At 33.2% G+C, this 57,671-nt stretch carries 52 protein-coding genes and 1 other RNA gene (2 of these 53 cut by a window edge); 45 read left to right on the top strand and 8 right to left on the bottom strand.

The window, feature by feature from the left end; genetic code table 11:
* Positions 1 to 29 carry the 3' end of a hypothetical protein gene (locus C7954_RS01120; RefSeq protein WP_134058485.1) on the top strand. Its footprint begins 292 nt before the window's first position, so 29 of the gene's 321 nt are visible here — the last part of the coding sequence; its start codon lies off the left edge, out of view; the stop codon is at positions 27 to 29.
* 24 nt (positions 30 to 53) lie between these two features.
* On the opposite strand, the gene C7954_RS01125 is transcribed toward C7954_RS01120, so the two are convergent.
* Positions 54 to 827 (bottom strand): DUF1670 domain-containing protein, encoded by a 774-nt coding sequence (locus C7954_RS01125; RefSeq protein WP_134058488.1) that lies wholly within the window; start codon positions 825 to 827, stop codon positions 54 to 56.
* Complete coding sequence (locus tag C7954_RS01130) at positions 824 to 1,645, bottom strand: DUF1670 domain-containing protein (RefSeq protein ID WP_134058491.1); 822 nt, start codon at positions 1,643 to 1,645, stop codon at positions 824 to 826. Before C7954_RS01130 ends, C7954_RS01125 begins: the two co-directional genes overlap by 4 nt.
* Positions 1,646 to 1,715: 70 nt before the next feature.
* Here C7954_RS01130 and C7954_RS01135 point away from each other — a divergent pair, with 70 nt between their 5' ends.
* The 6 genes from C7954_RS01135 (at position 1,716) to hcp (ending at position 8,833) form a co-directional block, all read left to right on the top strand.
* Entirely contained in the window at positions 1,716 to 2,240 is a 525-nt protein-coding gene (locus tag C7954_RS01135) for a TIGR03915 family putative DNA repair protein (RefSeq protein WP_134058494.1), read from the top strand.
* 77 nt (positions 2,241 to 2,317) lie between these two features.
* A complete protein-coding gene (gene wecB / locus C7954_RS01140) occupies positions 2,318 to 3,469 on the top strand; it encodes a non-hydrolyzing UDP-N-acetylglucosamine 2-epimerase (RefSeq protein WP_110300838.1) in 1,152 nt (383 codons plus the stop codon).
* Positions 3,470 to 3,696: 227 nt separating this feature from the next.
* The gene (locus C7954_RS01145) at positions 3,697 to 5,373 is read left to right on the top strand and encodes a 2-oxoacid:acceptor oxidoreductase subunit alpha (protein WP_073156447.1); all 1,677 of its coding nucleotides are present in this window, start codon (positions 3,697 to 3,699) and stop codon (positions 5,371 to 5,373) included.
* Complete coding sequence (locus C7954_RS01150) at positions 5,373 to 6,224, top strand: thiamine pyrophosphate-dependent enzyme (RefSeq protein ID WP_134058497.1); 852 nt, start codon at positions 5,373 to 5,375, stop codon at positions 6,222 to 6,224. Before C7954_RS01145 ends, C7954_RS01150 begins: the two co-directional genes overlap by 1 nt.
* A gap of 66 nt (positions 6,225 to 6,290) precedes the next feature.
* Complete coding sequence (locus tag C7954_RS01155; protein ID WP_134058500.1) at positions 6,291 to 6,782, top strand: ferritin family protein; 492 nt, start codon at positions 6,291 to 6,293, stop codon at positions 6,780 to 6,782.
* Between the two features lie 386 nt (positions 6,783 to 7,168).
* Positions 7,169 to 8,833 carry a hydroxylamine reductase gene (hcp, locus tag C7954_RS01160; protein ID WP_420841461.1) on the top strand — a complete coding sequence of 555 codons (1,665 nt, stop codon included), beginning with the start codon at positions 7,169 to 7,171 and terminating at the stop codon, positions 8,831 to 8,833.
* A gap of 218 nt (positions 8,834 to 9,051) precedes the next feature.
* Here the strand turns inward: hcp and C7954_RS01165 are convergent, their stop codons facing one another.
* Positions 9,052 to 9,720 carry a Crp/Fnr family transcriptional regulator gene (locus C7954_RS01165; protein ID WP_110300841.1) on the bottom strand — a complete coding sequence of 223 codons (669 nt, stop codon included), beginning with the start codon at positions 9,718 to 9,720 and terminating at the stop codon, positions 9,052 to 9,054.
* Between the two features lie 425 nt (positions 9,721 to 10,145).
* Here C7954_RS01165 and C7954_RS01170 point away from each other — a divergent pair, with 425 nt between their 5' ends.
* The 3 genes from C7954_RS01170 to C7954_RS01180 are packed head-to-tail and all read left to right on the top strand — an operon-like array spanning position 10,146 to position 13,083.
* Complete coding sequence (locus tag C7954_RS01170; protein ID WP_110300842.1) at positions 10,146 to 11,354, top strand: ABC transporter substrate-binding protein; 1,209 nt, start codon at positions 10,146 to 10,148, stop codon at positions 11,352 to 11,354.
* Positions 11,351 to 12,046: a GTP-binding protein gene (locus tag C7954_RS01175; protein WP_089722840.1), complete on the top strand. Its 696-nt coding sequence runs from the start codon at positions 11,351 to 11,353 to the stop codon at positions 12,044 to 12,046. The genes C7954_RS01170 and C7954_RS01175 overlap by 4 nt, the downstream gene beginning before the upstream one ends.
* Positions 12,046 to 13,083 carry an ATP-binding cassette domain-containing protein gene (locus C7954_RS01180; RefSeq protein ID WP_134058506.1) on the top strand — a complete coding sequence of 346 codons (1,038 nt, stop codon included), beginning with the start codon at positions 12,046 to 12,048 and terminating at the stop codon, positions 13,081 to 13,083. The genes C7954_RS01175 and C7954_RS01180 overlap by 1 nt, the downstream gene beginning before the upstream one ends.
* Before the next feature lie 144 nt (positions 13,084 to 13,227).
* Here the strand turns inward: C7954_RS01180 and gndA are convergent, their stop codons facing one another.
* The 4 genes from gndA to C7954_RS01200 all read right to left on the bottom strand — a co-directional run bounded on the left by gndA (position 13,228) and on the right by C7954_RS01200 (position 17,621).
* Entirely contained in the window at positions 13,228 to 14,625 is a 1,398-nt protein-coding gene (gene gndA, locus C7954_RS01185; protein WP_134058508.1) for an NADP-dependent phosphogluconate dehydrogenase, read from the bottom strand.
* An 87-nt stretch (positions 14,626 to 14,712) separates the two neighbouring features.
* Positions 14,713 to 15,369 carry a cyclase family protein gene (locus C7954_RS01190; RefSeq protein WP_134058511.1) on the bottom strand — a complete coding sequence of 219 codons (657 nt, stop codon included), beginning with the start codon at positions 15,367 to 15,369 and terminating at the stop codon, positions 14,713 to 14,715.
* A 21-nt stretch (positions 15,370 to 15,390) separates the two neighbouring features.
* Entirely contained in the window at positions 15,391 to 16,917 is a 1,527-nt protein-coding gene (gene zwf, locus C7954_RS01195) for a glucose-6-phosphate dehydrogenase (RefSeq protein WP_073156393.1), read from the bottom strand.
* A 68-nt stretch (positions 16,918 to 16,985) separates the two neighbouring features.
* The gene (locus tag C7954_RS01200) at positions 16,986 to 17,621 is read right to left on the bottom strand and encodes a lactate utilization protein (protein ID WP_073156390.1); all 636 of its coding nucleotides are present in this window, start codon (positions 17,619 to 17,621) and stop codon (positions 16,986 to 16,988) included.
* Between the two features lie 293 nt (positions 17,622 to 17,914).
* Here C7954_RS01200 and C7954_RS01205 point away from each other — a divergent pair, with 293 nt between their 5' ends.
* The 6 genes from C7954_RS01205 (at position 17,915) to C7954_RS01230 (ending at position 25,870) form a co-directional block, all read left to right on the top strand.
* The gene (locus tag C7954_RS01205; protein ID WP_134058514.1) at positions 17,915 to 18,889 is read left to right on the top strand and encodes a substrate-binding domain-containing protein; all 975 of its coding nucleotides are present in this window, start codon (positions 17,915 to 17,917) and stop codon (positions 18,887 to 18,889) included.
* Positions 18,890 to 18,901: 12 nt separating this feature from the next.
* Positions 18,902 to 20,653, top strand: coding sequence for a sensor histidine kinase (locus C7954_RS01210; RefSeq protein ID WP_089716187.1), 1,752 nt, complete (start codon positions 18,902 to 18,904; stop codon positions 20,651 to 20,653).
* 1 nt (position 20,654) lies between these two features.
* Positions 20,655 to 21,803 (top strand): response regulator transcription factor, encoded by a 1,149-nt coding sequence (locus tag C7954_RS01215; RefSeq protein ID WP_166635463.1) that lies wholly within the window; start codon positions 20,655 to 20,657, stop codon positions 21,801 to 21,803.
* Between the two features lie 224 nt (positions 21,804 to 22,027).
* Positions 22,028 to 23,131 (top strand): sugar ABC transporter substrate-binding protein, encoded by a 1,104-nt coding sequence (locus C7954_RS01220; protein ID WP_134058517.1) that lies wholly within the window; start codon positions 22,028 to 22,030, stop codon positions 23,129 to 23,131.
* 91 nt (positions 23,132 to 23,222) lie between these two features.
* Positions 23,223 to 24,755, top strand: coding sequence for a sugar ABC transporter ATP-binding protein (locus C7954_RS01225; protein ID WP_073156376.1), 1,533 nt, complete (start codon positions 23,223 to 23,225; stop codon positions 24,753 to 24,755).
* 2 nt (positions 24,756 to 24,757) lie between these two features.
* The gene (locus C7954_RS01230) at positions 24,758 to 25,870 is read left to right on the top strand and encodes a sugar ABC transporter permease (RefSeq protein ID WP_134058520.1); all 1,113 of its coding nucleotides are present in this window, start codon (positions 24,758 to 24,760) and stop codon (positions 25,868 to 25,870) included.
* Positions 25,871 to 25,896: 26 nt separating this feature from the next.
* Here the strand turns inward: C7954_RS01230 and C7954_RS01235 are convergent, their stop codons facing one another.
* Positions 25,897 to 26,688 (bottom strand): glutaminyl-peptide cyclotransferase, encoded by a 792-nt coding sequence (locus tag C7954_RS01235; protein ID WP_089716185.1) that lies wholly within the window; start codon positions 26,686 to 26,688, stop codon positions 25,897 to 25,899.
* Positions 26,689 to 27,013: 325 nt separating this feature from the next.
* Between C7954_RS01235 and C7954_RS01240 the strand changes: the two genes are divergently transcribed.
* The 29 genes from C7954_RS01240 to ssrA form a co-directional block, all read left to right on the top strand.
* Complete coding sequence (locus C7954_RS01240) at positions 27,014 to 27,541, top strand: tryptophan transporter (protein ID WP_089716184.1); 528 nt, start codon at positions 27,014 to 27,016, stop codon at positions 27,539 to 27,541.
* Between the two features lie 85 nt (positions 27,542 to 27,626).
* Entirely contained in the window at positions 27,627 to 28,121 is a 495-nt protein-coding gene (locus tag C7954_RS01245; RefSeq protein WP_243833629.1) for a MarR family winged helix-turn-helix transcriptional regulator, read from the top strand.
* 56 nt (positions 28,122 to 28,177) lie between these two features.
* Positions 28,178 to 30,874 (top strand): efflux RND transporter permease subunit, encoded by a 2,697-nt coding sequence (locus tag C7954_RS01250; RefSeq protein WP_134058523.1) that lies wholly within the window; start codon positions 28,178 to 28,180, stop codon positions 30,872 to 30,874.
* 62 nt (positions 30,875 to 30,936) lie between these two features.
* The gene (locus C7954_RS01255) at positions 30,937 to 31,752 is read left to right on the top strand and encodes an outer membrane lipoprotein-sorting protein (protein WP_243833630.1); all 816 of its coding nucleotides are present in this window, start codon (positions 30,937 to 30,939) and stop codon (positions 31,750 to 31,752) included.
* A gap of 32 nt (positions 31,753 to 31,784) precedes the next feature.
* Positions 31,785 to 33,185: a DUF1302 family protein gene (locus C7954_RS01260; protein ID WP_134058529.1), complete on the top strand. Its 1,401-nt coding sequence runs from the start codon at positions 31,785 to 31,787 to the stop codon at positions 33,183 to 33,185.
* 102 nt (positions 33,186 to 33,287) lie between these two features.
* The gene (locus tag C7954_RS01265) at positions 33,288 to 33,458 is read left to right on the top strand and encodes a DUF362 domain-containing protein (RefSeq protein WP_073161013.1); all 171 of its coding nucleotides are present in this window, start codon (positions 33,288 to 33,290) and stop codon (positions 33,456 to 33,458) included.
* A 225-nt stretch (positions 33,459 to 33,683) separates the two neighbouring features.
* Positions 33,684 to 34,913, top strand: a complete 1,230-nt coding sequence (locus tag C7954_RS01270) for a serine hydroxymethyltransferase (protein ID WP_134058532.1) — start codon at positions 33,684 to 33,686, stop codon at positions 34,911 to 34,913.
* 102 nt (positions 34,914 to 35,015) lie between these two features.
* Positions 35,016 to 35,840 (top strand): Cof-type HAD-IIB family hydrolase, encoded by an 825-nt coding sequence (locus tag C7954_RS01275; RefSeq protein ID WP_073159595.1) that lies wholly within the window; start codon positions 35,016 to 35,018, stop codon positions 35,838 to 35,840.
* 99 nt (positions 35,841 to 35,939) lie between these two features.
* Positions 35,940 to 36,602 (top strand): DUF624 domain-containing protein, encoded by a 663-nt coding sequence (locus C7954_RS01280; protein ID WP_073159597.1) that lies wholly within the window; start codon positions 35,940 to 35,942, stop codon positions 36,600 to 36,602.
* A gap of 33 nt (positions 36,603 to 36,635) precedes the next feature.
* Positions 36,636 to 37,610 carry an ROK family protein gene (locus tag C7954_RS01285; protein WP_073159600.1) on the top strand — a complete coding sequence of 325 codons (975 nt, stop codon included), beginning with the start codon at positions 36,636 to 36,638 and terminating at the stop codon, positions 37,608 to 37,610.
* Positions 37,603 to 38,520: an HPr(Ser) kinase/phosphatase gene (gene hprK / locus C7954_RS01290; protein ID WP_073159602.1), complete on the top strand. Its 918-nt coding sequence runs from the start codon at positions 37,603 to 37,605 to the stop codon at positions 38,518 to 38,520. The genes C7954_RS01285 and hprK overlap by 8 nt, the downstream gene beginning before the upstream one ends.
* A gap of 29 nt (positions 38,521 to 38,549) precedes the next feature.
* Positions 38,550 to 39,488, top strand: a complete 939-nt coding sequence (locus tag C7954_RS01295; protein WP_073159604.1) for a glucodextranase DOMON-like domain-containing protein — start codon at positions 38,550 to 38,552, stop codon at positions 39,486 to 39,488.
* Between the two features lie 26 nt (positions 39,489 to 39,514).
* A complete protein-coding gene (locus tag C7954_RS01300; protein WP_089722816.1) occupies positions 39,515 to 40,480 on the top strand; it encodes a squalene/phytoene synthase family protein in 966 nt (321 codons plus the stop codon).
* A gap of 39 nt (positions 40,481 to 40,519) precedes the next feature.
* Complete coding sequence (gene rapZ, locus C7954_RS01305; RefSeq protein WP_133505738.1) at positions 40,520 to 41,368, top strand: RNase adapter RapZ; 849 nt, start codon at positions 40,520 to 40,522, stop codon at positions 41,366 to 41,368.
* 13 nt (positions 41,369 to 41,381) lie between these two features.
* Positions 41,382 to 42,662: a gluconeogenesis factor YvcK family protein gene (locus C7954_RS01310; protein ID WP_089655191.1), complete on the top strand. Its 1,281-nt coding sequence runs from the start codon at positions 41,382 to 41,384 to the stop codon at positions 42,660 to 42,662.
* 61 nt (positions 42,663 to 42,723) lie between these two features.
* Complete coding sequence (whiA, locus tag C7954_RS01315; protein WP_073159612.1) at positions 42,724 to 43,647, top strand: DNA-binding protein WhiA; 924 nt, start codon at positions 42,724 to 42,726, stop codon at positions 43,645 to 43,647.
* A gap of 146 nt (positions 43,648 to 43,793) precedes the next feature.
* On the top strand, positions 43,794 to 44,843 hold the full coding sequence (locus tag C7954_RS01320; protein ID WP_134058535.1) for a sugar-binding transcriptional regulator: 1,050 nt from the start codon (positions 43,794 to 43,796) through the stop codon (positions 44,841 to 44,843).
* Between the two features lie 108 nt (positions 44,844 to 44,951).
* Positions 44,952 to 45,950 (top strand): type I glyceraldehyde-3-phosphate dehydrogenase, encoded by a 999-nt coding sequence (gene gap, locus C7954_RS01325; RefSeq protein WP_089655193.1) that lies wholly within the window; start codon positions 44,952 to 44,954, stop codon positions 45,948 to 45,950.
* 147 nt (positions 45,951 to 46,097) lie between these two features.
* Entirely contained in the window at positions 46,098 to 47,282 is a 1,185-nt protein-coding gene (locus C7954_RS01330) for a phosphoglycerate kinase (protein ID WP_089655194.1), read from the top strand.
* 56 nt (positions 47,283 to 47,338) lie between these two features.
* Positions 47,339 to 48,103 carry a triose-phosphate isomerase gene (gene tpiA, locus C7954_RS01335; RefSeq protein ID WP_073159620.1) on the top strand — a complete coding sequence of 255 codons (765 nt, stop codon included), beginning with the start codon at positions 47,339 to 47,341 and terminating at the stop codon, positions 48,101 to 48,103.
* A 27-nt stretch (positions 48,104 to 48,130) separates the two neighbouring features.
* Positions 48,131 to 49,675 carry a 2,3-bisphosphoglycerate-independent phosphoglycerate mutase gene (gene gpmI, locus C7954_RS01340; RefSeq protein ID WP_073159622.1) on the top strand — a complete coding sequence of 515 codons (1,545 nt, stop codon included), beginning with the start codon at positions 48,131 to 48,133 and terminating at the stop codon, positions 49,673 to 49,675.
* A 139-nt stretch (positions 49,676 to 49,814) separates the two neighbouring features.
* Positions 49,815 to 51,101, top strand: coding sequence for a phosphopyruvate hydratase (eno, locus tag C7954_RS01345; protein ID WP_134058538.1), 1,287 nt, complete (start codon positions 49,815 to 49,817; stop codon positions 51,099 to 51,101).
* A 283-nt stretch (positions 51,102 to 51,384) separates the two neighbouring features.
* The gene (gene secG / locus C7954_RS01350; RefSeq protein ID WP_134058541.1) at positions 51,385 to 51,606 is read left to right on the top strand and encodes a preprotein translocase subunit SecG; all 222 of its coding nucleotides are present in this window, start codon (positions 51,385 to 51,387) and stop codon (positions 51,604 to 51,606) included.
* A 168-nt stretch (positions 51,607 to 51,774) separates the two neighbouring features.
* Complete coding sequence (locus tag C7954_RS01355) at positions 51,775 to 53,727, top strand: sodium-translocating pyrophosphatase (RefSeq protein ID WP_073159629.1); 1,953 nt, start codon at positions 51,775 to 51,777, stop codon at positions 53,725 to 53,727.
* Between the two features lie 84 nt (positions 53,728 to 53,811).
* Positions 53,812 to 54,216, top strand: a complete 405-nt coding sequence (locus C7954_RS01360) for a PaaI family thioesterase (RefSeq protein WP_110300991.1) — start codon at positions 53,812 to 53,814, stop codon at positions 54,214 to 54,216.
* Positions 54,217 to 54,270: 54 nt separating this feature from the next.
* Entirely contained in the window at positions 54,271 to 54,822 is a 552-nt protein-coding gene (locus C7954_RS01365; protein WP_089655197.1) for an HDIG domain-containing metalloprotein, read from the top strand.
* Positions 54,823 to 54,914: 92 nt separating this feature from the next.
* Entirely contained in the window at positions 54,915 to 57,062 is a 2,148-nt protein-coding gene (rnr, locus tag C7954_RS01370) for a ribonuclease R (RefSeq protein WP_073159633.1), read from the top strand.
* Positions 57,063 to 57,100: 38 nt separating this feature from the next.
* A complete protein-coding gene (gene smpB, locus C7954_RS01375) occupies positions 57,101 to 57,577 on the top strand; it encodes an SsrA-binding protein SmpB (RefSeq protein ID WP_073159635.1) in 477 nt (158 codons plus the stop codon).
* 63 nt (positions 57,578 to 57,640) lie between these two features.
* Positions 57,641 to 57,671, top strand: a transfer-messenger RNA (tmRNA) gene (ssrA, locus tag C7954_RS01380) (it continues 326 nt past the right edge of the window).

A 57,671-nucleotide genomic window follows, 5' to 3' on the forward strand; every position in this document is an offset into this window, starting at 1 on the left:
GGACATTTGTCCGGTCCTATTCTTCCTGATTCTTAGTATTTCAAATTGATCTATTATTTATCGTTATCAGAATCAAAATATTCAGGATGATATTTTTCTATCAGCTTCCTGTATTGTTTGATAACAGAAGCTCCTCTTCCTGTCATATGTTTGATCTGGATTGTGCTCACACCGCGTCTGATAAGGAATTTAACGCGTTCATAGTCCTTGATATATCTATCTACAGCATTTAATGAATGATCTGTTTTTCTGGCTATATCAGGTGGCTGCACCTTTTGCTCATAAAGCTCTATTATTGCTTTTTTGTGAGTGGTTCCACGACCCATATCCAGTATATAACCTTTAAGAGGTAACACATCATCATGAGTTTCATGATATTCACCAATACGCTTTGAAATAGTTGCTGCAGAACGGTTCATTATTGCTGCCAGTTCCTCAACAGTTAGCATAGCACCCTGTTTTTTGGCTGCTTTGGTCAGCCTGGCAATACGTATCATATCATGTTCTGTTTTGGATACATTCTGCCTTTTTAATTCTATATCTTCCTCTATAACATAGGGAAGTTCAATAACTTCCTGCTTATATTCTTCACGTTTTTGACCCAGTTTTGGCTTGTTATTCTGGTCGGAAGTAGCAACCCAGCTTAAACCACCAAACTGATTGGTCTTTTTACGGGGGTGATATTTATACTCTAATTCAACTATATCGTCAGCTATTAGCTCCAATATTTTATGGCTGCCAAGTAGTTTGTATTCACTCTCTAAAAGTTCAATGATAGCCTGTCTGAAGGTCTTTTTATCCAGGTTAGCAAAAGGGTCCTGTCTCATTTTATGACCCCCTTTTTTGCCTCAGTTTTTACTGAAGCTTTTTCTTCGGCTATGTTAACTATGTCAGCAAGTCGCTCTTTATACTCAGAGCTATTATATTTAAAATACAGTTCGGTATATTCTTTAACCAGTCTTTCTGAAATACCGACTATATGAGCTGTTTCTTTAATTGAAAGCTTATTTTTTATTGCTAGCAATACACGTCCAAAATCATTGATATATCGCTTAATTGCTCCAGGAGAATGCCTGGTTTTCCTCTGTATTTCAGAGTAGGTATTATATTCAAGGTACAGTTTGATTATCTTAGTTTTATGAGATACTCCGGGTCCTATATCCTGATATGTACCTCGGGTTGGGACATTAAGATCCTGATCTTTAAGTTTTTTGATATCACGTCTGATAGTTCTTGTAGAAACCTGCAGAATATCAGCCAGATCTTCCTGGGTTAGAAGACCACCCTGATCGAGTGATTCTTCTGTCATTCTCAGTATTTTAACTCTTCTGAGAGCAGATTTATTCTCTATTCTAAAGAGTGTTTTATCCTCTTTGGTTATTGATTTAGTCAGGGTTACCTGAACCTTTGGTAAATCTTCTAGAACTGGACCGTGTTTTGCTTTCTTAGAGATTACAGTCTTAACTATTTTATCTTTTCTTTCTTGATAGGATGGATCATAATGTTTAAGTTGGTAGACTTCATTGGCAGCTTCTACAATTGCTTTTGCTTCACGTGGTGAATATTCAAATAGTTCTTTAAGAATGTATTCAAATTGACTATCTAAAGTTTTAACTTTTACACGATCAAGTTCAGTTTTAGACATTTGTTGTTCCCCCTTAACTATATCTTATATCAAACTCTTTTGTTAGTCGAACTTGATTAGGGGCGGACAAATGTCCTTATTTTATATTTTTAGATATTTATTTACTGGTTTTAAAGTTGGTAAAAGTATAGACGAATTTTTAACCAAAGATTATGTTTTGAAAGTTCAGGAAATGTGTCAAAAAGTTGCTCGAGAAAGTCATCGACTTAAAGGGTTGATCCGCCTTCAGGAAACAGCTGAGGGTAAATACTATGCTGCTGTAGAACCTGATTATAGGGTATTAATATTGCTTGCTTCTCATTTTAAAAATAGATTTTCAACTATGGATTGGATAATTCATGATCTTAAAAGGGAAGAAGCAATTATTTTCTCAGCTGCAGATCAGGAGTGGCTTTTAATTAATTTAGAAAAAGATTTTATGCCAAAGTTTTCTAAAAAAGAACAGGAAATTCAGAATCTCTGGTGCTCATTTTTCACAGCAGTAAGCATTCAAAACAGAAAAAATCCTAAAATTCAGCAGCAATTTATGCCAAAAAAATATTGGAAGCATTTGATAGAAACACCAGGAAGCAGCAGGCAATTTAAATCAAATTAGCATTTACATTAATAAGATAAAATTATATTATAATAATTGAGAAAATAGAAATTAATAAATTAACTAGGATGATTGTGATGCAGAAAAAAATAATGGCTGTTTTTGGGACCAGACCAGAAGCAATAAAAATGGCTCCACTTTTAAAAGTATTTAGGCAAAATGATAATTATAAATTAATAATTACTGTAACAGCTCAGCATCGAGAAATGCTTGATCAGGTTATGGAACTATTTCAACTTGAAGCCGATTATGATTTAGATATTATGCAGGCAAGGCAGACTTTAAGTGGACTTTCAGCTAGAATAATTAAAAAATTGGATGGAATAATAGCTGCAGAAAAACCAGATCTTTTGCTGGTTCATGGTGATACCGCATCTACTTTTATTGGTGCTCTGACTGCATTTTATAATCAAATTGATATTGCTCATGTGGAAGCAGGTTTAAGAACACACGATAAATATTCTCCCTTTCCGGAGGAGATGAACAGACAGCTGACAGGAGTACTGGCTGATCTTAATTTTGCCCCAACTAAAAAGGCAAAAGAAAATCTAATCCTAGAAAATATTCCAGAAAATAAAATATTTGTAACAGGAAATACTGTTATTGATGCCCTACTTTCTGTTGTAGATGCTGATTATCAATTTAAAAATAAGCTGCTTCAGAATTTAGATTTTCAAAATAAAAAAGTAATTTTATTGACAGCTCACCGCAGAGAAAATTTGGGAGAACCTATGGAAAATATATTTAAGGCAGTCGATCGCTTAACTGCTGAGTTAAGTGATTTAGAGGTGGTTTTTCCGGTTCATTTAAATCCGGTTATTAGAGAACTGAGCCAAAAAATGTTGGCAGATAATAAGCAGGTCCACCTAATTGATCCCTTAGATTATTTGCCATTTGCCAATTTAATGGCTGGAGTTGATTTAGTTTTAACAGATTCTGGTGGAATTCAGGAAGAAGCACCTTCACTTGGGAAACCGGTTCTAGTTTTAAGAGACACCACTGAACGACCAGAGGCAGTTGAGGCGGGAACAGTGATTAAAGTCGGGACTGAATCTGATAGGATTTATCAGCAGGCATTTAAACTATTAACTGATAAAAAAGAGTACAGCAAATATGCGGCAGCTGTAAATCCATATGGTGATGGAAAGGCTGTCCAAAGAATTATAGAAGCAGTCGATTTTTACTTTGGATTTACAAAAAACCAGCCTGAAGATTTTAAAATTCGATAAATTTAACTGCTCTCAGTTTAACAATAGTTGCTGAGAGTTTTCTTTATTTAAAACAATAATTATTCTTAGTATTAGATAAATCAAAATATTTTAATAATCACGCCAAAATATTTCCAATCTGAAGCAGGATTTACCAGCTGTATATTGAATAATATAAAGTAGAGTAAAATAATTACTTAAAGTTAAGAGACAAAGGGATTTTCATTTTTGAAAAGGAGGTAATAAGATTGGATTTTAATATTGTAATTGCTGGAGAAGCAGGTCAGGGTTTAAAAACAGTAGAAGCAATGCTGACCAAAACATTTTCTCGTCACGGCTATTACTTATTCAGCACTAAAGATTATATGTCAAGAGTTAGAGGTGGACATAACTTTATGCAGATTCGAATAAGTGATCAAAAGCTTGAAGGACCAGATGAGGGGATAGATTTATTACTAGCATTAAATGAAGAAAGTGTAGAAATACACCGCTCAGAAATGAATGAAGATGGTACAATGATATCTGAGATAGAATCAGATGAAAATGATATAGTATATATTGATGCTAAGGGATTAGCTAAGGATGTCAATCCTCGAGCAGTTAACACTGTCTTTGTTGGAGCTGCCTTTAAAATTATGGGCTTACCAACTGAAGAAGCTGAAGAGGCAGTTAAAGAACATTTTGCAGATAAAGAATCAATAATAGAAGATAATTTAACCTTATTAAAAGCAGGATATGAAGCTGTTGAACAGCTTTATAATCTTAAAGGTCTTGGAAAAAAAGATGATAGAATGGTGATTGATGGTAATAGTGCTGTTGGTTTAGGCGCATTATTAGCAGGTTTAAGTTATTATGCCGCTTATCCAATGTCACCTTCTACAGGTATTTTACATTATGTGGCTTCCAAACAAGAAGAGTTAGGTATTGTAGTTGAACAGGCAGAAGACGAAATAGCTGCTATTAACATGGTACTTGGAGGTACTTACAGTGGTCTGCGTTCAATGACAGGTACCTCGGGTGGTGGTCTAGCATTAATGGCAGAAGGAATCGGTCTGGCGGGAGTTACGGAAACTCCAATCGTTATTGCAGATGTACAGCGTCCTGGTCCGGCTACAGGTTTACCCACCAGAACAGGACAGGGAGATTTATTATTTGCAGTTAATATTGCTCAAGATGAATTTCCATTAATGGTTTTGGCTCCCAAAGATCAGGAAGATGCGGTTTATCAAACATTTAGAGCATTTAATTTGGCTGATAAATATCAGCTGCCGGTTATTATTTTATCTGATCAATTTATTGGTGATGGTTCTAAGACTATAAAAGAAATAGATACAAGTGACATGAAAATTGAAAGACATTTAGTTGATCCGGCTGAAGTAGAAGGGGAATATAAGCGCTACAAATACACTGAAGATGGGATTTCTCCCCGTGCTTATCCAGGTCAGCTGGAGGATAATGTTGTCTTGTCAGATAGTGATGAACATGATGAATTTGCCCATATTGTTGAAGATGCAGAAACTAGAAATAAAATGGTTGCTAAAAGAAGCAAGAAAATGGCAAAATTAAAGAAAGAAGATTTACTTGAGCCAGATTACTATGGCCCAGAAGATCCAGACTATATTTTAGTTGGCTGGGGTTCAACTGCAGGTCCATTAACAGAAGCTAGAAAAATGCTAGCTGATGAATATAAAGTTGGTCATTTAGCTTTTAATGATGTCTGGCCTCTGCCGACCAAAGAAATTGAAGCAAAGGCAGCATCTGGAGCAAAATTAGTTTATGTAGAAAATAATGCTGGAGCACAATTTGATAGATTAGTTAGAAGTGAAACTGGAATTAAAGCAGATTATAATATCTTAAAAGATGATGGCCGTCCTTTCTCTGGCCGGGAAATTTATAGAAGATTTAAAGAAGAGGTGAGCAAATAATGGTAGATAAAAATATTTATCAGGCTGATCGTGAAACTGCCTGGTGTCCGGGATGTGGCAACTTTCCCTTAAGAACTGCTCTTTCTGAAGCTTTATCTGAAATGGATTTAAAACCAGAAGAAGTAACTATGTTTACTGGAATTGGACAGGCAGCAAAAATGCCTCATTATATTAAAGTTAATGGATTTAATGGTTTACATGGACGTTCAATCCCACCTGCAGTAGCTATGAGAGTTGCTAACCCTAAAATGACAGTAATTGTAGAGTCAGGTGATGGCTGTACTTATGGTGAAGGTGGTAATCATATACTGCACAATATAAGACGTAATCTAGATATTATTCACCTTGTTCATGACAACCAAATATATGGTTTAACTAAGGGCCAGGCTTCTCCAACAAGTATGGCAGAATTAATAACTCCTGTTCAAACTCATGGAGTTAATGCTGAACCATTTAATCCAGTTCGTTTTGCCGTTGGTATGAAGGCCAGCTTTGTTGCCAGAAGTACTGTTGGTGATCGTGAACATCTAAAAGAAATGGTTAAAGAGGCTAAAAAGCACAAAGGTTATGCTTTGATTGATATTTTTCAGCCCTGTGTTTCCTTCAATAAAATTAATACTTATCAGTGGTACAATAAGAGAGTATATAAATTAGAAGATCATGATCCGACTGATCATGCTGCTGCAATGAAAGTTGCAGATAAATTTGGAGATGAAATTCCTATTGGAGTCATTTATAGAGAAGAAAAACCAACCTTTAGGGAACGAATTCCTTATTTAAAGGACAAGGCACTGGTTGATCGTGATGTAAAAGTAGAAGATATGGAATATTTAATTAAAGAATTTAAATAAAAAGTAACTTCTAGTTAATATTTTAATCTAAGATTTTATTGAATAAATTTAAGGAGGCTTATAATAATGAATATTTATGATTTTGCAATTGACTTTGAAATTGAAAACCGTGAGTTTTACGAGGAATGTGCTGCAAATACTTCGCAAGAAGATCTAAAAAAAGTATTTTTAGAATTAGCTGGGGAAGAAAAAAAGCATGAAAATATCGTGCGTCAGCTAAAAGAAAACAAAGAGGTAGATGAAGTAGAAGCTGGAATTCTGCCTAAGGCTAAAGAAGCTTTTGCCAAAATTTCTGAAAACATGCCAACTGGTGACAGTGTGATGGCAGAAGAACAGGTGGATGTTTATAAAAAAGCTATCAATTTGGAAACAAAAAGTTATGAATTCTACAAAGAAAGAGCTGCAGAAGCAGATTCTGAATTAGTTAAAAATACTTTTAACCGTCTGGCTGAAGAAGAAAAGAAACATGAAAGAATTATTGACAGTATTATAGAAATGGTTGACCGTCCAAATACTTGGCTTGAAAATGCTGAGTGGAACCACCTAGAAGATTATTAAATTTATTAAATAACTAACAATAATTTATTATTAAGCAAAAAAACCAACAACATCTGCCGCCGGAATTTACTATAAATATGAGTTTATTTTACTGAACCTTATATTTGTTAAGTGAATGTGTTAAGTTGAAGGACTCTAATGATCTTTAAAAGATATAGAGTTTGTAAGCGTAAAACCAATTAATCTCCGGCTGCAGATGTTTTTTAAATAGTTGATTTTTAAATATTTGTGAGTAATATCATTTTTAATGTGATATAAATCATAGAAGAAAAAGTTAGAAAGTATATAATAGTACTTGAGTTAAGGATTTATAATTTAAGCTGCAGTTATATATTAAAAGAGCTGCGATAAATTACTTATTTCAAGAGGAGGAATAAAATATGTCCATGTTTTGTTATCAGTGTCAGGAAACAGCAAAAAATGAAGGTTGTACTGTAAAAGGTGTCTGTGGAAAAGATGCAGATGTTGCAAATCTACAGGATTTATTAGTATTTGTGCTTAAAGGAATTTCTGTTTATTCTGAAAAAGCTAAGGAAGAGGGTCTTGATCTTTCAGATAAGACAGCACCATTTATTATGGAAGGTCTTTTTGCTACAATTACTAATGCTAACTTTGATGCTGAAAGATTTGAAGATTTAATTGAAGAAGCTTTTGCTTTAAGAGATGAAGTTGAAGCTGAATTCAAAAAAGTTTATAAAGAAAATCACGGTGAAGAGTTCAGTGGAGAGCTACCTGAACATGCTACCTGGTATAGTGATGATGTAAGTGATTATTATGACAAAGGTACAAATGTAGGTGTTTTAGAAACTGAAGATGTTGATGTTAGATCTCTACGTGAGCTGGCTACATATGGTCTTAAAGGTATTGCAGCTTATGGTGACCACGCTAGAGTATTAGGTAAGCACAAAGATGAAATTGATAGATTTACTCAAAAATGTTTGGCTGCTACTACAGATGACAGCTTAAGTGTTGATGATCTGGTAGGTTTAGTTATGGAAACTGGTGAAATGGCTGTAGAAACAATGGCTCTTTTAGATGAAGCCAATACTTCTACTTATGGTCATCCAGAGCCAACTGATGTAAATATTGGTGTAAAAAATAACCCTGGTATTTTAATCAGTGGTCATGATCTAAAAGATATGGAAGAGCTGCTTGAGCAGACAAAAGGTACTGGAGTAGATGTTTATACTCACAGTGAAATGTTACCTGCTAACTCTTATCCAGCATTTAAAAAGTATGATCACTTTGTTGGTAACTATGGCAATTCATGGTGGCATCAGGATAAGGAATTTGAATCATTTAATGGTCCGATTCTAATGACAACAAACTGTATCACACCTGTTAAAGATTCTTATAAAGATCGCATCTTTACAACAGGTATGGCAGGATATCCAGAGGTTACACATATTCCTGATCGCAAAGAAGGAGAAGGCAAAGACTTCTCCGAAATTATTGAATTAGCTAAAACCTGTGATTCTCCAGTTCAGTTAGAAGACGGTACAATCCCTGGTGGTTATGCTCGTAATACAGTGATGAGTGTTGCTGATAAGGTTATTGAAGCTGTAGAAAATGGAGATATCGGCCGCTTTGTAGTAATGGCTGGTTGTGATGGACGCTTTAAAAATAGAGAGTACTTTACAGATGTGGCTAAAGAATTACCAGAAGATGCAGTAATTTTAACAGCTGGTTGTGCTAAGTATCGCTATAACAAGCTTGATCTGGGAGATATTGGTGGAATTCCAAGAGTATTAGATGCAGGTCAGTGTAATGACTCTTACTCCTTAGCTTATATTGCATTACAGCTTAAAGAAGCTATGGGTGTAGATGATATTAATGATCTACCAATCTCTTATGATATTGCCTGGTATGAGCAGAAAGCTGTAGCAGTATTACTTGCACTTCTATCTCTAGGAATTAAAGGAATCCGTCTTGGACCTACACTGCCAGCATTTGTTTCTGAAAATGTGCTTAATGTATTAGTTGATAAGTTTGATATTAAGCCAACTGGTGAGGTTAAAGAAGACGTTACAGCTATTATGGCTGGAGAGTAAAATTTCTAGGTAGTGCTACTAGATATTTCGAAAATAAATAAATGCTTTAAGCAGTTTAAATAACTTAAAGTTGTAATATATATTTTAATGAAGATCTGTTTGCAGATGTGGACAGGTCTTTTTTTCTGTCTATAAAAATTTAGGCGGTCATTTAACAAGAGGAATGTTAAGCTGGCAGATAGCTGCTAAAAACACAGAATCAACAGCATCAACAGCTTTTAAGTATAAGCTTTTATTTTGTCTTTTTTATAAATTATAATTTTTTTACGATAAGTTTTAATTAAATCTTCAGCCTCAAACTGTCCTAAGACTCTGGAGACAGTTTCACGGCTGCTGCCGATCATACTTGCCAGTTCCTGTTGGGTAAGAGAAATATCTAGGATAACTTTGTCTTTTCTCTTTTTTCCATATTTTTCTGCTAAGAAAATTAATAAACCTGCAACTCTGGCAGAACTGTCCTTTAAGGCTAGATCTCGAACATTCTGCTGAGCTCGACGGAGCCTATTACTCATTTCACGCAGCAGTTTAAGCCCGATTGAAGGGTGTTTTAAGATTAAATTTTCTAATTCTGATTGATCAAAAACAATAACATTGGTATCTGTCATTGTAATCGCTGATGCTGGATAATTTCCTTTATCAAAGGCAACAATTTCTGCAATAATATCATGATTACTGAAAATATTTAAAATTTGTTCGTCACCATTTTTAATCATTTTAGTTAGTTTAACCTGACCATCTTTGATAATATAAAACTTTTCTCCAGCCTCACCTTCAAAAAATATGTATTCACCTTTTTTGAATTTTTTATTTGTGGTAATATCATCAATTAATTTTAATTCAGCTTCTGTTAACAAACTGAAAAAAGGAATTTCTTTAACTACACTCATCAATATCCACCTCATATTTATTTTCTACTTCTATAATAAGCAATATACTTCTATAATAAGCAATAAAAGATGAAAAATCAAGTTAATTACTCAACTTTTAATATGAACCAACTTTTAATTTAAATAAAAGCTTAACTCTGTGATAGAGTGAAAGTCTGCTTGCAAACCTCGTGGGCTTGCCCCGAGGAAAGTCAAATAATAGACAGAATATACCTACAGCTGGTGGTATATTTTAAATATTCTCGCTTAATATTAAAAAAATAATAAATAAAAATATATTTGAGTGAGTTATGTCACAGAAAAAACTTGAGCAAAATGCTAAACTTTAAACAGTGAAGAAAAAATACCTGCCGGCAGCGAAAATCAATTCTAAGTTGCTGGGAGGATTATAAATATAAACAAATTAAATTAAAGGAGTGTTTTTGATGAAAGGTAAAATTGATATTAATAAAAACTTATTTGAGATAACTGAGGAGTATCCAGCAGTTATTTCTGTACTTGTTAATAAAGGATTTAGTCAGTTGGATAATGAAGCTAAGCGGAAAAGTTTTGGTAAACAGGTGACATTAAAACAGGCTGCTGGACTCAAAAATTTAGATTTAGAAAAATTAATTGAATTAATGGAAACAGAAATAGAAAAAAATTCTTCTAAAAATAGTGGTGAAAAAAAGATTAAAATTTCAGGTTCATTACCCTGTCCTGTAAAAATACCGATGACAGAGGAATTAGAAAAGAAAACTGCTGAACTTGATTATGAGGTGGAACTTGATCTTAAGTCAGCGTCTCAGGGACTGGAATGGCTGCAGGATGGATTTGATCAAATTGAGTCTGAAGATGGGTTGTCAGATATATTTATTTCAGCAGGTTTTGACCTTTTCTTTGATAAGAACTTAATGGATAGATTCCGCCGTCAGGATGTCTTTAAAGATGCAGCAGGAATTAAAGAATTAAACAAAGATTTTACAGAAGCTGGTGTTGATCTTTTAGATCCGGAAGGGGATTATTCAGTTCTCAGCATAGTTCCAGCAGTATTTTTAGTTAACAAAGAAGAGTTAGATGGTCGAAAAGTACCCAGAAGCTGGGAAGAAATTTTAAGTAAAGAATTTGCGAATAGTGTAAGTTTACCAGTTAGTGACTTTGATCTTTTTAATGCAATTTTATTAAATATATATAAAACTTATGGTAGAGAAGGAGTTAAGAAGCTTGGCCGTTCTATGAAGAAAGCACTCCACCCATCCCAAATGGTTAAAGAGGGAGGACGGAAAGCTGACGATCAGCCAGCAATAACAATTATGCCTTATTTCTTTACTAGAATGGCAAAGCGTTTTCCGCATATGGAATTTGTTTGGCCTGAAGATGGAGCGATTGTTTCTCCAATTTTTATGTTAACTAAAAAATCTAAAAATGAAAAGATGCAGCCTTTAATTGATTTAATGGCATCTGTAAAGATGGGTAAAATTTTAGCTGAACAGGGATTATTTCCAAGTGTGCTGCCTGAAGTTGATAATGGGCTGCCAGAAAATGCGAAATTCATGTGGCCGGGTTGGGATTTCTTAAGAGGAGAAAATCCTGGTGAACTTTTAAGAGACTTAGAAACTGAATTTAACAAGTCAGTGGAGGTGGCTGCAGTATGAATTTAGTAACTTTTTCAGGACCTCCTTCTTCAGGTAAAACTGCTGTAATTTTGAAAACAATTGAAGCAATTCAGCAGCAGGAGCTTAAAGTTGGAGTAGTAAAATTTGACTGTTTATATACAGATGATGATGAACTTTATCGAAAAGCTGGAGTTCCTGTTAAAAAAGGATTATCAGGTTCTCTCTGTCCCGATCATTATTTTGTCAGCAATATCGAAGAGGTTGTACAGTGGGGTAGAGAAAGAGACCTAGACCTTTTAATCACTGAAAGCGCAGGTTTGTGTAACCGCTGTTCCCCTTATATTAAAGATATTAAAGCAATTTGTGTAATTGATAATCTTAGTGGAATTAATACTCCCAAAAAAATTGGGCCAATGCTGAAAACTGCTGATATTGTAGTAATTACCAAAGGCGATATTGTTTCTCAGGCTGAAAGAGAAGTTTTTGCCTCCAGAGTTAGCACTGTTAACCCTGATGCAATGGTAATGAATGTTAATGGATTAACAGGTCAGGGTGCATTTGAGTTTTCAACTCTGCTTTATGATGAAGAAGACCATATTGATACAGTTACCGGTAAAAAACTTAGATTTTCCATGCCTTCTGCTATGTGCTCCTACTGTCTTGGTGAAACAAGAATTGGAGCAGAACATCAATTAGGTAATGTTAGAAAAATAGAACTGGGTGATGAGTAATGATTAAAAAGGAAGAATTAAAAAATTCAACAGTAAATGAAATAATAGAGGAGTATCCATATACAGAAAGTTTTTTTGATGGACAAAAATTAGCTGTTGATGATGGAGATAAAAGTTTAAGAGAAATTTTTGCAGACTTAACAGTAGAAGAAATGGAAGATGTAGTTTTTGATGTAGATCAATTTGCAGATAGTCTGGCTTCTCACATTAGAAATATGCAGGAATTTCTTGGTGAAAATGATTCAGTGGTTGGAACTCTTTCTATTCTTGCAGGTAAAGATAAGGATGGAGAGCTAGAAAATTATGATAAACTGGATATTAAAAGTGGAGAAATCATATCTATAGTTGGTCCAACCGGTTCTGGTAAAAGTAGACTGCTGGCAGATATTGAATGGACTGCTCAAGGAGATACTCCAACTGAAAGAAAGATCTTGATTAATGATGCAGTGCCAGATAAAAAATGGCGCTTTACAGGAGGTAAAAAACTAGTAGCTCAGCTTTCTCAGAATATGAACTTTGTTATGGATCTTTCAGTGATTGAGTTTTTAAATTTACATGCTGAAAGTCGTTTGATAGATAACCAGGAAGAAGTTGTAGAGAGAATATTTACAGAAGCAAATCAGCTGGCAGGTGAGCAGTTCAGCCGTGATGCTCAGATTACCAGTTTAAGTGGTGGGCAGTCTCGAGCTTTAATGATTGCAGACACAGCTATTTTGAGTTCTTCTCCAATTATCTTAATTGATGAAATAGAAAATGCCGGAATCAACCGTGAAAAGGCTTTAGAGCTTTTGGTCGGAGAGGAGAAAGTAGTTTTAATGGCTACTCACGATCCAATTTTAGCTTTAATGGGAGATAAGAGAATTATCATTAATAATGGTGGAATAAAAGATATAATTAAAACCACCGCAGAAGAAAAAGAATTAATGAAGGAACTCAAGGTTTTGGATAAAGTAATGACTGATCTACGAGAAGATCTGCGTTACGGAAAAAACTTATCAAGAATTAGCGATGAATTAGCTGCTGTTAAGACTGCTTAAAAACCAGCTTAAATTGCAGTGAATGCCGGCAGATTTAAGGAAGGCAGATTATAATTTTAATTGAATAGAATAGAAAAAGCTGCGGTAAATTTATCCGCAGCTTTTTTAAACTCAACTTTTTAATTATTACTTTGTTTAAAATGGTTATTCCCATTCAGTGTGAAAAGTTCCTTCAGTATCAAGACGCTGATAGGTATGTGCTCCAAAGAAATCTCTTTGAGCCTGGATTAGATTAGCCGGCATTTTTTCTGATTTAAGGCTGTTAAAATAATCTGCTGCAGCATGAAGAGCGGTTAATGGTAGTTCTGATTCAGCAGCTTCATTTATAATTTCTTTTAAATCAGCAGCAGAATTCACAAGCTTAGATTTAAACTGTTCTGCTGTAATTAATGTATCAAGCTGCATCTCAGCTGTAAATGCTTTTTGAATAGGTTCCAAAAGACCTGAACGAATAATGCAGCCATCTTCCCAGATGCGTGCAATTTCTTTATAATTTAAATTATAATCATATTCTTCAGAAGCGGCTTTTAAGAGCTTAAATCCTTCTGCATAGGCTATTACTGAGGCAAAATAGAGGGCTGATTTAAGCTTTTTAATTAAATTTTCTTTTGCTAGTTCTCTATTCTGACTTTTTTCAAACTGATCTGCAATTTTAACTCTTTCTTCTTTAATTGCTGACATTAAACGAGCATTGACCCCGGCATTAATTGTGGGAATAGCAGTACCAAGATCCAGAGCGCTCTGAACACTCCATTTGCCAGTGCCTTTATGCTTGGCTTTATCAAGAATTATATTAATTAATTTTTGGTTAGTTTTAGGATCTTCTTTTTTCATGATTTCAGCAGTGATTTCAACCAGATAAGAATCAAAATCCTGATTCCATTCTGCGAAAACATCTCCAATTTCTTCAGCTTCTAACTTTAAAATCTTTCTCATAAAATCATAAATTTCTGCTAGAACTTCCATGATTCCGTATTCAATTCCATTATGGACCATCTTTACATAATGACCGGCAGATTTGGGACCTAAATAACTGACACAGGCACCTTTTTCTGTTTTAGCAGCTGCATCTTCCAAAATTTCGGAAACTTCTGCATAGGCAGCTTTAGTTCCTCCTGGCATTATTGAAGGCCCGTGTAAGGCTCCATACTCACCACCGCTGATGCCAACTCCTAGATAGTTAATTCCTTTTTCAGCGAGGTTTTTTTGCCGTCTATTTGTATCCTCAAAATGAGAATTACCACCATCAATAATAATATCATTCTCATCTAAATAAGGTAAAAGACTGTCGATAACTAAATCAACAGGCTTACCAGCTTTAATCATCAGCATAATTTTGCGGGGCTTAGTTAGAGAAGAGATAAATTCTTCTAAATCATAAGCAGCTTTAATTTCCTGGCTTTCAACTTTATTATCCATAAAAGCTTTTGTTTTGCTGGTAGTCCGGTTATAAACAGCAATTGAATGATTTCTAGCAATATTAAGAGCCAAATTTTGTCCCATTACTGAAAGTCCAATTAATCCAATTTCATAATTTCCCATTTTTAATTACCCCCTAAAACAATTCAGCAAATAAATCAACAAACTTTAGTAAATCTATTCACTTTAGTAAATCTATTCAAAATAAATCTATTTAAATAATTTAAGCATAGTTTCAATTTCTCCGTTTTCAAATAAATAAGCTCTACCAGGTAAACCATCACTATCTGCAATTTTAAGTAAAGAAAGCAGCATGATATAGCTGCCAGCCGGAACTTGATTTAATCTTAAGCCTTCCAAGATTATAATTTTTTCAGCCAGCAGTTTTTTGTGAGTTGGATGCTCTGACTGGGCTCTTTCAATCCCATTTGTGTCTATACCTACACCTTTAATATTTTTATCGATTAAATATTCTGCACCGCTTTCAGCCAGGTAAATAAATTTTTCTGGAGTTTTTTCCAAAAAACCCGGCTGAGAATTCTTAGTCTTTAAAATAATAAAAGAATTTTTTTCAATATTATATTCTTTTAAATCAGCTGCGGTTATTTTTTCATCAATTTCTGTCAAATCAAGCAGTTTAGACTTATAAAATGGATTTTCTGCAAAAAATAAATTAGCATTTTCTCCATCTTCGAGCATATGCAGTGGTGCGTCAACATGAGTACCTGTATGAACATTCATTTGAAGTTCTGACTCATGGGCATCACCCTGGTTAAAATCTCTGATTGTTGTTAATCTCGGTCGAATTTCATCTTTACCTTTATAAACTAACATATCTTTTCTGATTGTCATTGAAATATCAAACATTAAAATTTCCCCCTTTGAAAATTAATCTTTATCTAACCAGCTTCTGCCATCTGTTTCTAAAAGCTTATCAGCTGCAGCTGGCCCCTGTGATAGAGCAGGATATTTATGCAGAGTTATGTTTTCTTCTTCACATTTGGCCTGTATTTTATCAATAAATTTCCAGGAGTAACAAACTTCTTCCCAACTGGTAAATAAAGTTTTATCGCCAGCAATCATATCATAAATTAAGACTTCATAGTTTTCTGGTGAATTAAAAAACTGCTGACAACTCTGACAAAATTCCATTTCTACTGGGATAATTTCATTGTTGCTGGCAGGCTTACGAGTATTAAACCTTAGTGAAACTCCTTCTTCAGGCTGGATTTTAATCAATAATAAATTATTGTCTATATTTTTCTGGTTCAAATAAGCAGAATGAAAGTTATCTTTAAATTCAACTGCAATTGCAGCTTCCTTTTTGTTTAACCTCTTACCTGATTTAAGATAAATTGGGACTCCCCGCCAGCGCTCATTGTTTAAGAATAATTTAAGGGCTAGGAAGGTAGCAGTTTTTGATTGAGGATCAATTCCTTTTTCTTCCTGATAAGAATTTATTTTTTCTCCATTCACAAGCTTAGAATCGTACTGACCTCTAACAATATGACGATCGATATTACTTAAATCATTATCAGCCAATTTTTTGAAAACTTCTACCTTCTTATTTGAAATTTCTTCAGCTGTTAAATTTTCTGGCTCCTCCATAGCAATTAAAGATAAGACCTGCAGAATATGGTTTTGAAACATATCTTTAATTACTCCTGCATCATCATAATATTTACCTCGGTCTTTGACCCCTTCAGATTCATTTAAATAAATCTGTATATTATCAATATGATCTTTATTCCAGAGAGCTCTGAAAATAGGGTTGCTTAATCGAATAACCATTATATTTTGAATCATTTCTTTACCCAAATAATGATCTATTCTAAAAATGTTTTCTTCAGAGAAAATATTAGTTAAGGTATCATTTAATTTTTTAGCTGATTTAAAATCGTGCCCAAATGGTTTTTCAATTACTAAACGAGCTTTGTTATTTTCCAAGGCGACATCCAGAAGGCCAAAGCTTTTCAATTTTTTTGCAATTTCAGCAAAAAAGTTCGGTGCAGTAGCCAGATAAAAAATTCGATCAGAAACTTTTTCTTTTTTTGCTTTATTTTCTAAATTCTTTTTTAGGCGTTTAAAATCATTATCGTCTTTAAATGAAAGCTGAAAATAATCAATATGATCAGCCAACAGCTGCCAAATTCTATTATCAACTTTCTCTTTTTTATTAACTAGTGAATTATATAAAGCATCCAGATACTCTTTTTTATTATCATAGCGTCTTCCGGTAGCTATAATAGTGTATTGATTAGGTAAAATATCCTTGGCTGCTAAATTATAAAAAGCAGGGATAATTTTATTATGGGCCAAATCTCCAGTTCCTCCAAATAAAATGAACTGAAAATTTTCTTCAATATTCTTATTGTTGTCTGGATTTTTATATAGTTTATCTAATGTTTCGTTCACTTAAAACACCTCCATAACTACATTAAAGTTAACACATTCACTCAGGTATTACTGTAAATAGATTAACATTAATAACCGAGCTCTTCTCCAACCAGAATAACTTTTAATCTTCCATCTGGATGAGAATATCTAGTAGTTACAGTGTGGCAGCAGATAGTATCATCAACATGGCAGCTGGTGCAGTAACCAACTCTAGTGCAAGGAGTATCCTTGTCTAATCTGATTGCATTTGCTGGTGCAGCTAGATCATTAACCCGCTTGAGGGCACTTGCTTCATCAGATGAGATTTTATTCATTCCTGCAACAATAATTACATGTTTAGGTCCATAGATAAGGGCAGCAATCCGGTTACCAGTTCCATCAATATTTATCAATTTTCCAGTTTGAGTAATTGCATTCGAGCTCATGAGATAATAATCTGCACTAAGTGCTTGATGATAAATTTTCTCTTTTTCTTCAGAATTCTCAGCAGTTGACCTATCGAATAATTGGTAGCTGCCTGATTTTAACTTATCAAAAATTCCAATTTCTTTTAAGGTCATCGATCCCCCCCAGGAAATTGAAGCATTTTCTTCAATTAGTTCCAGTATTTTTTCTCGTGCTTTTTCTTTGTTTTCAACATAATAGCCTTCAATATTTCTCTTCTTAAAATATTTAATTACATTTTCTGCCTTTACCTTGTAATACTCTTTTTTATTTGTCATTAGAATTCCCCTTTCAAATTTTTTTCTGTTATTAATAATTATTGGACAAAAGTACTGCGATTCCCTGCTTTAGATTAATAAATAATTAAAATAGTGGAAAAAAATTGTGAAATCTGCTATCATTAAATGCAGGTAAAGTCTAGAGCGGGGCCTTAGATTGGGTCCTTTTTTTCAGCACTTATTAAATTTTTAGATTTTTTAGATAAAATATTAATTTGAGGTGATTAAAATTGTTTAACCTTTACAGCTGCAAAAATAATGCAAATAAAATTTTGTTATTTGTGGTATTATTTATGATAATTATGTGTTTTTCTGCTGATGCTGGAGCAGAGATCAGCTCCAAAAACACAGCAGATTCCGATAAAATGACAATTGCTTTTGTTCCTCGTTCTTTAGAAAATCCAATTTTCTTAGATGCTTTTGAACATTCCCAAAAAAAGGCCGTAGATTTGGGCATTAATTTAGAATGGCTGGGATCATTTAGCTTTGATTCTGAAAAGCAAATTAAAATTATTGATAGTTTAATTGAACGAAAAGTAGATGGAATGATTATAAGTGTTAATGACACTCCAAAATATGACAGAATAATTAATAGGGCCATGGAAGCGGGGATTGCTGTGGCTACATTTGATGCAGATGCCCCCAACAGTAATCGTATTTTTAATATTGGGATTGATAATTATGAGGCAGGAAAAGTAACGGCGGAAGGTCTGCTTAAGGTTTTGGATCAGAAAAATATTGACTATAATGATCCTGATCAAGAACTGAGAACAATGATTATGACTGGTGTTAAAGGTGCCTTGAATTTAGAAAAAAGAATCAATGCCTTTTTGGACACTGTCGCAGATACTAATATTGTTATTGAAGATATTGTAGAAAATCAGGATAATGTCAATTTAGCAGTTGAATTATTAGAGCAGTATGTACAGAAGAATCCAGATATTGATATAATATTTTTCGTAGGTGGCTGGCCCTTTTATGTTCCGGCAGAGGCACTACCAAATTTTCGAAATTGGGCTCAAAATGGTGGGGTAGCAGTAGGAATTGATATTTTTTATGATGCTCTCGTGCTGCAGGATAGAGGTTTAATCCATTATTTAGTAGGACAGGACATGGCCACTATGGGTTCTAAGGGTTTATCAACCCTTTATAATTATATTAAATATGGAGTTAAACCTCCTGAATATATAAAGACTGGTCTGGAAATTTCAAATCAAGAAAATTTAGATAGATTATTAAGAATTCACCAACCATGGCGTGTTAAATAAGGCGGTAATTAAATGTTTAACTTTATTAAAAAAATTGCAAATGGAATTGAAATTCATACGCTTAGAACTAAATTGATTATTTCATTTCTCATAATTGGGCTTTTGCCGATTTTATTATTTGGTTTTTTATCTTTTAACGTATACAGTGGTGCTATTAATGATCGGATTAATAATTATTCTCAGGAAATGGTAAACAGAATGAAAAGAGATTTAGAAGATTATATTACTGAAGTTGAAAGATTTTTAAGCAAAGAACAGGATTTTTATATTAACCAATTTATAAAATTAACTCAGGCTAATGATTTTCGTAACAGCAGAAAATATGCTTTTAGAATTTGGGAAGATTTTAATAATGTAAAACAGCTTCGACCTGGATTAAAGGATGTAGCTATAACTTTTCAGGATGGAAGAAGAATCAGCAGCTATGGAACTTATAATATTGACATTGATAATTTTAAAGAATCCCTTTATGCTGACGAAAGTGATGAGACATTTTTTACTCAGCCTTATATAAATTATTTTCAAGAAGAAGTGGTGACTGTAGCTAGATATTACTATCCTGAAATTGCAGAAGAAAATGTTTTAATTTCTGCAGATATTGATTTGGATGTGCTGGCAGATCTTACAGACTTTAACCTTGGTGAAAAGAGCTATTTTTTAATTGCTGATCAAAATGGAGATATTATCTATCATCCGGAAAAATCTAAAATTGGCGAAAGAAGTTTTTATTATAGTGATGGTTTTCCGGATCGAAAAGTGAGTCTGAAGGGCGAACAGTACTTATTAACTTCTACTTATTCTGAAGTAACAGGCTGGTATATTATAAGCATGGCTTCTGCTGATGAAGTTGAGGCTGAATTAAATTACATTACTAATCTTACAATTTACATGACAATTATTGTTTTAATTTTAATCATTTTGCTAACCTTATATCTATCTTCATCATTATCTAAACCTATTCAAAAGCTGCAGGAGCTGACACATCGTGCTTCAGAAAATGATCTTTCAGTAAAGATTGAAATCAGCGGTGATGATGAAATTGCAGAGTTAGGTCAAAGTTTTAATAAGATGATTCGAAGAATTAATAAGTTAATGGAACAAAATGTCCGGGAACAAAAATTTTTAAGACAGTTAGAGATGGAGAGTCTGGATAATCAAATAAAACCTCATTTTATTTATAACACTCTTGATTTGATTATTGGACTATTAGAAAATAAAGATTTCGATCGAGCCACACATATGGTTGAGGCTTTAGGTAAATTTTTCCGACTCAGCTTAAGTCATGGGAAAGAAATGGTTTTAATTAGAAATGAAATTAAGCATGTGAAAAACTATCTTTTTATTCAGCAGTTTAGACATGGTGAAGAATATGAATATATTATTGATATAGAGGATCCAGAAATTATGGATAAACATATTCCTAAACTAATATTACAGCCAATAGTTGAGAATTCAATTTATCACGGGCTGCTTCCAGCTGATAAAAAAGGCTTAATAATCATAAAAGGTCTAAGGAAGAATAAAAACATTTACTTTAAAATTGTAGACAATGGAGTTGGAATTGCTCCTGAAAAAGTCGAAGAAATAAATAAGATATTAAAGGGAGAACTAAAAATAGATGATCAGCAAAAGTATTTTGGGCTTCGAAATGTAAATCAGAGATTGAAGTTAATGTATGGTGGAAATTCCGGGCTTAAAGTTGAAAGTGTCGAAAATGAAAAAACTATGGTAACAATTAGAATTGATCAAAGAGGAGGTAAATAATTTGGTCTATAATTTACTGCTGGTAGATGATGAAAAGCCAATCAGAGAAAAATTAATAAATAATACCGATTGGAAGGGAAATAATTATCAAGTATTTGCTGCTGCAGATGGAGCAGAGGCTTTAGAAATTATAAAAAACAGAGGAATAGATATTCTGGTTACTGATATACAGATGCCCAAATTAAGTGGAATGAATTTGATTGAAAAAGCTAGAGAAAACAGCAGTTTGCTTAAGGTAATTGTTATTTCAGGTTTTGCTGAGTTTGAGTATGCACAGAAATCAATTCGTTATGGAGTTAATGATTATTTATTAAAACCCTTTAGATCTGAAAAATTGTTGGAAGTTGTAAATAAGGCTAGGGATGAATTGATTAAAGAAAAAAATAATGAACAGCGTTTAGCTTTATTGCGGGCTGAAATGTCAAGTTATATTAATGAGAACAAGCTAAACTCAAGCTACAACTGGTTAATTGATGATCAATTTTTTCAGCACCAATCTTTGATTATGGATAGAATTGATTTAAATGCTGTTTTAAAGCGGGGCAGCAGAGATGATATTTTAAAAACGGTGAATAAGATAATTGATGAGTTGGAAAGTGTTGATTTAAATCGAGAAAAACTCTATGTAGTTTTAAACAATTTAATCTTAGAGAGTTTTAAAATTATTAAAGATTTGGATTACAGGGTTGAAGATTTGCTGGAAATCATCAATAAGGAAAAAATTGAAAAAATTAATTCTGAGAATCTAAAAGAAATTGAAATTATTCTAAAAGAGTTTTTACTTAGATTACATGATTTAATTTCTTTTAACCCTGATGATAAAAACCAGCAGATAATTAATGAGATGAAAGAATATATAGCAGCAAACTATCAGGATGGTATCACTTTAAGTGAGATGGCCCGCAAATTTAATTTAAGCAGCGGTCATTTAAGCAATCTTTTTCATGAAGAAACTGGTGAAAGCTTTAGTGATTATCTAAATATGATCAGACTAAATAAAGCTAAAGAACTTTTAAAAACTACTGATGATAAAATATACCAGATTGCAGATCAGCTTGGTTTTAATGATGCCTACTATTTTAGTTCCTGGTTTAAAAAATTAGTTGGTGCATCACCAACTACTTATCGGGATAATATTAATCTGCTCTAAGCAGTTATTTATTTAAAAAAAAATAAAATAAATTTAGAAGCCTCAGCTGTAATTTTTTAGCTGGGGTTTTGTTCTAAAAAATATTCAAGGGTTTAAAAAAATATTCCATGGTTAATATCCAGATAATTATATACAATTAAGACAAATCAAATAACTCTTTGAGAATTATAAGTGAATATAAGTTAATAATGATTCACATTGAGAAAACTATTAGGGGGTAAATCATGAAAAAATTAAGTATTTTGTTGGTAGTAATTTTACTAGTTTCCTCAATCTCAATGGCAGCTTTTGCTCAGGATGATGGTGGTTGGTTGAGTAATCTGTTAGGTAATAATGATGGTGTAAGAGAAGATGATGGTCAAATTAAAGTTGGATTCCTTCTCAAAACCATGCAGGAAGAAAGATATATTAAAGATAGAGATGCTTTTATAGAAAAAGCTAAAGAAGAAGGTGCTGATGAAGTGATTTTTGATTCAGCAAATAATGATGAAAATGAACAGCTTTCTAAATTTGAAAACATGTTAACTCAGGGTGCAGATGTTATTGTATTACAGCCTGTTAACACTGGTACAGCAAGCAACATGGTTAAAATGGCTCATGAGTCTGGTGTAGCAGTAATAAATTATGATTCTCTAATTATGAATAGTGATGTAGATGTATTTTTAACTCAGGACAGCTGGGCAGTTGGAGAATTACAGGGTGAAGCTATGGTTAAATGGTTTAAAGAAAACCGTGGTGAAGTAAAAGGTAATGTAGTTTTATTAAGAGGACAGCCTGGAGATTCTAATGCTAATGCATTTTCTCAGGGAGTTTTAGATACAGTTGCTGAATATGAAGGTTTAAACTTAGTTGTAGATCAGAGCCATGAAGGTTGGTCTCCGGATTTGGCAATGGAAACAACTGAAAATGCTTTAACCCGTTATGATAACGAAATTGATGCAATTATAGCAAACAATAGTGGACTTGCTTCCGGTGCAGTTAGAGCTCTAGAAGCGCAAAATATGGCAGATACAGATAAAGTTTTTGTTGCTGGATCTGATGCGGATCTATTGAATATTAGATATATTGCTCAGGGGAAACAGTCTATAGAGATTTTCAAAAAAGTTAAACCTCTAGCTTATGCAGCTGCTGAAACTGCTGTAGCTCTTGCTAAAAATCCAGATAGACCAATTGATGAAATTATAGAAATTGATCGTTATGTTGATAATGGTCAAATTGAAGTTCCAACAGTAGTTACAGAAATTGTAGTTGTTAACAAAGATAATATTATGGATACTGTTGTTGCAGATGGATATCATGAGGCTGAAGAAATTTTTGACCAAGAGTAAATTATAAGCTGATAAGAATTATATAACTTATGCAGTCCCATCTATAATAGGTGGGACTGCTTTATAAACAATCAATTCTGGAGGTAAAATTATGGGTGAAGAAATTCTAGAAATGAAAAATATTATTAAAGATTTTCCTGGAGTAAGAGCCTTAGATCATGTTAATTTTACTCTTGAAAAAGGAGAAATTTTAGCCTTAGTTGGAGAAAATGGTGCTGGGAAATCAACTTTAATGAAAGTTTTAAGTGGTGTTTGGCCCTATCCTACTTATGAGGGGGATATCTACCTTGATGATGCATTAGTCCGCTTCGAAAATACAAGAGAAGCAGAAAAAGCTGGAATTGGAATTATTCATCAGGAATTAAATTTGCTGCCTGACCTATCTGTTGCTGAAAATATATTTTTGGATAGACAACCGTTAAATAAATTTGGTGGAATTAAATGGGAAGAATTATATCATAACGCCGAAAAAGTTTTGTCACGTTTAAATATGGATATTGATCCTAGAATTGATCTTGGTGATTTAACTGTTGGTAAACAGCAGATGGTTGAGATTGCAAAGGCTCTTTCCTTAGACACCAGAATTTTAGTTTTTGATGAGCCAACTTCTGCTTTAACTGAAGCTGAGATTAAGGAACTTTTTACTGTGATCAACGAATTAAGGGCAAGTGATGTTTCAATTATCTATATTTCTCATAAGTTGGAAGAAATTGAAGAGTTAGCAGATTCGGTAGTTGTTTTAAGAGATGGTGCAACTATTGGAGATAAAATAAATATTTCAGAGGTTACTTTAGATGAGATAATTAACCGGATGGTTGGAAGGGATATCGAAGACTTATTTCCGACAGTTGATTTTGAGCGTCAGGAGAAAACTTTAGAAGTCAAAAATATTTCAGTTCCTGATCCATTCAATCCTGATAAAAAGCTTGTTGATGATGTTTCTTTTGCAGCTTATAAAGGAGAAATCTTAGGTATATCAGGTTTAATGGGAGCCGGTAGAACAGAACTGGTTAATGCAATTTTTGGTGTTTATGGTAAAAAAAGTGAAGGTGAGATATTTCTTAATGGTAAAAAATTAAATATTAAATCACCGGCTGATGCAATTGACAGTGGAATTGCTTTAGTAACAGAGGATAGAAAAGAATTAGGTCTGCTTTTAGATAAGAACCTGGTTATGAATATGACTCTGCCCTCAATTAAGACTTTTAGTTCTAAATTTGCCATGGATACTCACAAAGAAAGAACTATTACAGAAAAATATGTTGATGAATTAAATATAAAAACTCCAAGTTTAGATGTTTTTGTGGAAAAACTTAGCGGAGGAAATCAACAAAAAGTAGTAATAGGTAAATGGTTAATTACTGACTCTGATGTCTTAATTTTAGATGAGCCTACCCGAGGCATAGATGTAGGTGCAAAAACTGAAGTTTATCGATTAATGAACCAACTGGTTGAAAGTGGAGTTACAGTTATTATGATTTCTTCAGAATTACCGGAAATAATGGGGATGAGTGATCGAATAATTGTAATGTCTGAAGGTAAAAAAACAGCTGAATTAGAAAAAGCTGAGGCTGATCAGGAAACTATAATGAAATATGCTACTGGTAATAAAGGAGCTGAATAAATTTGAAGAAATTTATCAAAAATAATGGAACATTTATAGCATTAATTTTCTTAATAATTATTTTGAGTTTTTTATCACCATCATTCTTAAGTTCAAGAAACTTAACAAACTTAGTTAGACAGGTGACTATTAATGGAATTATTGCTGTTGGAATGACAATGGTAATTTTACTGGCCGGGATTGACCTTTCTGTAGGATCTACAGTAGGCCTTTCTGCTGTAGTAGTAACTTTACTGATGCAGTCAGGAATTGGTATGTGGCTTGCAATCTTAATTACTTTAGTTGGAGTTGGGGGAGTTTTAGGATTTTTTAATGGATTTATGAGTGCTAAATTTGATATCCATCCTTTTATTATAACTTTGGGGGTTATGACAATTGCCAGAGGTTTAAGTTTAGTTTTAACTCAGGGAGTTTCAGTGCCTGTAACTAATAGGACCTTTGCTGAAATTGGAAGTGGTTATATTCCCAAAATACCTTCTTTAATTATTTTAGTAATAGCTTTAGTTTTAGGTTTGATAGCTGTTTTTAGAACAAGTATGGAAATTAAAAATGGAGATAAAGTAAGAAACAAAGCTAAACTAACAGGTGGGATAATTTTAACAGTTGCAGGTTTTTTAGCTGGATTTTTGATTTTTATTGGTTACCAGGGAATTCCGATTCCTGTAGCGATTTTTGCAGTAATCGTAATGATCGGAATTTATACTCTGCGTAAAACACGTTTTGGCCGTAAATTATATGCCATTGGTGGTAATGAAAAAGTTGCCTGGTTATCTGGTATTAATATTTTAAGATCTAAAACGATGGTATTTGTAATTACTGGAGTTTTAAGTGCAGCTTCTGGGATTTTATTGGCTTCCCGTTTAAATGGAGCCTCTCCTAACCTGGGTGATGGTTTTGAGCTTGATGCCATTGCTTCAGTAATTATCGGTGGAACAAGCTTTATGGGTGGTGTTGGAACCATTACAGGTACTGTTATTGGTGCTATCATTATTGGTGTAATAAATAATGGTATGAGTCTGTTGGGGATTAATTCTTTCTACCAGATGATAGTTAAAGGATTTATTATTATTCTTGCTGTTATGATTGATGTTTTAAATAGAAGAGATACAGCTTAATAAACAATTTAAAAAGACAGCTAATATTAGCTGTCTTTTTTTCCTGCCTTACTTTTTAATTTAATTCTATAAATTTTGGGCCAGAACTTGCCGGTAATTAAAAAACTTTTATTTTGGGAGTCATAAGCAATACCATTTAGCACATTTACCTTGTTTTTATATTTTTCATCTAAGATATTGTTTAAATCCAAATAGGCTTTAACCATTCCGTTTTCCGCATCAACCTTAATGATATAATCTTTCTGCCAAATATTAGCATATATAAAGCCATTTAAATATTCTAGTTCATTTATGTTTTTTAAGTTCTGATCATTAATTTCAACCTTTATTTTTTTGTTGATCTGAAATGTATCAGGATCTCTAAAATAAATATATTCACTCCCATTACTCATAATTAGCTGTTGACCATCATTTGTCAGTCCCCAACCTTCACCCTGATACTTAAATTTATTTAGTAAGTTAAAATTAAGATCATAAACAAAAGCAGTCTGTTCTTTCCAGCTTAATTGATAGATTTTATTATTTAAAATGGTAATTCCTTCACCAAAATACTTTTTATTTAAATTTATTTTTTTTAAAACTTTTCCACTCTGGATCTCAACCTTTCTCAAAGAAGATTTTCCATAAAGACCTGTTCCCTCAAATAGATAATTATTATGAATTTCTAGTCCCTGGGTGAAAGCTTCTGGGTCATGTTGGTATTCTGCTAAAACATCATATTCTAAATTTGTGATTTCTTCAAAGTTAAAGGCATAAATTTTAGAAGTTAATAAAAACAAGAGCAGTAAGAAAACTAGATATTTAATTTTGCTTTTCATTAAATTCACCTCTTATATTAATTGACGTTATCTTAATTGATTTCTTTATCAATAATTCTATATAATTTATTGAAAACCTTTTTCAAAAACAATATTTTGACAATTTATAATATCTGATGTATAATATTAAACAATTAGAAAAGCTAATAGAGATTAGCTTAAATTTAGCTGAGATTAGTAAAAAGAACAAAATGTCCTTCGGACAATCTGTAATACAGTAAGGTTAAATTTTGTTGATAGCGGAAATTATGAAACTATAAATATTATCCCCAACAAACCATTAGGTATAATTTCCTAGCTAATAAAAAAGGAGAGATGAGTTGAGATGAGAACAAAAGATTTAGCACAGGCAGCTTTATTGGTAGCAATAGGATTTATTTTACATGCATTTTTTCCTCCCATTGTCATGGGGATGAAACCTGATTTTGCTTTAGCAATGATGTTTATTTTATTGATTATCAAACAGGATTTCAAATTAGGTTTTTTAGTTGCAGTATCTACAGGAATTTTTACAGCTTTAACCACAGGGTTCCCTGGAGGACAGGTGGCAAATATGGTAGATAAATTATTAACTTTTTTAATAGTTTATCCTTTAATTCCAATTATAGTTAAACTGCCATCGAGAAAATTATCTACAGGAATTATAACTGCTTTTGGTACAATCTTAAGTGGAGGAATTTTCCTTGGTACAGCTGCTTTATTAGTTGGCTTACCAGGTCCATTTGCTGTTTTATTTTCTACAGTGGTAATTCCAGCAGCAGTTGTTAATACTATTACTGCAGTTATTGTGTTTAGTGTAGTTGATTTTGCAATGGATGTAGAAGTAGAAGATGCCGAAAAAGAAGCTTTATAGTTTTGCAGTTTAAAATTTAAGTTTTATTAAACCTCTCATTTATCTGAGAGGTTATTTTTTTAAGAAAAAGTTGCAAATGCAACTAATGTCTGCTATAATTTTTATAAAGTTAGTTGAGTCTGCAACTAAATTAAAAAGAGGTGTAATTATGAGGGTAAGTGCTCCGATTGGGAAATGGATAGCAAAATTATATAAAGATCACGATCAATTTGTTGATAATTTATTGGAAGATTATAATTTAAATCACAGCGAGGCTAATTTACTAATTTATTTATATAAAGATGGTGACGGAATCAGTCAAAATAAACTTAAGGAAAATTTGGGTGTAGATAAAGCAACAATTTCTAGAGCGATATATTCTTTAATTGATAAAAATTATTTAAAAAAAAGAAAATCTCCTGCTGATGGTCGAGTAAATCTAATTTATTTAACTGAAAAAGCTGAGGCTGTCAAAGATCAAATAAATGATATTTATCAGAAGTGGTTTCAAATTTTTATTAATAAAATAGGAGAAAAAGAAGCTAAAAGAGTACTTGATAATTTAGAAAAAATGTACGAAATTGTTCAAAATAAAGAATAGTTAGCTGTTATTAATTTTTTCACTTTTATTTATTACAACCGGAGGAGCATTAATCTATGAGAAAAATATTAAAACACAATAAATTAATAGTAATTATAATATCATTAATAACCGTTTTTTTTATTTTTCAATTACCTAAAATAGAAATTAATAATGATATTCAGGTGTTTTTACCAGATGATCATCCAACAAAAATAAGCAATAATCGATTAGATGAGATATTTGGAGAAAGTGATAGCATAGTGACAGCGGTTAAATTTAAAACGGGAGAGATATTTAGTCCCCCAAATTTAGAGACACTGTCAAAATTAAGTTCTGAACTAGAAAATATTCCCAGTATTGACGAAGTTACTTCATTAACAAATGCTGACTATATTGAAGGTAGTTCTGAAGGGATGATTGTAGAAGAACTTGTGGAAGAATTACCCACAAATAAGGAAGAAAGTAGAAAAATAAAAAGCAAAACATTAAACTGGGATCTTTATGAAAATAATTTGTATTCAGATGACTTCAAATCAACCCAGATAGTGATTAGTCTAAATGATGGTTTAAATAATGAAGAGAAAGAAAAAGCCTATTATCAAATTAAAAAAGTAACAGATAGCTATCAGAATAATAATACAGAAATATATATCGCAGGGGCTACAGCTGTTAATGTTTTAATGGGACACAGCATGCTCGAGGATATTAAGTATTTAATCCCTTTTATTATAGGAGTTTTGATTTTAATACTGTATCTATTTTTCAAAAGAAGTTTAGCAGTTGTCTTAATTTTGATGACAGTTTTAGTTAGCAGTATCTGGGCTATTGGTTTAATGGCATTTCTTGGTATTAACCTGACTCTGGTTTCAACAGTAATACCAGTCTTATTAATTGCAGTAGGAAGTGCCTATGGAATTCATATTTTAAGCCATTATTATGACTATCTTAATGAATACCAGGGTGAAATTTCAGTATCAGAGCAGAAGGAATTGGTTATTAAAACAGTAGATAAAATGGGAAAAGCAGTATTTCTAGCAGCCTTAACAACAATAGCTGGTTTTGGTTCACTGGCCTCAAGCCAAATTGTACCAATAAAAAGTTTTGGTATTTTTACAGCATTTGGGATAGCAGCAGCATTTATAGTTGCTCTGTTTTTAATTCCATCCTTACTAATTATAATTGCTAACATAAAGAATGATGTTCTAGCTGAAAATGTTGAAACTGCAGAGTTTAAATCAATCTTAGAAAAACTGCATAATTTTTATTCTAAAAGAAGAATAAGCATGATTATTCTTGCTGTTTTAATTTTAAGTGGTTCATTTCTTGGATTTGAAGATATAATTGTAGATACTCCATTAATTGAGATGTTTAAAGAAGATACAGAAATTAGACAGGCAGATGATTTTATTAATGATAATTTTGCAGGTACTAATATCATGAGGGTTATGGTAGAAGGTGAAGAAATGGGAGATTTAAATCATCCTGATATTTTAACCCAGATGGATGGGCTGCAGCAGCATTTAGTTTCTCATTTTGATGAAGTTGGTAAAGCCTCTTCGATAACAGACTATATTAAAAGAATGAACCAGGTAATGAATTATCCAGAGGCAGAAACAACTAAAACTTCTACTAACAGTGAAGAAAATGCTGTGAAAACTAATGAGAGTTTAGAAACCAGTTCTAGTTTTTATGAAGATGATAGTGAAGAGAGCGCATCAAGTTTTTATAAAGAAGATACTCAGAAAACTAATAAGAATTCAGAAGCTAATAGTTCCAGTTTTTATCAAACTGAAAACAAAAAATCAACTAATTCTCAACCTAAACGAGAGGTGTTAGAAGGCCCTGCTAGAGAAAAAAATATTTCAGAGTATGAATTTATCCAACTCTTAAATGCTGCTTTAACAAGAGCGAAAAAAAAGAATATTAATGCAGGAGAATTAGTAAATTTATTAGCAGAAGAAATGAATTATCAGGCTGCAGCTTATTATGAAATTCCGACTGATTTAGATAAATATGGGGCAGCATCTAAACAGAATTTACAGAATTTAATTTCGCAATATCTGTTATTATATTCCGGCAGTGTTGATGATTTAATTAATGATCAGTTAGAACCAGATAAAGCCCAGATGTTATTACAGCTGAATAATCCCAGCAACTTAGCTGCCCAAAAAGTAAGAAAAGAAATTTATGATTATAGTGATAATTTCCCGGAAGATTACAAGCTTACTGTTTCCGGTAATGCAGCAATGGCCTTAGAAGCTAACAATTTAATAGTTAGCAGTCAAACTAGAAGTATAATAATTTCATTTATTATAGTCTTTTTAATTGTTGCTATTTCCTTTAGATCAGTTATTGCTGGTTTATATGGAATTATTCCACTGGCGTTTTCATTAATCATTAATTTTGGTTTAATGGGCCATTTAGGAATAAAGCTGGATGTTGGAACAGCTATGGTTGCTTCTATAGCTATAGGTATTGGGGTAGATTATACAATTCACTTCTTGCATTCATATCATGCTGAAAGAATAAAAGAGGATGATCTTCATTTAGTAACTCAAAGAACTTTAACTACTACAGGTAAAGCTATAATTTTTAATGCTATTTCTGTAGCAGCAGGATTCCTGGTGCTTTTATTCTCTAATTTCTATCCATTGATCTATTTAGGTTTTCTAATTGCGGTAACAATGTGTACATCTTCAATAGCATCATTAACAATTTTACCGTTATTATTAAATATATTTAAACCAGAGTTCATTAGCAAAGAACATTAAAAAACTGCGAATAAGCTAGTATTAAAGAGATAACTTTAATTTAAAGAGGGAGGAAAATTATAATGAAGAAAATAAAAATTATTTCAATATGTTTAATGACATTATTTATTGTTGGCAGTTTAAATATGACAGCTGCAGCTATTGATGGACGTGAAATTATGGAAAGAGTAGATAATCGAGATACTGGTGACAGCAGACATGCTTTGATGGGAATGGACTTAATTGATGCTAATGGTGATGTTAGACCGAGGGTTTTAGAAGTCTGGTCCCAGAAAGTTGATTTTGAGAAAGATCTCAATCATAATATCATAATTTTTCACGAGCCTTCTTCTATTAAAAACACAAGATTTTTGCAGAAAGAAAATGATGGGGAAGATGATGACCAGTGGATCTATCTGCCTGATTTAGGTCGAGTCCGCAGAATCTCTGGTGGACAGGGTGGAGATTCCTTTATGGGGTCTGATTTTACCTATGATGATCTGAAATCCAGAGAAATTGATGATTTTGAATATAAATTATTAAAAGAAGAAGAATATAATGATTATGAAACTTATGTAGTGGAAGCAATTCCTAAAAATCCAGCCGAAGAACAATATGCCAAGACTATCAGCTGGATAACTAAAGAACATTATATTCCAGTTAAAATTGAAATGTATGACAAAGATAGCAAAGAACTTTATAAAGAAATGAAAATTAAGAGTGATATCGAAAAAATTGATGGTATCTGGACAGTATTTTCAACTGTAATGGAAAATTTAGATAGTGGTCACAAAACAAATCTATATGTTAAGAAAAGAGATAATAATTATCTGCTGGAATATAATGTTGAAATTAATGATAAAAGATTTAGCCAGCAGTTCTTAAAAACTGGTAGATAAAATATAGACTTACCCGGGGGAGGGGTCTTAATATGAAACGAAAGATGTTTGAATCATTAGTTTTTTCGATGTTGATTATACTCTGCTTAGCTATTCCAGCAGCAGCTTTTGATGGTGGTGGTTTTTATGAAAGTGAAGTGGAAGATGAAGCTTTAGATATAACCGGTGAATTAGAACCAGAATTTAGAATATTCTCTGATGATGGAGAAATTGATGAAAATTTAACTGGAAATCTTAAGTTCAGCTATCCCGGTAAAACTCATGAATTTAAAGTATTAATTGATTTTCAACCTGGAGCAGTAGAAGAAATAGAATTTAATGAACTTTACTACAGATATTTTGGAAAAAAATATAATTTTTTGATTGGTAAACATGTAACTATCTGGGGTAAAGGTGATAAAGTTCATGTAGTTGATAATTTAAATGCTGAAGATATGAGTGATTTTATTAATCCTGAATATAAGGACCGACAAATTGGGGAAGAAATGATTAAAATTGATCGTTATTTTCGAGGAGGAAATGCTAACTTAGAATTTGTTTATACTCCTGATTTTACTCCAAATCGTCTGGCAGAGGATCCAGAGAGTCCTTTAGGAAATTGGGTGATTAACCCTTTTACAGCTCAGTTGTCTGATTTGACATTAAGAAAAATTTCTGCCGCGACTAATCAAACAGAAGCAGAGGTTATTTCACAGGTGAAAGATGCTGCAGCTGATGAAGATAATCAATTTGGCTTAAGATTTACAGACAGCCGTGGTGGTACTGATTATGGTTTAAGTTATTATAATGGATATTTAAGAACACCAGGTTATGATAAAGCTGCTTTAAATGCCAAATATAAAGAATTTAAAGCTGGAAATAGTACATTTTCTTCAGTTTTAGAAGCTGCTGACCTTCATTATGATTCAGTTGACGTCTTTGGTTTTGAGCTGGCCCGAGTGATTGCAGATATTAATAGTCGTTTTGAGTTAGCTTATTATAGAACAGATGATACTGCTGGAGATGATCCTACTGTTAGAAATAATAAGATTGCCTGGGTTATTGGTGGAGATCGTGATCTACCAATTAGTAATCTCAATCTAAACCTGCAGTTTACCGGTGAAAAGATATTAGATGATGATCAAATTGAAAATAATATTCTACAAGGCAGCAATGTTGATGCTGAATATGATGAAGATGGAGATTACACTACAAATAGAGCTATCTTAAAATTAGAAGATAGTTATCAAAATGAAAAAATTATTCCAGAATTAACCTGGATCTATAATTTAAATGACAATGATTACATTCTAGAAGCTGCAGTAGACTATGAATTGGAACAGGATTTAATCTTAACTTTTGCACATAAGATTTTTAGAGGAGACCAGGATACTACCTTTGGTCAATTCGAAGATAATGATTTCTCATCCTTTTCTTTAAAATACAGTTTTTAATTTTGTAAAGTAGTTGACAATCTAGTTCTGGATGGTTATAATAGTTTTGTGAACTTTTTACAAATAATTTAATAAAGCTGAATAGCAGGAGGTGAACAACAAATGGCTCATGTAATTTCAGATGATTGTATTTTGTGCGGTGCATGTGCACCAGAATGTCCTGTAGACTGTATCAGTGAAGGTGATACACAATATGAAATTGATGCTGATGAATGTATCGATTGTGCAGCTTGTGTTGCAGTTTGTCCAGTAGATGCTATCAGTCAAGCATAAACAGGCATAAATTTATAAATTTATAAATTTTTGAAAAAACCGGGGGACTAACTCCGGTCTTTTTCATTTTAAATTAAATTTAATTTTTTGAATTTTATTTTAAACAAGCAGCCAGAAGTTTAAGAAGGATTTACTTCGCTTTTAGAGAAGTAGTTTATTAAGGAAATAATAAAATCAGTTGAATAAAAATTTTAACTTAAAAATTATTAAGGAGATGAGCTTTTGATGCAGGAACTTAAAAAAATTGATCCAGAAATAGCAGCTGTAATTGCGGAAGAAGAAAAGAGACAAGATCAAAATATAGAATTAATTGCTTCAGAAAACTTTGTTAGTTCTGCTGTAATGGAAGCGGCTGGTTCAGTGCTGACCAACAAATATGCTGAAGGTTATCCCCGTAAAAGATATTATGGGGGTTGTGAGGTAATTGATAAAGCAGAAGAACTGGCTATAGCAAGGGCAAAAAAGTTGTTTGGTGCTGAACATGCTAATGTTCAACCACATTCTGGTTCACAGGCTAATCAGGCAGTATATTTTTCTCAGGTACCAAAGGGTGGTACAATTTTAGCAATGGACTTAACCCACGGTGGTCATCTAACACACGGCAGCCCGGTGAATATGTCTGGTAAATATTATAATTTTATTCATTATGGAGTGACAAAGGATAAAGAAATTATAGACTATGATCAGGTTAAAGCTTTGGCAGAAGAACATAAACCAGACTTAATTGTGGCAGGTGCCAGTGCATATCCTAGAGTAATTAATTTTAAAACCTTCAAAAAAATTGCTGATTCAGTAGGGGCTCTCTTTATGGTTGATATGGCTCACATTGCTGGACTAGTAGCAGCTGGTCTGCACCCTAATCCTGTAGAAACAGCTGATTTTGTAACAACTACAACACATAAAACTTTAAGAGGAACAAGAGGTGGAATGATACTCTGTAAAGAAAAATATGCCAAAGAAATAGATAAGGCTATTTTCCCTGGCTTACAGGGCGGACCGTTAATGCATATAATTGCTGCCAAAGCTGTTGGTTTCAAAGAAGCTTTAACAGATGAATTTATGGATTATCAGCAGCAGATTATTGACAATGCCCATACCTTAGCAGAAGCTTTAAAAGGATATGGAATGAGACTTGTATCTGGTGGAACTGAAAATCACATGATGCTTGTTGATCTAACAAATATGAATATTACTGGGAAAGAAGCGGAAGAAGCTTTAGATAAAGTTGGTATTACAGTAAATAAAAACACAATTCCGTTTGAAACCAAAAGTCCCTTTGTTACAAGTGGAATCAGAATTGGAACTCCTGCTGTTACAACCAGAGGTATGGGAAAGAAAGAAATGAAAAAAATAGCAGAATTTATTTTTGAAGCTTTAAAAAACCTTGAGGATGAAGAAAAACTTAAGCAAATAAAAAAAGAGGTATATGCTTTTTCTGCTAAATTCATAAAATAATATTTGCAATTTAATTACTTATAGGGCTGGGGGAACCCGGCCATTTTTTTAAAAAAAATAAGAAAATAAGAAAATAATAATTTTAGAAAAGGTGATAATAAAATGAGTGTTAAATTAATAGTTTTTGATTTAGATGGAACTTTATTAGATATTGAGCATCAACTCCATGATAAAACTATAGAAGCAGTAAAAAAAGTTAGAAAAAAGGGAATTAGGACTATTGTTGCTACCGGTAGAATGTACTGTTCAGCTAAACCACATACAAGCCGTTTAGAAATGGTTGATCCAATCATAACTTATAATGGAGCTTTAGTTGTAAACCCGATAAATGAAGAACAGCTTTTTCATGAGCCAATCCCATTTGAAACCGCTGATAAAATTACTAAAATGGTAGTTCAAAATGATTACCATTTACAGCTGTATATTGATGATAAGCTTTATGTTGCAGAAGAAAATGAGTTTACAGATAAATATTATAAAATTTCAGGGATAGAGCCTAATTATGTTGGTAGATTAGATAAGTTCTTAGATGCTGAACCGACTAAGATGTTAATAATTGAAGAAGATGAAGATAGACAGGTTGAGATTAAAAACTTTTTAGAAGAAAATTTTGATAGTAAAATAGAGCTTTCTTCTTCTTATCCTTCTTTTATTGAAATTACTAAAAAGGATATTTCTAAGGCAGTTCCCTTAAAAGAACTTGCAGCTAAATATGGTATTAAAAGAGAAGAAATTATGGCTTTTGGGGATGGACTCAATGATTTAAAAATGATCGAATGGGTTGGAAAAGGAGTTGCAATGCAGAATGCTCATTCAGAACTGCATGAACACTCTGATGATACAGCACCTAATCATAATGATTTTGGGATAGCAAGATATTTAAAACAGTATTTTGATTTAGATTTAGAAATCCCAGCTCAGAAATAGCACTGCTGGGCCTTCAGAATTATGCAATTTTAAGCTATATATGTTATAATAAAAGATAGGAGTCAGCTATGTTAGCTGAGCAAATTTGGAGGGGTTTATTTGGAAATTTTTTCAATATTGAAATCCACTTTTAAAGATTTTTATGAAAATTTATTTAAGTTTGTTTTATTAAGCACAGCTTGGTTTATCGGCAGTTTTTTATTGTTATTTTTTGTTTTAATTGCACTGAATAGTGGCTTGTATTTGCTGTTATTAATTCCTGTGATTTTTTTAGGTCCACTATTTTTAACTTCACTTTATGGTGCTGATCAAATTATGGAAGAAGGAAGAATTGCTTTTAAATCAATTTTTAGTTATTTTAAAAATGAATTCTGGCGGGGATTTTTAGCCTTTTTATTTTCATTAATTTTGTATATAATCTTTGCAGTGGATTTAAGATTTTTCTTAATTAGAGGCCAGGATAATATTTGGCTTTTGGCTTTTGCTTTTTTATTTGCCTATTTTTTAATTTATTTTACGATTTACCAAATTTATTTTTGGGGTCTTTTGATTATTCAAAAAGAGAGCTCATTTAAAGAAATTTTAAAAAATGCTTTAGTTTTAAGTTTAGATAATATAATTTTTTCCTTATTATTATTTTTAGTGGTTTTCGTTCTAACAGCTATTTTAACAGTTATTGGGATAGGACTTCCAGCAGGTTTTATTGGGATAATTGGATTATTGATTATACATAGTACTAAAGCAATACTTGCTAAGTATTAAAGCATATTTAGTAATTTGAGAGGGGAATAATTTATGAAAGAATATTATTTAGGTTTGGACTTAGGTGGGACAAAAATTTTAACAGGTCTTGCCGATACTCAGGGTAATATCATCACAAGATCCCGTAAAGAAACAGAGGCTAATCTTGGTGAAGATAAAATAATTGCAAATATGATAGAGACTATAGAAACAGTAATTGAAAAAGCAGGAGTAAAAAAAGAGGAGGTAAAAACTTTAGGTATCGGAAGTCCGGGGCCACTTGATGCTCAAAAGGGAATTATTATTGAAAATTCGAATTTACCCTGGAAAAATGTAGCTCTTGTGGAAAGGATGGAGTCTGCACTGGGAATTAAAACTATCTTAAAAAATGATGCTAATGCTGCTGCTTTAGGTGAAAAGTGGTTTGGTGCCGGAAGAACAGTAGATAATATGGTCTATTTAACTATTTCAACTGGTATTGGTGGTGGTGCTGTCATTAATAAAGAACTTTTTACAGGAATTAATGATAATGCCTGTGAGATAGGACATACAGTTATTGATCCAGATGGCCCACTCTGCGGTTGTGGTAACCACGGCTGTTTAGAATCTTTTGCTTCAGGAACTGCCATCGGACGCGAAGCAAGAGAAGCGGCAGCAGCTGGTAAAAGTAAAAAAATGCTTGAATTAGCAGATAATATTGTCGAAGATATTGATGCTGTCATTTGTGCTCAAGCTGCTTATCAGGGAGATCAGGCAGCGTGCGAAATTTTTGAAAAGGCTGGCTATTATTTAGGTATTGGCTTAGGTAATGTTGTAAATATCTTTAATACAGAAATGATAATTTTAGGTGGTGGAGTAATGAAAGCTTCTGATCTCTTTTTAGATCAGGCTTTAGCAACAATGAAGGAAATTGCCTTACCAGGGCCTTTAGAAATAGTAACAGTTACAGAAGCGGAACTTGGATCAGATATTGGTTTAATGGGCGCTATTGCTGTAGCAATGGAAGATAAGTTGATGAAAAATGAATGAAGAAGATAAGGTTTTAGTTCTTGATATATTCAATCGTTTTGATTTAGAAATTCGAGCTGGACGTTCTGGTATAAAACGTGAAGTAAAGGTTAGTGATATTAAAAGACCAGGAATAGAGTTGGCTGGTTTTTGGAAGCACTTTGCACCTGAGCGGGTAAATTTAATTGGTAGAACGGAATTGTCTTTTTTAAAAGGGCTTGGTGAAGAAATTCTAAAAAAAAGAATAGATGAATATGTAATCCATGACCCAGTTTGTATTATAATTGCTCGAGGCGAGGCTGTACCAAGTTATTTAATTGATAAGGCAAATGAAAATGGGATACCAGTTTTTTCAACAAAAATATCAACAACTAGATTTAGCAGTATGCTTCTTAATTATTTAGAGGAAAAACTAGCTCCTATTAAAGTAATACATGGTGTATTAGTTGATATTTATGGTATCGGTGTTTTAATTAAGGGACAAAGTGGTATCGGAAAAAGTGAAACTGCTATTGAGCTTGTAAAAAGAGGACATCGGCTGGTTGCAGATGATATTATAGAAATCAAAAAAATTGGCGAATTGCGCTTAAGTGGTTCTGCTCCCAATAATTCCCGCTATTTTTTAGAGATGCGGGGAATTGGTATAATAAATGTTAAAACATTGTTTGGTGCAGGTGCTGTTAAACATGATTCTCCTATTAATCTTGCCATTAAATTAGAAAGATGGGAAGAAGGGGAAGAATATGAAAGACTTGGCATTGACAGCCGCAAAACTGAAATAATGGATTTAGAGATTGATGAAATTGTAATTCCAGTTAAACCAGGTAGAAATTTAGCCTTAGTGCTTGAGGTTGCCGCTATGAATTATAGGATGAAAACTATGGGCTATAATGCAGCTGTCGACTTCACAGAAAATATTATGAATAAATAAAACTCTGTATTTACAGTAGAGGTGTAAAAATGGCTCTTAAAATTATGAAGAATAAAAGCTTAAAATTGATTATAATTTTAGTTATATGTCTTTTTTCTTTAACATCAGCTGTAAATGCAGATGGCTATAAAGTTATTTTTAACCATATTGATGGAGTCGGAGATGATTATGGTCCAGGAGATTATTATTATCCTCAAAATCATATTTTTCAAAATAGAGGTCATTTATTTGACTTAAATTCTCTGACAATTTTTGAAGGTGAAGCCAATTATAAATTTAGATTTTCTTTTTCAAATTTAACTGATCCTTGGAGGGCAAAATTTGATTTTTCATTACCTTTAATAGAACTTTATCTTGACACTCAGTCGGGTGGCAGCAATCAACTTTTTAATGACGGAGCTAATATAAGTTTTAAAGATGACTTTTATTGGGACAATTTTTTGAAAATCAGTGGTTTTTGGGTTAAATTATTTAATCCAAACAGCCGCAAAGAAACAATACTTAATATTAATGATTTATCACTTATGGTTCCCAGTTCAAATGATAATATCTCAGTAAATAGAGATGGAAATTTTATTTTTTTAGAAATCCCTAAAGCTGAAATTAATTTAGCTCAAAATAGTAAAATCATTGTTTTGATTGGGAGTTTTGATCCTTTTGGTTATGATCACTTTCGTTCATTATCAAACAGCAGAAGTTACTGGCAGATATATTCTGGAAATAAGAGTTCTAATCCTCAAAGTACTAGAGTTCTTGATATATTAGTTCCAGGAGGGGAAAGCCAAAAACAGATTTTAAAGGGAGAACTGCCGCAGCTTCCGTATTTAAAAATTGATTTTGAAAAAGCTGAAACAGAACCAACAGTTGTAGATTATTTGATGTCGATAAATAAAATCTCAATAGCTATATTGGTATTATATATGTTATTATTAATTTTTGTTATTTTTAGATTTAAATATGAGAAATAAATTTTTGTTTGTGATGAGGTGAGATAATGAAATCAGATCCTATGGAATTTGCCAAAGATATTTTAAGCAGAGTTTCTAGAAGTTTTGCACTAACAATTCCTATGTTAGATGAGGAAATAAAAAATGAGGTGCTTTTAGCTTATCTGCAGGATAGAATATTAGATAATTTTGAAGATGAGATTCATCCTCCGGATTTGGAACTGCAGAAAGAAATGATGGATAAAGTCAGCAGAATATTTTCTACAGAGGAATATGACCGCAGCTCGGATTTTAGAGTCATTAAAGATAAATCAGAATTAATTGAGTCTGAATCTCTGCAGAAACTTACTAAAAACATTGATTTGATCTATCAGTGTTATCAAGATTTTGATTTGGATATCCAGAAAATATCACATAAATGGCTGCAGGAAATGAATCAGGGAATGCAAAAATATTTAACAAAAGAAGTTCAAACTTTTGCAGATCTTGATGAATATTGTTATTATGTAGCAGGAACTGTTGGAGGCTTTTTAACTGAAACTATTATTTATAAGTTTGATATTAATCAAAAAAAGCAGCAGGTATTATTAGATAATTTTAATCAAGCAGGTTTGTTTTTGCAAAAAGTAAATCTAATTAGAGATATTAGAGAAGATTTGGAAAGCAGAGATAAACATTTTTGGCCTCTAAAAGAATTAAATATCAGTGAGGTAGAATTATCTAATTCAAGGAATGAAGAAAAAGCGCTTGAAGCCTTGTCAAAAATGCTGAGTGATTTAAAAAGTCATATTCCAGCTTTGAAAAAATATTATCAGGCTTTACCAAAAGAACTTAAAGGTTACAAAAAGTTTTTTGCAGTTAATAATGCTTTAGGTCTGGCAACAATTGATAAATTAGAAAATAATGCAGATGTTTTTTATGGGAAGAAACCTATAAAGGTTTCTAAACTTAAGTTTTTAAATATTATGAGGGCACCGGAGAAGAAGTTTTTAGATTACTGCAGTCAAGAATAGATTTTACAAAAGACATTTTGGAAGGAGACTACTACTTAGATGGAATTTTTACTTATTACAGGTATGTCAGGAGCAGGTAAATCTCTGGCCTTGAATTATTTTGAAGACAGAGGCTTCTTTTGTGTTGATAACTTACCTCCTGCTTTAATTTCAAAATTTGCAGAACTATGTCTGCAGTCTGATTTAGAAAAAATCGCTCTTGTAAGTGATATAAGGGGAAGAGAATTTTTTAATGAACTATATAAAGAGTTATCACAAATAGAAAAAATGAATTTGAATTATGATATATTATTTTTAGAAGCATCTGATGATGTATTAATCAGAAGGTATAAAGAAACCAGAAGAAGACATCCTTTGGATGAAGAAGGTAGAATTTTAGATGCAATTGAAAGAGAAAGAACACTTTTAGAAGAATTAAGAGGTAGGGCCACTAAAATTATTGATACAGGAGAATTAAAAATTTCTGAATTACAGGAAGAATTAAATCAGCTGTTTTTAAGCGGAGCTGACAAAAATTCGCTTCATCTCAGTTTAATTTCTTTTGGTTTTAAATATGGAATCCCCAGAGATGCTGATTTAGTTATGGATGTTAGATTTTTAGCTAATCCTTATTATGTAGAATCTCTAAAAGAAAAAACGGGTAAGGATCAGGAAGTTAGAGATTATGTTTTGAAATGGCCAGCTACAGAAAAATTTTATAATAAATTTTTTGATTTAATAAATTTCTTACTGCCAGAATATAAAAGAGAAGGAAAAAGTCATCTTTCAATAGCAATTGGATGTACTGGTGGTAAACATCGCTCGGTAACTACTGTAATTAAGTTGGCAGAGTTTTTAGCCAATCAAGATTTTAGTATTAATATAGAACACAGGGATATCGAAAAATAGAGGAAGTGTAATTATGAATTTGCCAAAGTGGTTTTTCCCAGGCTTAGGAGTTAAAAGATGGTTTTTAGTTATAATATTTTCTTTTGTATTAATTAGTGTAGGGATAACCCCTTTATTTGGTTTTGATCTCAGTGTTTATGTGACAAATGAATTGATTTCAATATTAAATATATTTTTTGGTAAACAAGCTAATCTAATTTTGAAATTAACAGCTTTGTTAATGATCTTAAGTGGGATTTCTTTGACATATTATTCTCTCTTAAAAATAAGGTTAGAATTTAACACTCATATTACACCTCATGCTGAAATTTTAGACTTGTTATATGAAAAGCGAAGATCTAATAAAGGACCTGAAATTGTTGCTTTTGGAGGGGGAACTGGTCTTTCAAACCTTCTGCGCGGGCTTAAAAAGAATAGTGATAATTTGACAGCAGTGGTCACAGTTGCTGATGATGGTGGTAGTTCTGGCAGATTAAGAAATGAAATGGGGATTTTACCCCCTGGTGATATTCGGAACTGTCTTGTTGCTTTAGCAGATAGAGAACCATTAATGGAAAAATTATTTCAACATCGCTTTGAATCTGAAGGTGGTCTGGAGGGACACAGTTTTGGTAATTTATATATTGCTGCCATGACAGAAGTTCTTGGCGATTTTGAAGAAGCTGTTAGAGCCTCAAGTAAAGTTTTAGCAATTAAAGGTAAAGTTCTGCCGGCAACAAATGAAGATATTAAATTGGGGGCTGTCTACCATGATCAGGAAAAAAGAATGGGAGAATCAGCTATTCCGGTTTATGATAAAGAAATAAATAAAGTCTTTTTATATCCAGAAAATGCAAGTACAACTCCTGAAGTTAGAGAATCAATTCGCAAAGCTGATGTTATTATAATCGGTCCTGGTAGTCTTTATACCAGTATTTTACCAAACTTATTAGTAAAAGGAATTACTGAAGAAATTAAAAATACAGATGCTTTAAAATTATATGTTTGTAATGTTATGACCCAGCCTGGTGAGACAGATAATTATACTGCTGCAGATCATGCTAAAGCTATTATTGACCACTGTGGTCCAGGGATTTTTGATTACATCATTGTAAATAATCGTCAGGGGACAAAAGAATTACAAAAAAAATATGAAGCTGAGGGTGCTTATCCGGTTAAAATTGATCATCAGCGCTTAAAAGATTTGGGAGTTAAAATTATAGAAGCTGATCTTTTGAAAAAAAATAGTTATTTGCGTCATGATCCGGATGAATTAGCCCAACTGATTTACGAATTAAATAAGAAGTATAATTGAAATTAGATAAGATGTGTTAAAATATATTGTAGTCTTAAAGATTATTCTGAAAGGAGATTAAATGTCTTTTACAGATAAAGTTAAAGAAGAGTTAACTCATAAAGATAAATATAGTTATTCTGAACAGTTATCAGAGTTATCTGCTTTGATCAGAATAGATGGATCAATTCAAATCTCTAATAAACATTTAGCTGTTAAAGTTACTCTGTATCACGGAAACTTAGCTAGAAGAATTTATTCTTTAATAAAAAACCGTTTTGGTTTTAGTATAGAAATTAGAGTTAGGCGGGATAGAAAGTTCAATTTAAGCCACAGTTATGATATTATTGTTACTCCTCAACCTGGAGTACGAGAATTTTTGTTAGAATTAGGTTTTCTTACTCCGAAAAACAATTTAGTTTTTCATATTAAGGAGGAATATTTAACTTCTAGAAAGCTGGCTCAAGCTTATCTTCGCGGTATTTTTTTAGGCGGTGGTTCTGTTAATAGCCCGCAGAGCGAATATCATTTAGAATTTCGCTGTGAAAGAGATAGTTTGGCCGATGATCTAAAAATACTATTGTCTAAATTTGATTTAAAAGCACACCAAACAGAGCATAAAGGTTATAAAGTGATTTATTTTAAAAGTTATGCTGAAGTTGTTAAAGTATTGAATATTATTGGGGCCCATCAGGCTATGTTAAAGATGGAAAATGATCATATTATTAAAGAATTAAAAAATGATGTTAACCGCAGAGTTAATTTTGAAACTGCAAATTTAGAAAAATCAGTATCAGCTGCAATGGATCAGCTGGAATATATAGATATTATTGAGAGAGAAAATGGACTCGATTCATTAAGCCCTGGATTAAGGGAGATGGCAGAGCTTCGAAGAAAAAATCCTTATGCCTCTCTAAAAGAGCTAGGAGAAATGATTGAACTTAGTAAATCAGGAGTTAATCACCGTTTGCGCAGAATAAAAAAAATTGCTCAAAATTTAACTTGAAATTATCTGAAAAGATGATATAATGTATTTGGAAGTTAAAAAATAAATATAAACTTGTTGCTGATTTAAATATCAGCTTTGTTTTTGGCTGTATCGGGACAATTTTGTTCCATTTGGACAAAAACGTTCCAGCGTGGAGGTTAAACATGAATAAATTGTTTAAAATTCAGCAAAAAATTGTACCTGAAATTGTAAAGACAGCTCAACAAAGATATAATATTTTACGTGGTATTTATTATAATCAGCCAATTGGCAGAAGAGCTCTAGCCAGGATATTAGGATTAAGTGAAAGAACAATCCGTAATGATCTAGAATTCTTTGAAAAAAAATCTCTTATAACTATTAGTCCCGCTGGTACTCAAATTACTAGAATTGGAGAAGAATTTCTGGTAGAATTAGATGAGTATATTAAAGAATTAAGGGATATTAGTTGTTTAGAAAATAAATTAGAAAAGATTCTGGGCATTGAAAAAGTAAAACTGGTCAATGGGGCTGTTCCTGTAGGAGATTTAAGAGCTGAAATTGGTCGGATGGCTTCACAGCTTTTAAAGCATGAAATTAAAGATGGCGATATTTTAGCTGTAACTGGTGGAACAACATTGGCCAGGGTGGCTTCTGAAATGACATATAGTGCTGAACCAAAAGATGTAACTGTAGTTCCTGGCAGAGGTGGCTTAAGTGAAGATGTTGAAATACAGGCCAATACTATTGCTGCTAAAATTGCTAAAAAACTTGGAGGCACTTATCATCTTCTTCATATTCCGGACAATGTGGCTGAAGAAAATATTTATCATATTACAAAAGAACCAACTATTAAAAAAACTTTAGAAATTTTAAAAAAAGCTAATATTTTAATTCATGGAGTAGGAACTGCTGCTGATATGGCCGCTCGAAGAGGTATGAAAGATGCAGAAATTAAAGATCTTCTTCAGGCTGGTGCGGTTGGAGAAGCTTTTGGCTTTTATTTCAACTCAAAAGGTGAAATTATCTACTCTACAACAAGTGTTGGCTTAAATTTAGATGATCTGGAATCAATTAATAAAGTAATTGTTATTGCAGGAGGAGAAAATAAAGCAGAAGCTATTATTTCTGCAGTTTCTTCTAAATATCAGGATATTTTAATCACTGATGAAATTACAGCCCGAAAAATTATCTCTCTTAAGGGGGGTGAGGCCGAAGATAGGCTGGTAGATTGAAATCAGCATTCAGCAAGTTAGTGCTTAAACTTTCAAAACTTTTTTAAAATCTTTGTTTAGTAAATTAATTTGTAAGTGATTCATCATATTATAAGGAGGAATAAAATAATGACAAAAAGAGTAGCAATTAATGGATTTGGACGTATTGGTAGAGGGTACTTAAGATTAGTGGAAGGTAGAAACACTGATAAAATTGAAATTGTAGCAATTAATGATTTAGTGAATGTTGAAAACTTAGCTTACTTACTTAAGTATGATTCTGTACACGGTCGTTTTGATGGTACTGTAGAAGTTAAAGATGGTGATTTAGTAGTTAATGGTAAGAAAATTAAGGTTACCGCTGTTAAAGATCCTGCAGAGCTTCCCTGGGCTGAAAACGATATTGATGTTGTAATTGAATCAACTGGTGTATTCCGTAAAAAAGATCAGTTAATGAATCATATCGAAGCTGGTGCGAAAAAAGTTATTTTAACAGTTCCTGCTAAAGACAAAATTGACAATACTATTGTGCTTGGCGTTAATGACGATGATCTTTCTGATGATGATTTAATCGTTTCCAATGCCTCTTGTACAACAAACTGTCTAGCGCCTTTAGCTAAAGCATTAAATGATGAGTTTGGAATTGAAAAAGGTCTAATCACAACAATTCACGGTTATACAACAAGTCAGGCTATCTTAGATATGCCAGCTAGTAAAATTAGAAGAGGTAGAACAGCTGCTGAAAACATCATCCCTACAACTACAGGTGCTGCTATTGCAACAACAAAAGTACTGCCTGAATTAGAGGGTAAAATTGATGGTATGGCCATGAGAGTTCCTGTACCTGATGGTTCCTGTGTTGACGGAGTATTTACTTTAGAACAGGATGTAACTGTTGAAGAAGTAAATGCAATGTTTAAAAAGAAAGCAGAAGGCGAAATGAAGGGTATCTTAGGTTACACTGAAGAAGAATTAGTTTCCAGAGATATCATGGGACAGTTCGAATCTTCTAAAATTGACGCTCAATCTACTATGGTAGTTAATGGCAATATGGTTAAAGTTATCTCCTGGTATGATAATGAGTTAAGTTACACAAATAGAGTTGTAGACTTAACATTAAAGCTGTAATTAATAGATAAATTAATTTCAGGGACGGGCTTAGGCCTGCCCCTGAAATTTTAATCTCAACAAATTTTTTTGCTTAATTTTTAGTAATGTTTTTAATACTTGTCAGATCAAATTAGTAACTGCTAATTAATAATGGAGGTATAAAAAATGAAAAAAACACTGAAAGATATGGATTTTAAAGGCAAGAAAGTCTTAGTTAGAGTTGACTTTAATGTTCCTCTAAAAGATGGAGTTGTTGGAGATAAAACCAGAATTAAAGCTGCTTTACCAACAATCGAGTATCTAATAAAAGAAGAGGCAAAAGTATTACTCATTTCTCACTTAGGCCGTCCGGGTGGAGAGCCTAAAGATGATTTAAGAATGGACCCAGTAGCCAAAGCACTGGCTAATTTATTAAACAGAGAAGTTAAAAAGGCTGATGACTGCATTGGTGAAGAAGTTAAAAAAGCTGCTGATAATTTAGAAAATGGAGAGGTTTTAGTCTTAGAAAACAGCCGCTTCCACGCTGGTGAAAAGGCAAATGATCCAGAATTTGCAAAAGAATTAGCTTCACTTGCTGATTTATATGTAAATGATGCTTTTGGTGCTGCTCATAGAGCCCATGCAACAACAGTTGGAGTTACCGAATACTTACCAGCTGCTGCAGGCTTTTTAATGCAGAGAGAGTTAAATGCCTTAGGTGAAGTAATGGAAAATCCTGAAAGTCCCTTTGTGGCAATTATGGGTGGAGCTAAGGTTTCTGATAAAATAGATGTAATCAAAAATTTAATCAATAAAGTAGATAAGTTAATTGTTGCCGGTGGAATTGCAAATACATTCTTACTTGCTAAGGGTTATGAAGTTGGAGATTCTTTGGTAGAAGCGGACAAAGTTGAGCTAGCTAAAGAATTAATGGCTGAAGCTGAAGAAAAGGGTGTAGAGATTGTACTCCCAATTGATGTGGTAATTGCTGATGATTTCTCCAATGATGCAAATACTCAAACTGTAGCTGCAGATGAAATTCCTGCGGGCTGGCAGGTTCTTGATTGTGGTGGTCCTCAGAGCTTGGAAAATTATAAAGAAATTATTAAAAATGCTAAAACAGTTATCTGGAATGGACCATTAGGAGTATTTGAGATGGAGAAATTTGCCCACGGTACTGTTGAATTAGCAAAGGCCTTAGCCGAATCAGATGCCCACTCTGTAATTGGTGGTGGAGATTCTGCTGCTGCTATTAATCAGGCTGGAGTAGCTGATAAGATGAGCCATATTTCTACTGGTGGTGGAGCTTCCCTGATGTTCTTTGAAGGTAAAGAACTTCCGGGTGTTGCTGCATTAGACGATGTTGAGTAAATGTAGTCGAATCAAGATAATTGCTTTTTAAGCAAAATTTGAGGGGGAATATTAAAATGCGTAAACCATTTATTTGTGGAAATTGGAAAATGAATAAAAATGTTGAAGAAGCTGAAGCTATGATTACTGCTTTGAAAGATAAAGTTAAAGCTGTAGATAATGTAGAAATGGGTATCTGTCCTACTGCTCTCTGTTTAACAACAGTTAAAAAGGCTGCTGAGGGTAGTGATCTTGTTACAGGTGCTGAAAATATTTACTGGAAAGATGCAGGTGCTTATACTGGAGAAATTTCTGCTAAGATGTTGGCTGACAGCAATATCGAATATACTATTGTTGGCCACTCTGAAAGAAGAGAAATTTTTGGTGAAAGCGATTATGAAGTAAATAAAAAAGTTTTATCTGCACTGTCACATGGTGTGAAGCCAATTGTCTGTGTTGGAGAAACTTTAGAAGAAAGAAAAGCTGATCAAATAGAGGCAAAAGTTAATTTTCAGGTTGATTCTGCTTTAGCAGGATTAAGTGAAGAAGAGGTTGAAGATGTAGTAATTGCTTATGAACCAATCTGGGCAATTGGTACAGGAGAGACCGCTTCTGCCGAGGAAGCTAATCGTGTAATCGGAATTATTAGAAATAACATTAGAAAAGAATTTCCTAAGGCTGCTGATAAGATTAGAATTCAATATGGTGGTAGTGTAAAACCACATAATGTAGAAGAAATTATGGCACAGTCAGAGATAGATGGTGCTTTAGTTGGTGGAGCCAGCTTAGAAGCAGATTCCTTCTCTGAAATTATTTTAAAAACTGCCGAAATCTATAAGTAAATAAGTTAGATTATAAGGAGGATTATTATGGCAAGACCGAAACCACTGGCCCTAATTATTGCAGATGGGCTGGGTATAAATGAAAATGCAGAAGGGAATGCTGTCTATCAGGCAGATACTCCTTTCTTAGATAAATTAAATAAAGAGTATCCCCATTCAATCTTAAAACCTTCCGGGGAGGCTGTTGGACTGCCTGAAGGACAGATGGGTAACTCTGAGGTTGGCCACTTAAATATTGGTGCCGGCCGCATAGTTTATCAAGATTTTACAAGGATAAATAAAGCTGTGGAAGAAAAACACTTACTGGAAAATGAAGCTCTAAAAAAAGCAGTAGACCATGCTAAAGATAATGATGGTGCTCTGCATTTAATTGGGCTTTTATCTGATGGTGGTGTACACAGCCACATCAAACATCTCTTTGGTTTAATTGAAATGGCTGACCGGGCTGATTTAGAGAAGGTCTATATCCATCCTATCTTAGATGGAAGAGATACTCCACCTTCCAGTGGAACGGGTTACCTAAAAGAACTCCAGGAAGAATTGGATAAAGTTGGAACCGGCAAAATTGCTACTGTCAGCGGACGTTATTATACAATGGACCGCGATAACCGCTGGGAAAGAACCAAAAAAGCCTATGATATGTTAGTTTTAGGTGAGGGTAATAAGGCTGAAGATGCTGTAGAAGCTGTAGAAGCTTCGTATGCAGAAGATGTAGAAGATGAATTTGTGGTTCCAACAGTTATTACAGAAGATGGTGAACCTGTAGGACCAATGAATGATCATGATTCTGTGATTTTCTTTAATTTCAGAGCTGATAGAGCTCGTCAGATTACTCAGGCTTTAACTATTGACGGCTTTGATGCCTTTGAGCGTGAACCAGAACATCCAAAAGATTTATACTATGTTACTATGACAGAGTATGATGAAGAATTTGATCTACCTGTTGCCTTTGAGCCGGTAGAAATTGAAGATGGACTTGGTGAAGTTTTAAGCCGTGAAGGTTTAAAACAGCTTCGAATAGCTGAAACTGAAAAATATGCCCATGTAACTTTCTTCTTTAATGGAGGAGTTGAAGAGCCTAATCAAGGTGAAGATCGAATTTTAATTCCTTCACCACAGGTTGCAACTTATGAGATGCAGCCGGAGATGAGTGCTTATGAGGTAACAGATAAGCTCCTAGAAAAAATTGAGGCTGAAGAATATGATGTGATTATTCTAAATTATGCTAATATCGATATGGTTGGTCATACTGGCTTTATGGATGCAGCTATAAAGGCTGTGGAAACTGTTGATGAATGTCTATCTAAGATAGTCCCTGCTATTTTAGATAAAGGTGGACAGGCCTTAATCACAGCTGACCATGGTAATGGAGAAAAAATGAAAGAAGAAGATGGATCTCCATTTACAGCTCATACTGCTAACATTGTTCCCCTCTATTATGTAGGTGGTCCAAAAGATAAAGGTATAGCTTCTGGTAAATTAGCTGATTTAGCACCAACAATGTTAGAAATTTTGGGAATTGAAAAGCCAGATAAAATGACAGGAGACTCACTAATTATAGATAACAGGTAATATTGTGTCAGTCAGCTTATTTAAAATTTAATATAATCAGAAACTGAATATATTAATAAGCAGAAGCAGTTTTTACTGTTTCTGCTGAAATATAACTAAAAAAAGATTTACTGTAAAATTATAAGGAGGTTAATTAATAATGTTAAACACAACAATTGTAGATGTTTATGCAAGAGAAATTTTAGATTCACGCGGTAATCCAACTGTAGAGGTGGAAGTGATTCTTGAAGACGGTACTTATGGAAGAGCAGCTGTTCCATCTGGAGCTTCCACTGGTCAGTACGAAGCAGTTGAGTTAAGAGATGGTGGTGACCGCTATCTGGGTAAAGGTGTACTTAAAGCTGTAGAAAATGTAAATGAAATAATTGCACCTGAAGTTGTTGGCTTAGATGTTAGAGAACAGATTGAAATTGATAATCTGATGCGTGAGCTTGATGGAACAAATAATAAAGGTAAATTAGGTGCTAATGCAATCCTGGGTGTATCAATGGCAGCTGCTAAAGCAGCAGCAAATGCTACTGGAACTCAGCTTTATAATTACATTGGTGGAATGAATGCTAAAACTCTACCTGTTCCAATGATGAACATTTTAAATGGTGGAGAGCATGCTGATAACAATGTAGATTTACAGGAGTTTATGATTATGCCTGTTGGTGCAGTTAGCTTCCGTGAAGCACTGCAGATGGGTTCTGAAGTATATCACAACCTGAAAAAAGTGCTTCAGGAAAAAGGTTTAGGTACTGGTGTTGGTGATGAAGGTGGTTTTGCACCTGATTTAGGATCCAACGAAGAAGCTCTACAGGTAATTGTTGAAGCGATTGAAAAAGCTGGTTATGAAGCTGGAGAAGATTTTTATATTGCACTTGACCCTGCTGCAACAGAGTTTTATAAAGATGGTAAATATGTACTTGCAGGTGAAGGTGTAGAAAAAACTTCTGAAGAAATGATTGAATTTTACGCAGAATTAATTGATAAATATCCAATTATTTCAATAGAAGATGGTCTTGCTGAAGATGACTGGAAAGGCTTTGCTGAGATGACTGAAAGACTTGGTGACCGTCTACAGATTGTTGGAGATGACCTTTATGTTACAAATGTAGAGAGATTAAGCAGAGGTATTGAAGAGAAAAGCAGTAATTCTATCTTAATTAAGGTTAATCAGATTGGTTCCTTAACTGAGACTTTAGATACTATTAATATGGCTACAAGAGCAGGCTTTACTTCTGTTGTATCTCACCGTTCCGGTGAAACAGAAGACGTAACAATTTCTGATCTTGTTGTAGCAATGAATACTGGTCAGATTAAAACTGGTGCACCGGCTCGTTCTGAGCGTGTTGCTAAGTATAATCAGCTGCTGAGAATTGAAGAGAGCTTAGGCGATGCAGCTCAGTATGCAGGTAAAGAAGCATTTTTTAGCATCAAGTAAAATCAAATTATAAATGAAAGATAAAAGAGGCCGGGTAGAGTTATTTCTGCCGGGTCTTTTTTAAAAGAAATAATTATTGCAGAAATTTACAAAATAAATAGAAATGAAGCATCTAAAAAAATATAATTTCTGATTTATTAAATTTGTAAGCAGGGTAAAACTTTTGATTCTTATTTTTGCTATATAATATTGTATTTTTGAACTTTATGTGTTAAAATTAAAGTTGTGTTGAATTATGTATATTTAGCAATATTTTACTTAACTATTTGGAGGTGAGATTAAAATGTTTGTACTAAAGATTTTACATTTTATTATAGCGATTGGAGTAATTGTAGGGGTTTTACTGCAGTCAGGTAAAAGTGCTGGTTTATCAGGAGCCATTGATGGTGGTGCTACAACTTTTTTTGGTAAGTCGGGGAAAAAGATGGAAGATAAAATCAGTAAAGCAACAACTGCTGCTGCAATTTTATTTATGATCAATTCTTTAATCTTAGCTATATTTTAAACTTCATATTTAAGTAATAATTAATTAAAGAATCATTTAATAAAAGTGTTTCATCTAGTATCATAGGGGATTTTTATCAATTTTTATAAAATAAGCTAAAATAAAGGTGCTGACAAATGTCAGTATTTATAAGAAATTAAAAATATTAATTAATAAGGAGGTTGGTGCATGAATTTTTATACACCGCTAGCAGGAATAATTGCATTAATTTTTGCTTTTATACTTGCTGGAAAAGTTAAAAAAGAAAGTATGGGAACAGATAGAATGGCAGAGTTATCAGATGCAATCAATGAGGGAGCTATGGCTTTCTTAGGCCGCGAATACAAAATGTTAAGTGTGTTTGTAGCAGTAGTAGCTGTGATTATGGCCCTTGTACCGAGTCTAGGTTGGCAGTATGCAGCTTCATTTGTTTTGGGTGCATTTTTCTCTGCTTTAGCTGGATTTATCGGAATGCAGATTGCAACACAATCAAATGCAAGAACAACTCAGGCAGCTAAAACAGGATTAAATGCTGCTTTAAAAGTTGCATTCTCTGGTGGTACTGTAATGGGAATGTCTGTTGTAGGTTTAGGAACTTTAGGTCTTGGAATTTTATATATGTTCTTTTCTCACAATGTAGAATTTATTAGAGGATTTGCTTTTGGAGCCAGTTCTATTGCTTTATTTGCTCGTGTTGGTGGTGGTATTTATACTAAAGCTGCTGATGTTGGTGCTGATTTAGTTGGTAAGGTAGAAGCTGGGATCCCGGAAGATGATCCGCGTAATCCTGCTGTTATTGCTGATAATGTTGGTGATAATGTTGGTGATGTTGCAGGAATGGGAGCCGACTTATTTGAATCATATGTTGGTTCAATTGTAGCTGCTATGACTTTAGGAGTTGCTTTAAGTGTGGATCATGTTTTACTGCCGATGTTAATTGCTGCTTTAGGAATTATTGCTTCTATAATTGGTACTCGTTTTGTTAAAGCTAAAGAGGGTGGAAACCCTGCTAAGGCTTTAGAAAGAGGAACTTTAAGTGCTGCTGGAATCACAATTGTTGGTGCTTATTTTCTGGTAACTTCACTGACTGGAGAAATTGGAATATTTATAGCAATTATAGCCGGTTTAATCGCAGGAACTTTAATTGGTAGAATTACTGAGTACTATACTTCTGAACATTATGGCCCTGTAAAACATATAGCTCGTCAGTCACAGACTGGTACAGCAACTAACATAATTAGTGGTTTATCTGTTGGTATGAGAAGTACAGCCCTGCCGATTTTAGTTATTACTGCAGCAATTTATCTGTCTTATAATTTTGCCGGACTTTATGGTATTGCAATGGCTGCGGTAGGAATGCTTTCTACTACAGGTATTACTTTATCAGTAGATGCATATGGTCCTATCGCTGATAATGCTGGAGGTATTGCCGAGATGGCAGAGCTTGATTCTTCAGTAAGAGATATTACAGATAAATTAGACTCTGTTGGTAATACAACAGCTGCGATGGGTAAAGGTTTTGCAATTGGTTCAGCTGCTTTAACAGCTTTATCATTATTTGCAGCTTTCTCACAAGCAGTTGGTTTAGAGTCTATTTCTCTAACAAATCCTCAGGTTATTATTGGACTCTTCCTGGGAGCTATGCTTCCTTTCCTATTCTCCGCGATTACAATGGAGGCTGTAGGTAAGGCCGCAGGAGAAATGATCGAAGAAGTTCGAAGACAGTTTAAAGAAATGCCAGGTATTATGGAGGGAACTCAGAAACCTGATCACAGAAAATGTGTTGATATTTCAACAACAGCCGCTTTAAAAGAAATGATTTTACCAGGACTTTTAGCTGTAATTGTACCAGTAGTTGTAGGGCTCTGGGATGTACAGGCACTTGGTGGTCTTTTAGGTGGAGCCCTTTCTTCAGGTGTGCTCTTAGCTATTATGATGGCTAATGCAGGTGGAGCCTGGGATAATGCTAAAAAATATATTGAATCAGGGGCTTTTGGTGGTAAGGGTACAGATACTCATGCTGCTTCAGTTGTTGGTGATACAGTAGGAGATCCATTTAAGGATACATCTGGTCCATCCTTAAATATTTTAATCAAATTGATGACTATTGTTTCACTTGTATTTGCTCCGTTATTCATGTAAAATTATATATAGTAGTAAAGGATTAATTACCCTCCTTGTAGTTTATACTACTTGGAGGGTTTTCTTCTAGAAGGATGTGATAGAGTGACTGAAGCAGATGACAAAATGTGTTTTGCCTGTGGTCAAGAAAACCCAATATCTTTGGGACTTAAATTTGAGGAATTTGAGTCAGATAAAGTTAGGGGTGAATTCACTCCAGGTGAAAACCACCAGGGATATGATGGTATAATGCACGGGGGGCTAATTGCAACTTTATTAGATGAAGCGATGGCTCATGTAATTGGTTTTAAAGATATTAAAGCTTTTACCGCAGAACTTAATATTAGATTTAGAACTGCAGTAGAAATTGGGAAAAAGCTAAAGATTATTGGCGAATATAAAGGGACTAAGAAAAGTTCAATTGCCAATGTTCATTATACAGAAGCAGAAATTTATGATGAAGCTGGTAATTTAAAAGCTAAGGCAAAAGCAAAGTTTATGGAAGCTTAAAGTGGATTTTATATTTCAATATCATTAAGTATATTATCTGAAGGAGGAATCACTATGCAGAGAAATGAAGCACTGGAACTTATGGAGGAAAATATTAAACAGAAGAATTTACGTAAACACTGTCTGGCAGTTGAAGCAGTAATGGCCGAGTTAGCAAATTATTTTGATAAAGATGAACATAAGTGGCGTTTAGCTGGTCTGCTCCATGATATTGATTATGAAGATACTGCTGATCAGCCGGAAAAGCACAGCCAAATTGGAGCAGATATGCTGTCCAAAATGGGAATGGAAGCTAAAATAGTTGATGCGGTTAGAGCACACAATGGAATGCACGAGCTGCCTAGAAAGACTTTAATGGCTAAAGCTTTATATGCAGCAGATCCATTAACTGGTTTAATAGTTGCTTCAGCTTTAATTCATCCTGATAAAAAATTGGGATCATTGGATACAGAATTTGTTTTAAACCGCTATGGAGATAGTTCTTTTGCTAAAGGTGCAGACAGAGATGTAATTGCTTCCTGTAAAGAAATGGACTTAGAATTAAAAGAATTTGTTGATCTTTCTTTATCAGCAATGAAAGGTATATCTGATGAATTAGGCCTTTAAATAATATTTTTAAATTTTAATTAAATACAAATAGCTGCCAATTATGATAAAATTAAGCTCAGAATCACCAAAAAGATTGGGGATGATTATTAATGAGTGCAAGAAGTGAATTGTTAAAAAGATTGAGAGAAGATGTTCACCGTCCGCTAAGTAAAGAAGGAATTTTCCAGAAGTTTGAGATAGCCAAAGAGCAACAGCAGATGTTTTCTGATCTGCTGGATGATTTAATTAAATCTGGTCATATTTTTAAAAATTCTCAGGGTTTATATGGAGTTCCTGAAAAATTCAATTTAATTGGTGGACGAGTTGAAAAAATAGCTTCTGGGAATGCATTTTTAATTCCGGATAATCCAGAGAAAGATGATATTTATATTTCTTCAGCCAATATGAATGGTGCCATGCATAATGATAAGGTGTTTGTACGTCCCATTCGTTCTGATAGAGGTAAAAGTCAGGCAGGAGAAGTTGCAGAAATAATTGAGAGAGTAAATAAAGAAGTAGTCGGTAATTTAGAGAAATATAAAAATTATGGTTTTTTAATACCAGATAATAAAAGAATTTGTAATGATATTTTCATTCCACCTGAGGCTTTAAATCAAGCTCAAAATGGACAGAAAGTTGTTGCCAAAATAACCCGCTGGCCTGAAAAAAACAGAAATCCAGAAGGTGAAATAATAGAAATTTTGGGTAATAAAGATGATGCTGGTGTTGATATTGAGGCAATAATTCGTCAATTAGACTTGCCTGGAGAATTTCCGGATAAGGTTTTAAAACAGATTGAAAATATTCCTGATCAGGTCAATGAAAAAACGGTTAAAAAAGATGATGGGCGAGTGGATTTAAGAGATTTGAAGCTGGTAACTATTGATGGGCCAGATGCTAAAGATTTTGATGATGCTGTTTCTATAGAAAAGCAGGGTAGTGATGTTTATAGATTGGGAGTTCATATTGCTGATGTTAGTCATTATGTAACTGATAATAGTCCATTGGATAATGAAGCCTATTCCCGTGCAACTAGTATTTATTTAGTTGATCGAGTAATTCCAATGCTGCCCGAAAAATTATCTAATGGTATCTGCAGTTTGAATCCACAGGTTGATCGACTTACAATGACTGTATTTATAGACTACAGATTTCATGGAAAAAATGGAATTGAGATTATAGACCACGATATTACAAAATCAGTTATTAATTCCAATCATCGGATGACATATGGTGAAGTTCAGGATATTCTGGATAATAAAGAACAGGCTAAAAAAGAAGAATACAGTGATTTTATAGAAGAACTTGAAATGATGAATGAACTTCGCAGAAGACTGCGCAAAAATCGTTTTGCAGAAGGAAGTATGGATTTTAATTTTCCTGAGGTTAAAGTAGAGCTTGATGAAGATGGGCACCCGATTAATTTAAAGAAAAGAAGCCACGGAGAGGCAGAACAGCTAATTGAGGAATTTATGATTGCTGCCAATAGAATTGTGGCAGCTGAAATGTCATGGCGAGAAATGCCTTTTATTTATCGAGTTCATGAGGAACCTGATTTAGATAGAATGCAGCAGTTTAATGAATTTATCCATAACTTTGGTTACAGACTTAAAGGAGTTAAAAATGGAGTTCACCCCCGTGCTTTACAGGAAATTTTAGAAGCTGTAAGGGGAACAAAAGAAGAGAAAATAATCGAAACTGTGATGCTGCGTTCACTTAAAAAAGCAGTTTATTCTGAAAAAAATGTGGGTCACTTCAGTCTGGGAATTACTCATTACAGTCATTTTACCTCTCCAATTAGACGTTATCCTGATCTGACCGCTCATCGAATAATTAAGGAAACTATAACCGAAGGTTATTTAAGTCAGAAGCGTCAGGATGAATTGGATATAGAACTACCCAAAATAGCTGATCACTGCTCACTTCAGGAGAGAAGAGCAATGGACGCAGAGAGAGACTCAGTTGACCTGAAGAAGATTGAGTTTATGGAGGATAAGATTGGAGAAGAATTTGACGGTATTATTAGTGGAATTACAGGCTTTGGAATGTTCATTGAATTAGAAAATACTGTAGAGGGTTTGGTTCACATTAAAAATCTTCGTGATGACTACTACCATTATGATGAAGAAAAATATCATTTAATTGGAGAGCGAACAAAAAAGATTTATAGGATTGGTGATGAAGTTAGAATTAAAGTAACTAAGGTTAATCGAGATAAGCGAGAACTCGATTTTGAACTAATAGAAAAAATTGATTAGCAGAAATACTAGGAAAAGAGATTAAGGATGTGATAGTCATGGCTAAAGATAATGATATAGAAATTATTGCAAAAAATAAGAAAGCCAGACATGATTTTTATATAGAAGAGACTTATGAAGCTGGAATTAAACTTAAGGGAACAGAAATCAAATCTATTAGAAACCATCGAGTTAATTTAAAGGATAGCTTTGCTCTAGTAGAAAAAGGAGAAGTTTATCTGCATAATATGCATATAAGTCCTTATAAAGAGGGTAACCGCTATAATCATGAGCCGGAAAGAAAAAGAAAGCTTTTACTGCATAAGAATGAGATTAGGAAATTAATTGGTTATACAACTCAAAAAGGTTATACATTGGTTCCTTTGACTCTTTATTTAAAGAAAAATATCTGCAAAGTTGAATTAGCTGTTGCTAAAGGTAAACAACAGCATGACAAAAGAAGAGATATAGCTAAGAAAACTGCAAAAAGAGAAATGGAAAAAGCATTTAGACGCAGTCAAAAAGGAGATTATTAAAAGTAATTTGACATTTCCTGACCTTTAGGGTATAATAATTATGCTGAAAAGGAAAGTTATTCAGGGGGTGTTCTGGCTTCGCCTGGATGGTGAA

It is taken from the genome of Halanaerobium congolense (assembly GCF_004366375.1).
Taxonomy (GTDB): Bacteria; Bacillota; Halanaerobiia; order Halanaerobiales; family Halanaerobiaceae; genus Halanaerobium; species Halanaerobium congolense.

Coding starts and splice junctions, on each gene's coding strand:
- C7954_RS01125 (WP_134058488.1), bottom strand. CDS start 827: ATGAGACAGGACCCTTTTGCTAACCTGGATAAAAAGACCTTCAGACAG.
- C7954_RS01130 (WP_134058491.1), bottom strand. CDS start 1,645: ATGTCTAAAACTGAACTTGATCGTGTAAAAGTTAAAACTTTAGATAGT.
- C7954_RS01135 (WP_134058494.1), top strand. CDS start 1,716: ATGTCCTTATTTTATATTTTTAGATATTTATTTACTGGTTTTAAAGTT.
- wecB (WP_110300838.1), top strand. CDS start 2,318: ATGCAGAAAAAAATAATGGCTGTTTTTGGGACCAGACCAGAAGCAATA.
- C7954_RS01150 (WP_134058497.1), top strand. CDS start 5,373: ATGGTAGATAAAAATATTTATCAGGCTGATCGTGAAACTGCCTGGTGT.
- C7954_RS01155 (WP_134058500.1), top strand. CDS start 6,291: ATGAATATTTATGATTTTGCAATTGACTTTGAAATTGAAAACCGTGAG.
- hcp (WP_420841461.1), top strand. CDS start 7,169: ATGTTTTGTTATCAGTGTCAGGAAACAGCAAAAAATGAAGGTTGTACT.
- C7954_RS01165 (WP_110300841.1), bottom strand. CDS start 9,720: ATGAGTGTAGTTAAAGAAATTCCTTTTTTCAGTTTGTTAACAGAAGCT.
- C7954_RS01170 (WP_110300842.1), top strand. CDS start 10,146: ATGAAAGGTAAAATTGATATTAATAAAAACTTATTTGAGATAACTGAG.
- C7954_RS01175 (WP_089722840.1), top strand. CDS start 11,351: ATGAATTTAGTAACTTTTTCAGGACCTCCTTCTTCAGGTAAAACTGCT.
- C7954_RS01180 (WP_134058506.1), top strand. CDS start 12,046: ATGATTAAAAAGGAAGAATTAAAAAATTCAACAGTAAATGAAATAATA.
- gndA (WP_134058508.1), bottom strand. CDS start 14,625: ATGGGAAATTATGAAATTGGATTAATTGGACTTTCAGTAATGGGACAA.
- C7954_RS01190 (WP_134058511.1), bottom strand. CDS start 15,369: ATGTTTGATATTTCAATGACAATCAGAAAAGATATGTTAGTTTATAAA.
- C7954_RS01200 (WP_073156390.1), bottom strand. CDS start 17,621: ATGACAAATAAAAAAGAGTATTACAAGGTAAAGGCAGAAAATGTAATT.
- C7954_RS01205 (WP_134058514.1), top strand. CDS start 17,915: ATGATAATTATGTGTTTTTCTGCTGATGCTGGAGCAGAGATCAGCTCC.
- C7954_RS01210 (WP_089716187.1), top strand. CDS start 18,902: ATGTTTAACTTTATTAAAAAAATTGCAAATGGAATTGAAATTCATACG.
- C7954_RS01220 (WP_134058517.1), top strand. CDS start 22,028: ATGAAAAAATTAAGTATTTTGTTGGTAGTAATTTTACTAGTTTCCTCA.
- C7954_RS01225 (WP_073156376.1), top strand. CDS start 23,223: ATGGGTGAAGAAATTCTAGAAATGAAAAATATTATTAAAGATTTTCCT.
- C7954_RS01235 (WP_089716185.1), bottom strand. CDS start 26,688: ATGAAAAGCAAAATTAAATATCTAGTTTTCTTACTGCTCTTGTTTTTA.
- C7954_RS01240 (WP_089716184.1), top strand. CDS start 27,014: ATGAGAACAAAAGATTTAGCACAGGCAGCTTTATTGGTAGCAATAGGA.
- C7954_RS01245 (WP_243833629.1), top strand. CDS start 27,627: ATGTCTGCTATAATTTTTATAAAGTTAGTTGAGTCTGCAACTAAATTA.
- C7954_RS01250 (WP_134058523.1), top strand. CDS start 28,178: ATGAGAAAAATATTAAAACACAATAAATTAATAGTAATTATAATATCA.
- C7954_RS01255 (WP_243833630.1), top strand. CDS start 30,937: ATGAAGAAAATAAAAATTATTTCAATATGTTTAATGACATTATTTATT.
- C7954_RS01260 (WP_134058529.1), top strand. CDS start 31,785: ATGAAACGAAAGATGTTTGAATCATTAGTTTTTTCGATGTTGATTATA.
- C7954_RS01265 (WP_073161013.1), top strand. CDS start 33,288: ATGGCTCATGTAATTTCAGATGATTGTATTTTGTGCGGTGCATGTGCA.
- C7954_RS01270 (WP_134058532.1), top strand. CDS start 33,684: ATGCAGGAACTTAAAAAAATTGATCCAGAAATAGCAGCTGTAATTGCG.
- C7954_RS01275 (WP_073159595.1), top strand. CDS start 35,016: ATGAGTGTTAAATTAATAGTTTTTGATTTAGATGGAACTTTATTAGAT.
- C7954_RS01285 (WP_073159600.1), top strand. CDS start 36,636: ATGAAAGAATATTATTTAGGTTTGGACTTAGGTGGGACAAAAATTTTA.
- hprK (WP_073159602.1), top strand. CDS start 37,603: ATGAATGAAGAAGATAAGGTTTTAGTTCTTGATATATTCAATCGTTTT.
- C7954_RS01295 (WP_073159604.1), top strand. CDS start 38,550: ATGGCTCTTAAAATTATGAAGAATAAAAGCTTAAAATTGATTATAATT.
- C7954_RS01300 (WP_089722816.1), top strand. CDS start 39,515: ATGAAATCAGATCCTATGGAATTTGCCAAAGATATTTTAAGCAGAGTT.
- rapZ (WP_133505738.1), top strand. CDS start 40,520: ATGGAATTTTTACTTATTACAGGTATGTCAGGAGCAGGTAAATCTCTG.
- C7954_RS01310 (WP_089655191.1), top strand. CDS start 41,382: ATGAATTTGCCAAAGTGGTTTTTCCCAGGCTTAGGAGTTAAAAGATGG.
- whiA (WP_073159612.1), top strand. CDS start 42,724: ATGTCTTTTACAGATAAAGTTAAAGAAGAGTTAACTCATAAAGATAAA.
- C7954_RS01320 (WP_134058535.1), top strand. CDS start 43,794: ATGAATAAATTGTTTAAAATTCAGCAAAAAATTGTACCTGAAATTGTA.
- gap (WP_089655193.1), top strand. CDS start 44,952: ATGACAAAAAGAGTAGCAATTAATGGATTTGGACGTATTGGTAGAGGG.
- C7954_RS01330 (WP_089655194.1), top strand. CDS start 46,098: ATGAAAAAAACACTGAAAGATATGGATTTTAAAGGCAAGAAAGTCTTA.
- tpiA (WP_073159620.1), top strand. CDS start 47,339: ATGCGTAAACCATTTATTTGTGGAAATTGGAAAATGAATAAAAATGTT.
- gpmI (WP_073159622.1), top strand. CDS start 48,131: ATGGCAAGACCGAAACCACTGGCCCTAATTATTGCAGATGGGCTGGGT.
- eno (WP_134058538.1), top strand. CDS start 49,815: ATGTTAAACACAACAATTGTAGATGTTTATGCAAGAGAAATTTTAGAT.
- secG (WP_134058541.1), top strand. CDS start 51,385: ATGTTTGTACTAAAGATTTTACATTTTATTATAGCGATTGGAGTAATT.
- C7954_RS01355 (WP_073159629.1), top strand. CDS start 51,775: ATGAATTTTTATACACCGCTAGCAGGAATAATTGCATTAATTTTTGCT.
- C7954_RS01365 (WP_089655197.1), top strand. CDS start 54,271: ATGCAGAGAAATGAAGCACTGGAACTTATGGAGGAAAATATTAAACAG.
- rnr (WP_073159633.1), top strand. CDS start 54,915: ATGAGTGCAAGAAGTGAATTGTTAAAAAGATTGAGAGAAGATGTTCAC.
- smpB (WP_073159635.1), top strand. CDS start 57,101: ATGGCTAAAGATAATGATATAGAAATTATTGCAAAAAATAAGAAAGCC.